This is a genomic window from Streptomyces sp. NPDC032126 (genome assembly GCF_055580085.1).
In genome coordinates, this window is record NZ_JBVIMA010000016.1 from 1 (window position 1) to 50,360 (window position 50,360).

The window sequence follows — 50,360 nt, forward strand, 5'->3', positions numbered from 1 at the left end:
ACGGGGGATCGTCCGAGGCGGACTCTGATCGTTGCGTGAGCGGTCCTGGGGGAGACCGCGAACGCCCAGCTCAGGCCGTGCGACCATCATGACGCAGGCTCACCCAACGCGCCAGACTCGTTGGGTGTGGGAGATTCCTGGGAGACAATCTCGCTCCCCTGCTTCCGCCGGGGCCGGGCAGGCTCCCACTCCCCGGGGTCGTCCACCACCGCCACCGACGTCTCCCACAGCTTCTGCAGGTCCGTCGCGATGTCCTTCTCCATCGCCAGCGTCATGTGCGAATAGGCGCCCTCAACGCCCGGGATCCTGTGCCGCATCCGCTCCTCAACCGCCACCCGCGGATGCTTCAGCTCGTCCAGCCACACCTTCATGCTGTGCCGCAGCCCGTGCGGGACCAGATTCTCGATCCCGGCGACCGCCTTCATGTCCGGCAGCCGGCTGGGCCGGCCGAACCGGTCCGGCTGCGCCGCGTGCCCGTCGACGAACCGCCGCCAGATGTCCGTGTAGAAGTAAGCCCCCGTGTCCATCTTCCGGCCCGTCTTGCTGGGGAACACCCACTCCGACTCGTGCGCTTCGAGCAGCTCACTCAGGAGGCCGGCGAGGAACGGCGGCAGGATGATGCTGCCCGTCGACCCGTACTTCGGAGCCACCTGAGTCTTGCGGCCATCCACGTACTGGGTCTGCTCCTGTACCAGCAGACGGCACCCCTGGCCCTGGTCGTCGAGAAGCAAGTGTTCTCGGCGCAGGCCCGCGGCCTCGGAGATGCGCAGCCCGCAGTAAGCGATCGTGAGGACCAGTGTGTACCCGACGAGGCCCCGCATCTCCCGTGCGTTGCGGGCCAGCAAATAGGCCTGGCGTGGCGTCGCGATGACCACCTCGTCGTCCTGCTGCCTGCCCTTGTACCGGCCGCGCCGCCGCGACTTGAGGGTGGCCACCGGGTTATCGGCCAGCACCTTCGAGGCGACGGCGTCGTCGAACATCACCCGCATCACGGACATGATGCTCTTCACGTACCGCGGCTTGTAACGCCGCCGCAGCTGCTGCTCCCAGACGTTCACCGCGATGGTGGAGACGTCGGCCATGGCCACGTCTTCCCACCGGGGCAGGATCACGCTTCGCAGGCGCTGCCGGTACGTCGCGTCGCTGCGGTTGGCGAGCTCCACCGACTCCATCCACACCGGGGCCCACTCCCCGGCGGTGATACGCCCGTCGCGGGGGTCGAGGAACGTCTTGCGCCGCACGTCCGTCTCAAGGCCGGCGGCATAGTTGCGAGCTGACGACTTCGTCGTGAACGGCTTCCCGTTGTCATCGCGGCTGACCGAGCCCCACGTGCCGTCAGGGCGCTGGTAGCGGCCCCGCCACCTGTTGGGGCCCCGCTTCTCCGCATAAGCCATGGATCACCTCACCGGATCCGCGTGTCAGCCGGTGACGGCACGCAGTGCCCTGCGGACGACCGTATCGTCTAGCCGCTGCCAGCCGGAGGCGCTCGTGTTGAGCAACAGCTGCATGGCCTTGGCGCCGTGCTTGGTGATCATCCTGCGGTCGACGTAGATGGTGAACCGGCCGTCGTCCCGGTCCTCCAACCACATGTCGACGTTGAACGGCATTCCTGTTACTCGTACTACCCGCACGCACATGAGTCCCCCAAGACCCCGCGGGCGCCCCTCCCTTGTGGTTGCCCCATGGAAACACATTTCGTTGCAGGCCGGGAGGGGATGAGAACAACGCGTGCGCCCCCTGTTACGCGCCGTTCGCCGCCGGCGTGTCGTCGTCATCGTCGGGGAGCCCCTGGAGCTTGCTCTCGGCGCGCCGCCAGGCCAGGAGCGCGTCCTGGATCTCCTGAGGCGTGGCGTCGGGACGCCCGTGGACGACGACGGTCATGCGGACGCCCCGGGTGCCGGGCAGCTGGATGACGGCGGAGTCGAGGAGCGGGTCGTCACTTTCCAGCTCGTCGACGATCCGCAGTGGCAGCTTGCTGCGCAGCCGGTCTGCGTCACCACGTGTCCCCTTCGCCGCCTCTCGGGGCGCGTGGGCAGGGGTGGGCTGGCCGCCGTCGAGGATGGTGCGGCCGGACCCCTCGGCCCAGCCAAGGTGCGGCTCGATCCTGGCCATGGTCTGAGGCATCCGGGTGCGCGGTTTACCGCTTTCGAGGTTCTGGACGCTCCCCTCACTGACGCCGGCGAGCTCGGCGAGGGCGAGCTGCGTGAGGCCGCGGGCTTCGCGCGCCGCCCGGACGGCGGCCGCGAGCTTGCCCCACTGCAGTTTGGTCCGGTCCTCAGTCATGGGCGCCATCATGCCGCACGGTTTGGCAACGCGCACCCACTGAATCCCCTAATTGACCAGGATTGATCGGTCTTTGGGGAGCTTTTTTGTTGCCTCGTTAGCGCCTCCTTGCGCTTGCGCCCCGTGAACGCGCCGTTCCGCGCCGCACATCTTTGGCCATGGTTGCAGCTTCAATGGCCCTTCGAGCACCTAACCAAGCAGGCTGGACACCCAATAAAACCCAGCGAACACCTTGCGGGCGCCGCGTCGATAGGTTTACGTTCTGTCCTGTGAGACCCAACGGAGCCGCAATGAAGGCCATCCGCGAGCGCTCTGGAATCAGCCTTCAGCAGCTCGCAAAAGACATCGGCCGAGATGTCGGCTTCCTCTCCCGCGTTGAGCGCGGACAGCAAGGAGCGGGAGCCGAAACCCTCCACCGCTACGCCGAACGTCTGAACGTGCCCATCGACGCCATAACCCACAAGGAGGAACCCAGTGAGCGTCACTGACCTTGCTCCCCCCACCAAGGCCGGCGGGGAGGACAGCGCCATCGCAGTCGACACCACGCTCATCACGCGGCTCACGTCCGCGGTCGAGCAGGTGGCCGCCATGCAGTCGGCCGCGGCCAGCCTCGAACTGCGCTGCTTCACCCCGGAGGAGGCGGCCGCGCTCCTCGGCAAGAGCGTGAACTGGGTCGCCGAGAGCATCCGCGCCCGCCGCATCCCCTTCACCTACGTCGGCCGCACGCCGCGCCTCACCGCCGAGCACATCCGCTGGGTGCAGGCGCACGGCGAAGTCCTGCCGAGCAAGTACGCCAAGCCCCTCGCCGCCTGACGCGGCAAACAAAGAGGCCACCGCGTAACCGCCAAGCCCGCGATGACCTCGAACGCTCCACCCCTCACGAACTCACGAAACGAAAGGGGCTTCACGTGCCTCAATCCTCTCAGACGCCGTCCCGACGGGACGACCTGATCACGATCCTGCGCCACGGCGGAGCACGCACCGACGAGACCGCGAACTACGTGGTCGACGCCTTCGCCAATGAAGTCCTCCGCGAGGACGCCGAGCAGCGGAAGGCGATGCCCCGAACCGAGCGTTCGTACTGGCAGGCCATCGCCGACGCCCTCAACGCGGCCGAGTCGGCTGGCATGGCGGTCGGCATCGACCTCGACGGCACGCTGACCGATCACAACGCCTGGTCGGTCATCTGGGACCGCGACGCCAAGCAGTGGGTCCTCGCTGGCTACGACTCCGAGGGCGGTGCGGCATGAGCGACTACCCAGAGATCGCGGCCCGGTTCGCCCGGGACACGGCCGGCCACCAGATGACCGTCCTGCACGACGACGGGCTGTACCGGCACCTGCGGTTCTCCCGAGCCGGTTGGGGAAGCATCGCCTGCTTCGACATCGTCACCTGGCCGGGAGTCCTCGCCATCCGCGGCGACATCAAGGACGCCTACGTCTTCACCCGGCTGACGGACATGTTCCAGTTCTTCCGTGGGTGGGACGTCGACCCTCACTACTGGTCGGAGAAGCTCGACGGCGATCGCGACCGTGTCATGACGTATTCGCAGGAACTGTTCGAGCAGCAGGTCAAGAAGCACGTCGTCGACGCCATCCGCAGCGGGGATGCCCCGCGCGGCATCGGAGCCGAGGTCACGCGCGACATCTTCGAGTGGGGGGACATCACCCACGAGGACGGTGCCCGTAAGGAGCTGGAGAACTTCAGCTACGAGGGCTGGTCGTTCGGCGAGACGTGGGAGTGGAACTTCCGCGACTGGGACTGGGCGTTCCTGTGGGCCTGCCACGCGATCGTGTGGGGCATCGCCCGCTACGACCGGGTCCGCAAGTACGGGCTGGAGAACCTCGCCGCTCCGAAGGCGGTGGCGTCATGACCCGCCCGATCGACCACCTGGACGTGGCCACGCCGGTGTTGGAGGCGGAGCTCGTGGCCGTCGCCTTCCAGCAGGCCGCCGCCCGCACGCATTCCCCATCGGATCGGATCGCGTTCCAGATGGATGCCTGGCTGGTCACGCACCCGATGGCGTGTGCGACGGCCGCCGACTACCCGGACTGGGCCGCCGAGTTCGCCGCGATCCAGGCCGCCCACAGCAGCCCGCCGAAGGAGGTCGCGTCGTGACCGCCGTCGCCGAGCCCCGCCCGCTGGCGGATCTGGAGCAGGACGCGATCGCCCGCGTCGAGGCCGAGTTCGCGCGCCGCGCCAAGGGCGTTAAGCCGATGACCCCCGCCGAGTACGTCGAGCGGGTGGCGCAGGTCCACGTCCGCTACGCGCACCGCCGCCGCTGGCTGGCCGCACACGAGCGGGCGGTGGCGTCGTGAGCCTCCTCGACCTGCCGCCCACCCCGGACACTGCGGCGCCGATCGTCGTGCCCGGCCTGCTGTCGGGCCTCGGCATCACCCCGCGCCGGGTGCCCGCCTGGATCACCGACCCGAACCTCATCGACGACATCCTCTCCGGCCACGCCGACATCCCCGCCGAGTTCATGGGGGAGGCGTGATGGCCACACCCCGCCGCATCCAACGCCGCCGCGTCAAGGGCTGGCGCGTCGAGGACCAAACCACCAACCCGCTCGGCGTCGTCTACGTCGGCCGCGGCTCCCGCTGGGGCAATCCCTGCACCCAGATCCGCATGCCCGCCCTCGACGGCTCCGAGTGGGAGCGCGAGGGCCGCCTCGGCAAGACGTCCGGCGAGCGGCACGCCTTCGTCCACCCGGACAAAACCGTGACGTGGCACCTCGTGAAGGACGCCACCCGGGAGCAGGCCGTCGCCATGTACCGCGACTGGCTGGCCCAGCGGCCGGACCTCGCCGAGCAGGCGCGGCAGGAGCTGGCGGGCCGGGACCTCATGTGCTGGTGCCCCCTCGACAAGCCCTGCCACGCCGACGTGCTGCTGGCGCTGGCCAACCCGGCGGACGCGCTGTGACCGCCCCCTCCCCGTACCTGTCGCCCATCGCCGGCCTGTGGACGGCCCTGGCCCGCCTGTGCATCCGCCGACTCACCGACCGCGCGACCGAGTTGGAAGCCGAGTTGGCCGCCGAAACCGCACTCAACCAGCACCTGAAGGACGAAGCGAAATGACCATCGTCGATCGGCTGCTCGTGCGCCGCGTGCCTCGTACCCGGCATCGCGCGCCCGATGAGATCGCCCGGCTGCGACTCCTGCTCTCCGGGGCCAGGGCCACGATCGCCGCCAAGGACGGTCAGTTGGACGACCAGCGGCGGGAGCACGCCGAGACCGTGCAGCGGATCGACGAACGTCACGCCGAGACCGTGGCCGGCCTGGAGCGGCAGATCGCCGAACTTCAGCAGCGCCTCAACATCGCCTGCCAGGCCAACGCCGCGGCAGACGAAACGCAGGAGATCGACCCCGAGGTCGTGAAGCGGCTGTTCACCCCGGTGCCGCTGCATCAGGCGCCGTTCGCGACCACCGACCCCGGCCGCGTGCCGCCCTCCTGGGCGCGCACCGACTAGCTCGCCGCTCTCGCCGGATGACGACTGGCCGGCGAGGCAGCGCCACAACCGAAGACCTGCCGCGTCGAGTCCCCCCAGCTCCGCGGCCTCCCAGGCGGCTCGCCCCGCACCACCTCCCCCCGGTCGGGGCGGGCCGCCATCCATCAGCACACCCGAAAGCAGGTCACATGAGCACCAGCAGCCCCACCATCCCGGCGGACGTCGCCGCGCACGTCCTCTTCCACTACGGCCGCGAAGGCGGCTACCAGGCCGGGTCGTTCACCACCAGCCTGCTCACCACCATGGGCATGGCCGACCCCGCCAACCTCGACAAGCTCGCCGCCGCCTTCCCCGAGTACGTCGCCGCCATCACCGCCATCCAGTACGACCCGGACGGCGTCGCACACCTCCAGGCCATCGCCCGCGGCGAGGTGGCCGCATGACCGTCATCGCGTTCGTCGACACCGAGACGACCCACCTGGACCCCCGCCACGGAGACGCGTGGGAGATCGCTGTCATCCGCCGACGTGAAGACGGCGCCGACTGCGAATACCTGTGGCAGGTCCGCCCCGACCTCACGACCGCAGACCCCAAGGCCCTTGAGATCGGGAAGTTCGAGGAACGCTTCGCCGTTCCCGACGGCTGGGACGCCATCGAGTTCTTCCCGGCCGGCGGCCCGCCGCTGCGGTCAACGCTCCCCGAGATGCTGTTCGACCTGCAGGACGTCCTCAAGGACGCCGTCGTCGTCGGCTCGAATCCCGGGTTCGACGTGGCGTTCCTGACCAAGCTGCTGCACGCCCACGGTCGCAAGACCGTGTGGCACTACCGGCCGGTCGACATTGCCACCTTCGCGGCCGGCTTCCGACTCGGTCAGGCCGCGTCCGGCGCCTACGGCGGAGACTTCGCCTTCCAGGCCGACTATCCACGGCTGCCGTTCAAGTCCTACGAGCTCTCCCGCGCCGTCGGCGTTGAGCCGCCCAGCAAGGAAGTCGCGCACACCGCACTCGGCGACGCCAGGTGGGCCCGTGACGTGTACGACGCGATCGCCAGCGTGACGCCGATGTGCCTGGACGGCGTCGCATGACCGCGGCGCCGGTCGAGGTCGTGCCCGGCCTGTACGACATCGACGCCGAGCTGTACCACTCCGACCCCATTCCCGGCGGCAGCCTGTCGTCGACCGGCGCCCGCAAGCTCGTCACCGAGTGCCCCGCCAAGTTCAAGCACTGGCTCGACAACCCGCAGCCCCACAACAAGGCCCTCGAACTCGGCACCGCCGCCCACAAACTCGTGCTCGACGACGGCCCCGAACTCGTCCTCGTCGAGGCGGAGAAGTGGAACACCGACGCCATCAAGGCTGAGGTCGAGGCGATCCGGGACGCCGGGAACATCCCGCTCAAGCGTCACGAGCTGGAGCAGGTCAAGGCCATGGCGGCCGCCCTGCGCGCAGACGAGGAGGCGGCCCGCCTCCTGGAGCCCGGCTCCGGCGCCGCCGAGCAGTCCGCCTTCTGGGACGACCACGGCGTGTGGCGGCGGGCCCGCTTCGACTGGCTGCGCCACGACGGTCAGATCGTCGACTACAAGACCGCCCGCTCCTGCCGCCGCGAAGACCTGGAGAAGGCGTTCTACGAGCACGGCTACGCCCAGCAGCAGGAGTGGTACCTCGACGCCGGCCTGGCCCTCGGCCTGGTCGACCCGGAGAAGCCGTTCCAGTTCGTGCTGCAGGAGAAGGAACCGCCCTACCTCGTCGTGGTCACCACCTGCGACCCGATGGCCCGCAACATCGGCCGCCACCTCAACGAGGTCGCCCTCAACACCTACGCCATCTGCCGCGAGTCCGGCGAGTGGCCCGGCTACCTGCCCAACCCGATGACCGCGCTGCCCTCGTGGGTCGAGCGCCAGTACGCCTAGGAGTAGCCCGCATGTCCCAGCTTCCGCCCCCCGTCCGCACCGCGCGGCCCGCCGCCGAACAGAACGGCTCCTCCGAGCAGTTCGCGTTCCGGCCGGCCAGCAAGGCTGGCCGCAAGGCCCGCCTGTCCATCCAGGGCATGTCCGGCTCCGGCAAGACCTGGACTGGCCTGTCCATCTGCCACGGCTTGTCCGAGGGCCGCAAGTTCGCGGTCATCGACACCGAACGGGGAGCCGCCAGCCTGTACGCCGGGATCGGCGGCATCCAGTTCGACACCCTCGCCATGGACCGCTACGACCCCCGAGACCTCGCCCGCGCCCTGGCCGTCGCCGCCCAGGCTGGCTACCCGACCGCGTTCGTCGACAGCCTCTCCCACTTCTGGAAGGGCACCGACGGCATCCTCGACCAGGTCGAGAAGGCCAAGAGCAAGTACGGCAACAACGCGTTCGCGGGCTGGAAAGACGGCACCCCCATCCAGAACGACATGGTCGCCGCGATTCTCGCCTACCCCGGTCACGTCGTCTGCTCGATGCGCTCCTACACCGAGTGGGTGCTGCAGGAGAACGAGCGCGGCAAGAAGGAACCGACGCGGGTCGGCATGCGGCCCGAGCAGCGCAAGGGCATCGAGTACGAGTTCGACATCGCCGTCGCGATGGACCTCGACAACCGGCTCGAAGTCCTCAAGTCCCGCTGCCCGTCCCTGAATCGCGCGGTCATCGAGCGGCCCAACGGCGCCCGCGACATCGCCGCCCCGGTCCTCGCCTGGCTCGCCGCCGAGCCCGACACCACCGAGTAACCGCCTTCGGGGCCCCGCCCGCCGCAAACAGGCGGGCCCCCACTACCTCAAGGACATCACATGCTGCTCACTCCCGCCCAGGCTAAGGCCCGCGCCGAACGAATCCTCGCCGCCCTCAAGCCCACCGTCTCCCAGTGGACGACCGCCGTCCTCGACCAGGCCGTCCTCCACCTCGCCGACAGCGGAGCCCCGTTCGGCATGAACGACATACGACTCCTCGTCCCCGAGGACGACTGCCGCAAGGCCGGCGTCTACTTCGCCGCCCTCACCGGCCACGACGCCCTCCACCCCAACGAGCCGCAACTGCTGCGGAAGGTCGACGAAGAGCCGTCGATCAACCCGAAAGCGCACGGCAAGAAGGTCAACGTCTACCTGCTCACCCGGGCCGGACGGAAGTTCATCCAGGACCGGCAGGCCGCCCGCACCGAGCAGCGGAAGGCGGCCGCCTGATGAAATCCGCCCTCCTGTTCCTCGCCTGCATGGCCCTCATGGTCGGCGCATCGGCCGGCTGGTACGCGTACCTGAACCGCGACGCACGGAGGCGGCCGTGACCGCCTTCGACCTGCTGGCCGCGCTCGCCCACGCCGTCCTCACCGGATGGGCCGCCTTCTACGGCGCCTGCCTCGCCGCCCTCGCCATCGGCCTCGGCTACCGGGCCGGAACCACCCTCGCCATCCGCCACCACGCCCGCCAACTCGCCCGCTGCGTGCACCTGTACGCCAACCACCCCGGCCTGCGCACCGCACTCGACACCAACTACCAGCCCCGGAAGGAGGACTGATGGCCAGCCGCCCCGTCCCCCCTCACGGCACCACGGCCCGCGCCTACGGCAGCCCCGGCCGCCGGCCCCGTTGCCACTGCCAGCCCTGCCGAACGGCACGCAACCAGCACCAGAAGAAGACTCGGATCGACCGTGAGCTGGGCCGCAGCCCCTTCACTAGCCCGGTCAAAGCGCAGGAACACCTACGCACACTCCACCAGACCATGAGCTGGGACACCCTCGCCGCAGCAACCCGTGTGCCGTTCAGCAACTTGATCGCGATCTACCAGGGCCAGCGCAAGAAGATCCGCCACGAAACCGAAGCAAAGATCCTCGCGGTGCGACCGTTCGGCAAGGGCGACGGCGGTCAGTACATCGACGTCACGGGCAGCATGCGACGGATCCAGGCTCTCAGCTGCATCGGCCACTCCTACACCACACTCTCAGCCGCCGCCGACACGGCACCCAACCGGATCCTGTCCATCGCTAACGGACGGCAGCCCACCGTCCGCCGCGACCTCGCCGACCGAATCGCGGCCGTCTACCGGCAACTCGCCACCACCCCGCCGCCACGCAACAAACACACCAACCGCACCCGAAACCTCGCGCGGGCCAAGGGATGGGACGGGCCGACCGCATGGGACGACGACACCATGGATGACCCGACCACGCTGCCCGATACGACCGGGCACTGCGGAACCGACCGCGGCTACTGGCTGCACAAGCTCAGCGGCATCCCCGTCTGCAAGCGCTGCGAGACCGCCCACCAGCACTGGCTGGCCGAGCGCTCCCACCTCACCGCGCAGGAGCGATGGGCCGCGGTCGGCCAGGCCAAAGCAGCCGCCTCCAACCGCGGCGCCACGATCGCCGCCGACGCTCGCGAGCTCCTCTCCTATGGCGTGTCCATCGATCAGGCCGCCGAACGCATCGGCGTCACCCGCAACCACCTCCAGCAGGAACTCATCCGCCACCCCCAGACCGAACAGGAGCTCGCAGCGTGAGCCTGACCTTCACCGACATCTTCTGCGGCGCCGGAGGCTCCAGCACCGGGCTCGTCGGCGCCGGCCTGGAACTGCGGCTCGCCGCGAACCACTGGCAGCGCGCCATCGAGACGCACGCCGCGAACCACCGCGACGCCGACCACCTGTGCGCCGACGTCAACAACTACGACATGCGCCGCCTGCCCTCCACCGACGTGCTGTGGGCGTCGCCGATCTGCACCGAGCTCAGCCCCGCGGGCGGACGACGGCGCAAGACTGGCGCGGGTGCCGGGCAGTTGGGGCTGGAGGAGTTCGGGCCGATCTCCTCGGGCGCGTTCGACCGCACCAGGGCCACGTTCTGGGACGTCATCCGCGCCACCGAAGTCCACCGCTACAAGGCCGTGCTGGTGGAGAACGTGATGGAGGCCGCGGACTGGGAGCTGTTCGACGTGTGGCTCGCCGGAATGCGGACCCTCGGCTACAACATCCAGTTCGTGTCCCTGTCCTCGGCGCACGCCGGCGATGGGGACACGAACCCGGCGGCGCCGCAGTGGCGGGACCGCATCTACATCGTCGCCACCCGTAAGGGCATCCCGCTGCCGAACGTCGAACCGCGCCCGCAGGCGTGGTGCCCGGTGTGCGAGGAGACCGTCACCGCGTTCCAGTCGTGGAAGAAGGACGGCCGCAAGCTCGGCAAGTACGGCCAGCAGTACGTGTACCGCTGCCCCAACGGACCGAAGTGCAGGCACGCGGTCGTCGAGCCATACGTCCGTCCCGCAGCCTCGATCATCGACTGGTCGAACCTCGGCGTCCGTATCGGCGACCGCGCGGAGAAGGGGCTGCGGCCGCTCGCCGCGAACACGGTCACCCGCATCCGCAAGGGCCTCGACCTCCTCGGCGACCGCCGCATCGTCCTCACCGTCAACCACGCCGGGCACGACGGCCGCGCGTTCCCCGCCGACGGGGCGCCGCTCCCGGCCCGCACCGCGAAGATCGGCGACGCAATCCTCGTCCCCTCGGGCGGCACCTGGAACACCACCGCCACGTCGACAGCCGAACCGATGCGCACCCGGATGGCCAACCCGAAGGGCTTCGAAGCCCTGGTCACTCCGCCGCAGGCAGACGACAGCTTCATCATCACCCTCCGCCGCAACGGAGGCGCCGCGCCGGTCTCCGAGCCGGTTGACACCGTCACCGCGAAGGGCCGCCACCACTGGCTCGTCATCCCGTACCGCAACGCGGCGACCAGGACGACCGCCGAACCGCTGCACACGCTCTCCACGGTCGACTCCGCGGCGATCGCCTCGCCGGCGCCAACGCTGGAGGACTGCCACTACCGGATGATCCAGCCGCGCGAACAGCTCCTCGCCCAACGCTTCCCCGACGACTACATCGTCCTCGGCAACAAGGGCGAGCAGACCATGCAGGCCGGAAACGCCGTCTCCTGCAACGTCGCCCAGTGGCTCGGCGGGCGCGTCCGGGACGCCCTTAACCGCACCTCGGCAGCCGCCGCGTGACCGCGGGCCGCCAGCCGCGCGACCGGCCCTGAACCAGCAGTAACCCCCGACCCCACTCGCTCCAGCCGAAGGACAAAGCCGTGACCTTGGACGCCATGCCGCGACGGGAGGTGCAGTGATGGGGATCAAGCGCGTCGTCGACGTCCTCCTCCGTGCACCTGCCGACCTGACGCCGGGTGAGCGCATGGTGCTCGTGGCCATCGGTGAGAACGTCCGGGACGGCGATCCGTCGCGTCTCACCTGGCCCGACTTCAACGTGCACACGCTTGCGGAGAGGGCCGGGCTCACCGGCAAGGGCAGCTTGAAGTCTGCGCTTCAGCGACTGGCTAAGCGGGGCCTTGAGGTCCGCGTTCCGATCACCTCTGGCAAGGACGGTCGGCCCGTCTACGCCCTGCCGGGAAAGCAGTGCCGCTACCGCTTCCCCGCCTCCCTCGTAGGGGAGGTCACAACCTCCCCTAACGAAGGGGAAGGGGAGGTCCTGACCTCGCCAGGGGAGGTCACAACCTCCCCTAAGGGGAGGTCAGGACCCCGCCAGGCGGGGTCAGAACCTCCCCCTACCCCTCCCCCTACATCCCCTCCCCCCTCCAGCGCGAGCCAGGACCCCGCACCACCGGCCGACCTCGGCAGCCGAAGGCAGCAGCAAGACGACGAAGCAGCCACCGCAGCAGTCGACTTCCTCGAAGGCCTTCCAACCCCCTGGACCGTCGGCCCACGCACCGCTACCGCCATGGCGCCCGAACTGCTCGCCATGACCCGGCGGCAGGGATGGGACTTCGACGACGAACTCGTAGCGAAGCTCACCGAGAAACCGGAAGGCGTCAGGAACCACTCGCAGATCCTGCGGATCCGCATCGGCGACCTCCCGCGCCGGATCAAGAAGCCCCCACCCCGCCCGACTGCCCCGCTGCCGCCCTGGTGCGGCGAATGCGCCGACGGAGCCCGCGCCGCAGAACGCGAAGCACGCCTGCGCCTCGTCTACGACGACCAGGGCAACGGCCACCCCTGCCCCAAATGCCACCCCGACATGACCAGCACCGCCGCCTGAAACGGAGAACACCAGCAGTGGACGACGAGACCTTCGAGCGCATCCCCCCGCAGGACCTCAACGCCGAACAGTGCGTCCTCGGAGGCATGCTCCTGTCGAGGCGGGCCATCACCGAAGTCGTCGAGATCCTCAGCGGCGAGGACTTCTACCGCCCGCAGCACGAGACCGTGTTCCGCGCAGTCATCGACCTCTACCACCGCAACGAGCCCGCCGACCAGATCACCATCACCAACTACCTGCGCGAGCTTGGCGTCCTTACCAAGGTCGGGGGACCCGTCTACATCAGCGAACTCGTGCGCTCCGTACCCACGGCCGCGAACGCCGCCTACTACGCGGAGATCGTCCGCGACTGTGCCACCTACCGCCGCCTCGCCTCGGCCGGCCAGCGCATCGCCGAGATCGGCTACAGCGGCGAAGGCGAGGCGCAGCAGGCGGTCGACGCCGCCCAGGCCGAACTCGCCGGCGTACTCAAGGCGCAGGAGGACGCCGACTCCGCGCTCCTCGGCGAGGACCTGCCCGAGGTCGTCGCCGAGCTGGAGAAGCTCCAGGCTGAGGGCCGCGCCATGGGTGTGTCGACCGGCTTCAAGGACCTGGACTCCCTGCTGCACGGGCTCCACCCCGGCCAGATGATCATCGTGGCGGGGCGGCCCGGCCTCGGAAAATCCACCCTCGGTGTCGACTTCCTGCGCGCCACCTGCCTCCGCGACAGGACCCCCGGCGCCTTCTTCAGCCTGGAGATGTCCCGCCGCGAAGTGCAGCACCGCATCATCTCCGCCGAAGCGAAGATCGGCCTGCACAAAATCCGTGGCGGCATCATGACCGACTACGACTGGGCGGCCTTCGCCAACCAGATGCAGGTGCTCACCGCCGCACCCCTCACCATCGACGCCACCCCCAACCGCACCGTCTCCCAGATCAAGGCCCGCTGCCACCAGATCAAGCAGGCCACCGGCCTCGGCCTCGTCGTCATCGACTACCTCCAGCTCCTCGACAGCGCCGGCAAGAAGCGGCCCGAGAACCGGCAGGTCGAGGTCTCCGAGATGAGCCGCGGCATCAAGCTCATGGCCAAGGAGCTTGACGTGCCCGTCGTCGTCCTCTGCCAGCTCAACCGCGGGCCCGAGCAGCGCTCCGACAAGAAGCCGATGCTGTCCGACCTGCGCGAGTCCGGTTCGCTGGAGCAGGACGCCGACGTCGTGATCCTCGTGCACCGAGAAGACGCCTACGAGGACGAGTCGCCGCGCGCCGGCGAGGCCGACCTGATTGTGGCGAAGCACCGGGCCGGCCCGCGGTCGACAGTCACCGTCGCCGCGCAGCTGCACTACAGCCGGTTCTGCGACATGGCAGACACCTGATGGACGGGATCCGTCCAGACGACGTCGCCGCAATACGCGCTGAAGAGGGCTCCCTCGTCGCCCTGTTCACCCAACTCGCCGGGAAGACGCCGCAGCCACCGGAGCCGAAGCCCGATGACGAGAAGCCGAAGTACCACATCGCCCGACCGGGCGCCTGGCCGTGCGGTACGGCCGCCACCGGCCCCACCCCCCCGCCCTGTACCCACCGCACCGCCTGACTGACCACCCATCCGCAACCACACCAACCCGAACACACCCACAGAGGACACCATGACCACCCGCCAACTCACCCCCGAACAACTCGCCGAACTGAAGCCGCTCGCCACCCTCATCGCCGACAAGGTCTCCACCATCCCCGTCCACCACGGCCTCGGCGGCACCGACGACCTGGTCGCCGAACTCGTCCTCGCCGTGTCCGCCTACATGGGCCGCACCCTCGGACCCGACGCGCCAGTCCTCGCCGAGATCCAAGCCGAGCGAGAGCGGCAGGACGCCAAGTGGGGCGAGCAGAACCACCCCGACGGCACCGGCCCGCGCACGGCCGCCATCGTCGGCATGCTCTGCCACGCCGATCAGGCTGCGCACTACGCCCAACTCGCGTGCCAGTCCGCAGCCGAGGAGGGCGGGACCACATGGCGGCTCGTGCTCGCCGAGGAGGTCCTCGAAGCGCTCGCCGAGTCCGACCCGGCCCGCCTGCGCGCCGAGCTGGTCCAGGTCGCGGCAGTAGCCGTCGCTTGGGTCGCCGCGATCGACCGCCGCACCCCGGCCTGACCTGCATCCCCATCCCGCCGCACCCCAACCACAACCCGGAAGGACCCCCCGATGACCGACCAGCCCCGCCGCCACGCTCACGCCCGCGGTGCCGCAGCTGAAAATGCCGCCGCCACCGCCGCAGCGATCCGCGCGGAATGCGACGCCATCGACAGCGTGACCACCGACCCGGACATCCGGGCAGCGACCGCCCGCATCCGCACCATCCTCACCGACGGCCCTCCTGCCGTCCCCTGCACCGCCACCGAACCCGACCCGAAGGGCGGCGCCCCCTACACGTGCTCCCTGACCACCAAGCACGCCATGCACTTCGACGAGCAACGTCGAGTGCACTGGCTCCCCGACGCTCCGTCTGCCTGACCAGCCGCCCCGAACGGAGAACCCGATGACCGACCCGAACCCCCGCCGCTGCGGCAACGACCCGCGCGCCCGCTGGACGCCTGGCGACCGCCAGGCCGTCGAGAACTCCAAGGCGTACCTTGCCGACCAGACCGCCCTCCGCGACCGCATCGCCGCAGCACTCATCGCACGCATCAAGCAGGCGCCCATGGAACCCGCGCAGCCGTGGGGCGGACCGGTCGGTTCACTGCTCGCCGCCACGGAGTTCGACCTCGCCGACGCGGTGCTGGCGGTGCTGCCCGAGCCCACAAGCCGGGCCGCCGTCCTCCGCGAAGCCGCCGACGCCGTGGCCGCCCTCGATCCGGTGGAGGCCGCGCTCGCCGGACAGAACGCCTGGGCAGACGCTGCCACCCTGCTGCGTCGGATGGCCGACGAGACGCAGCCCGACACCGAGGCGTGCGGCCGGACGCGGGACATCAGCGGCAACGAGTACCCGCCGTGCGCGCGCAAGCTCGGCCACGGGGAGGCGTACTGCCGCAGCAGCGACGGCAAGGCGTACTTCCTCGCAATCGACGCCGACCAGCCCGCCGCCGGGGCGCGGCAGGGCGGGGCGCAGCAGTCGTGACCGTGTTCGCCATCACCGTCAGCCTGGCCGGGGGCTACCTCCTTGGCCGGGCCCGGCCCGCACGCCGTGCTTCCAACTGGGCGAACTGGCAGAAGTACGACCGATCCACGCGCCGCCACAGCGCCCGCTGGTGGACCGTCTGGGCCGTCCTGTCCGCCGAGAACATCGGCTGGCTGATCGCCCACCCCGTGCAGGGCTGGCACGCCTGGCAGCACCGCAACGACCCGCCCCCGCCCCGCAGCCCTGCCGTGCAGATCGACCCGGACTGGGTGGCCAAGCGGCAGACGGGAGGCGCGTCGTGATCGCCGAGGCCATCGACACCGCGCTGAGCCTCGGTTGGGCTTTGGTGGTGTGGATCGTGCTCGTGTCCCTCGCCGCAACGTGCGCCCTGTATGCGGTGCTCGCCGTCACGGTGTGGGTGGCGGTCGGGGCGTGGCGGGCCTGTCGCGGCGCCTGGCGGGCGCTCAGAGCGCCGCAGACCCGTTTCCGCGACTCTCGCGACGCCGGAGGAGATGAACGGCCCGCAGACGGGCGCACAGCGCCTCACGCCCCCTCATGGGCACGCGACGACCACGACTACCAGGAAGCCGCATGACAGACACCCGCAAGACCGGCGCCATCGGCGTCGGCATGCCAGCCGTCCTCCACCTCAACGCCTTCGGCCGCGAGATCAACGAAGCATTCGGCCACCTGCCCTACCTCGTCGGTTCGGCCGCAGTCGGCAAGCAGTGGCGGGACGTCGACGTCCGCCTCATGCTCCCCGACGACGAGTTCGACGCGCTCTTCCCCAACCACGTCAAGCCCGGCCGCTGCGACGGCAAGTGGTCGCTCCTGTGCGCCGCCATCAGCGAACTCGGACGCATCCGCACCGGGCTGCCCATCGACTTCCAGATCCAGCGCAGCAGCGACGCCAACGAGCAGTACGACGGCGTCCGGCAAGCCCTCGGCCTGCACTACACCCAACCCGCCTGACCGCCCGCCGCCTGTGCCCGGTCCTCGGCCGGGCCAGGCACACCCACCACAACCGGAGCACACCATGACCCGCAAGAAGACCGGCCGCCGCACCAGCGGAGACCCCCGCAAAACCGGCGGCGACATCGCCGGCCCCGGCGGACCCCACGACCGCAACAGCGTCATCGTCGACATCACCAACGCCGTCCTCCTCGACCACAGCGACGTCTGCCTCATGGAGACCAGCAACGGCAGCCCCGTCCTCGCGATGCTCCTCGAAGGCCGCATCAACAAAACGCCGGACCGCGCCCGCAACCTCTACCTCCTCAACGAAGACGGCGCCGCCGCACTCGTCACCGAACTCCTCGCCCTCGCCCACCGCATCGGCCCCGAATTCGGCGAACGCTTCACCACCCGCCTCCACCACCTCCTCGACACCGACGCCTTCACCGGCCACCAGGGAGACCCGTCATGACCGAGAACCGCCACCCGAGCACCACGCACCTGCTGCGCTACTTCGAGTACAGCCACCTGCCCGAGCGCCTCCAGGAATTCAGCGCGCCGTTTGCCGAGCTGGCGCACGAGATCGTCGACCACCTGCCCGACGGCCCGGAGCTGACGGCCGGTCTGCGCAAGCTGCTGGAGGCGAAGGACTGCATCGTCCGCGCCGCCGTCGACCAGATCCGCGACGAGGCGGACGCAGCCGAGGAGCAGCCGTGATGGCCGCCCGCACGCTGGCCCGCACCTACACCGCCGGCGCACTCAACCCGCCTGACCAGACCCCAGGAGTAGCCGTGCACTTCCGTGTCACCGCCGCAGAAATCGCCCGCGCCCTCACCGCCCGAGGCCACACCAACTCCCTGACCGGACCCGCCTGGAGGGCCGGACACCGCACCACCCAAGCCAGCCCCACCACCGTCCGCGTCTGGCACGACGGCCCCGACGAAACCGACCACCTCGACCGCTACGCCGCCGCGCTCCGGACCGCGGGCTACACCGTCACCCTCGAACGCCCGACCGGGAAGCGGCCCTCACTGCGGGTCACCCAACAGCCCAAGGAGAAATGATCGTGACCCGGCCGCCGCTGCGCTGGCAGCCCGACGACCGGTGCGCGGAGATCCTCGCCGCCTACGCCCGCCGCCGCGAACCCTGGCGATCCGTCCTCCGCCGCGCCCTCATCCTGTTGGCCCGCGCCGACGGAATCCTCGACACCCGCGGCCGCATCCCCCGCCAACCCGGACCCGGGAGACGACCGTGAGCCGCGACCTCACCCGCCGACAGCGCGAAGTGCTCCTCCACGCAGCCAACGGCAACACCAACACCCAAATCGCCGGCTGGCTCGGCACCACACCCAAAGCCGTCAGCAATCTCCTCGCCCGCGCCTACCACCGCCTCGGCGCCAGCGACCGGGCTCAAGCCGTCGCCATCGCACTCGCCGTCGGAGAGCTAGGCGTCCACCAGATCTACATCCCCGACCAGCAGCGAGAGGCAGCCGCATGACCGGCCAGCAGCAGCCCGCCTACGGCTGCACCATCGACGGGCAGCCCGCCCTGCCCATCCTGGTCAGCGAATACAACCAGCTCATCGCGAGGCTCGCCGAGGCCGAAGCCAAGCTCGCCGCTGCTAGGAAGGCTGCGCGCGGGATCGGTGCGTGGGGCGTCCTCCAGGCCATCGAGAACGCTGGTCAGGACGCCCACAACGCCGGCCCGTCCGTTGCCGAATGTGCCGCCAACGACCGGCGCTGGTGGGACGCCGAGAAGGGCAGCCAGCCGTGACTGCCCCGGACCGCCAGCTCACCTTCGACGAGCTCTGCGACCTCGGCGCCGAATGGCTCCACGAACCGTGTGAGCCGCGCTGGCGCGACATACGCGGCCAAGGCCTCACCGCCTGGTCCCTCGCCCGCATCGAAGACGTCCAACTTGTCGGCGACTACCTGTAACCCACCGCCCCGCCGCACCGCCCAGCAAGGAGCACCCGTGTACGACGACGACGCCCCGTCGCCCCGCTGTGTGATCTGCCCCCGCCAGCTCCTCGACCACGAGGCCGGCCGGTTCATCTGCTCGATCTGCGAGCAGCGCATCGACCGCGACCTGCGCGCCATCGCCGGACCCGCCGGCCTGTACGCCCGGCTGTGCCTGCGCATCCAGCCCGGCCGCCGCGGCGGCGACGGAGCCGCCGTCTCCGGCACCCCCGGCCGCGGCGTCCCGCCCGACCTGGAGATCCTCAGCCTCACCGCCAACGGGGGCATCGTGTCCACGCTGGAAACCTGGGTCGAGGACTGGGCCACCTACGGGCTTGCCATTCACGGCAGCGGCGGCCGCCTCCAGCACCGCGTCGACCAGGCCGTCGAAACCCTCCGCCGCAACCTCACCCGCGCGGCATCCCGGCACCCGGCGCTCGACGAATGCGCCCACGAGATAGGCAAGATCCGCCGCCAGGCCGAGGCGATCATCACGGGGGAGCGGAAGCCCCGCACCATCACCGTCGAATGCCCCTGCGGCACCGCCACCAGCGTCACCATCGACACCGACGGCTTCGAATGCCGCAACTGCTGGGCGCAGTACGGGCACTCGGAGGCGCTCCAGTTGCCGCTCGCCGAACGGCGGGCGGCATGATCCGTACCGGTAAGTAGCCGTACAGGCGGGCGAATTGTGACTTCATCAGATTCGGATATTCATCAACCCTTCATGCCGTCAGAATGGTGAATATCCGGTTACCTCCTGGCCAAAGACGGCCCCAGAAGACGGGACTCTTGGTGACCGAACCACCGCTGCACGACCCGCGGCGCCGCTTCAACAGCGCCGAAAGGACCGCGCTCTACCTCGCCGCGGACGGCATCTGCCAGTCCTGCGGAACGGAACTCGAGCCCGGCTGGCATGGAGACCACGTCGAGCCGTACTCCGCTGGCGGGCCCACCGAAATCCTCAACGGGCAGGCACTCTGCCCCCAATGCAACCTGCAGAAAGGCGCCACACACATGAGGCTTCGCAAGTGGCAGGAAGACGGCCTTCGTAAGTTCCTCGGCACGAACAGCGACTTCCTGGCGGTTGCGACCCCCGGCGCTGGCAAGACCACTTTCGCGGTCCAGGCAGCCAAGGCGATGATCGACAGGGGTGAGATCTCCAACATCATCGTCATCGTGCCCACCGCCCACCTTCGCGGCCAGTGGGCCAAGTCGGCCAGCAGGGCAGGCATCAAGCTGGACTCCAACTTCGTCAACCGCAACCAGCAAATCGCCCGCGACTTCGATGGCGTCGTAGCCACCTACCAGTCCGTCGCTGCCAGCTCCCTCCTGTGGCGCAAGCTCGCCTGCGATCCCCGCAAGCCCACGCTCGTCATCCTCGACGAAGTCCACCACGCCGGCGACGCTGAGCACCTCACCTGGGGCACCGCACTATCGGAAGCTTTTAGCGACGCATACAGGCGACTCTCACTCTCCGGGACCCCGTTCCGCAGTGACCAGAAGGCCATCCCGTTCCTGAACTACGACGCCGCCCGGCGCGTGGTAGCGGACGTCAACTACGACTACGGCATGGCCCTCCAAGACCAAGAAGTCGTCCGGCCGGTCGCCTTCCCCGCCATGGACGGCGAGGCTAGATGGCGGTTCGCCTCCGAGCACCCGATGGCCCAGAAACTGTCGGAGACCGACCAGAGCACCATCGCCGCCGCACTCAAGGCGGCCCTCGATCCAGCTGGCGACTGGATCCCGTCCGTGCTTGTCCGAGCGCACGACGAACTCGAACTCATGCGCATGGACAAGCCCGACTGTGGCGGCCTCGTCGTCGCCACAGACCAGGCCGCCGCCCACGCCTACGCCGAGATCCTCCGCCGCCAGACCGGGGAGCACGTCGACATCGCCGTCTCCGACGACCCGGCCGCGTCGAAGGTCATCGAGAACTACAGCAAGAGTGACTCCCGGTGGCTCGTCGCGGTGCAGATGGTTTCCGAGGGTGTTGACATCCCGCGGATCGGCGTAATCGTCTACGCGACCCGCATCCGAACGGAGATGTTCTTCCGTCAGGTCGTCGGCCGTTGTGTCCGGAAGCAGGGTGACGAGGACGACATGTGCGCCCGTGTCTTCATTCCCTCCATCAGCCAGCTTCTCGGCTTCGCTGCCACGATCGAGCGCACCGTCGATGCTGTCCTCGCCGATGAGGAGAGCAAGGTCCGCCAGGCGACAGCCGAAGGCGAAGGTTCTGAGCGGGCGCTTCCCAGGGTCCCGGAGGTCATCGGCTCATCCACCGCCGCCCACGCGTTTACGATCAACAGTGGCGACGCTTTCGACGAGTCGGAACTCCTGCACGCCCGACGCCTCGGCCAGCAAGCTGGTCTCCCGCCCGGCACCGAGCCCTCGGCCATCGCTCGTCTCCTCAGGCTGAGCGGGACGAGCGCCAAGCCCGGCGCCGCTCCAGAGCCGCAAGTCGAGCAGACCCTGTCTGAGCGGAAGCTGGAGGTTCGCAACCTCATCAAGCGCAAGGTCGGTCAGCTCAGTCGCATGACGCGTAAGCCGCACAGCCACATTCATGCGGAGCTCAACCGGGCATTCGGCGAGCGGTCGATCGACCAGGCCACGATCGACACCCTCAGTCAGCGGCTTGTCGTCCTCGACCGGTGGATCGAGGGTGCATGACGACACGCTCACCGAAAGCGAACGCTGTGTTGGTACAGGCGTTGGGCAGCGGCATCCGCTCAACTGGAAACGGCTTGGCGGACCTTCCAGCCCTGCTACGTCGGGTCATGGAGGAAGAAGCTTGGCGGGCGTTCGTTACCCCGATGGGGAGGCTCGTCGAGTATGAGCGCTTCATCGACTTTGTGACGACCCCGCCGACAGCTGGGCTCGGCGCCACGGTGGATCTGATGCGGAAGATCGTGGCGGATGATCCGGTCGCTAGCGACTTGCTCGATAGGGCGCTCAGCGGGCGTCAGGGTAGGCGGACGGACCTCTTGGATAACATACAAGAAGTTGCGGACCAGGCCGCCCCGTCGGGCACCTCCAAGGAGGCTGGCCTCCGTCGTCTTCGTAAGGACCGCCCGGACCTGCATGCCGCAGTCCTCGCCGGCCGCCTCTCCACTCACGCAGCCATGGTCAAGGCAGGCTTCCGGAAGCGGAAGATAAGCATCCCGGTCACGAGCGCCGCAGACGCCGCCAAGGCGCTCCGTCGAAACCTGCAGCCGGAACAGGTGAGGGAGCTTGTCAAGCTCCTCACCGACGAGGACTGAAATGCGAAGGCCCCCGATCCGCATGGCGGATCGGGGGCCTTCGTGTGTCGTCACGCGGCGGGCTGGCCGCTCCCCGGGCAGGTCTCCGTCCCGGTGCCGTTCCGCTGATGCATCGTCGTTGGCGTTCCGGGCTCCGAGCCCACCCCCGCCCCGCACTCCGGACAGGTCCCGGCTAACTCGCCCGGGTCGAACCGTTGACCGTTCACAATGCCCCCTCACTCGATGAGATCGCGCAATCACACAATGCGCCCGAAGCGAGGAAGCGAACAGGGCTTAAACCAGGCGAACGAAAGCGCGCTCGCCATTGTGGAAGAACACGGTCAGCCCCGCGCTGCTCTCGTCCTCGCGAGACGACCACACCTCGATGCGTTCCGTATCGGCCGGCTCCGACGCGCCAATGAGCCCAGCCAGCCACGCATCCAGCGACCCGGTTGCTGGGGCCGCAACGAACGCGGGCGGACCCGCCTGCACTGGAGGCGTCGGAGCGTCGTGTTTGGCGCCATCGGCCAGCTGCCCGATCACCTGCCAGCGAGACTCCCGGCCAGCGACCGTAGCCGCCAGCGCATACGGGTGCGGGCCCTTCTCCAACACCTCCACCCGCTGCACGTCAGACGAGTTTTTCAGCAGGTCAACGAGGTGATCGCGGAAATCCGCGGGGCGCATGGGGCAGTCCTTTCGGCGGTGGCGGTGGCCAGTCTACGAGGGTAGGAGTGAGAGGGAAGACGTTGGGCAGAAGGTGTCGGCGAGGCCCGCGTGGATGCGGTACAGGAGACCCAAGCCGGTGCGATTGAGGGCCCCACCCGGCGCACGGGTGAGGCCCCAGGAGAACAGCTACAGCTCGGTCAACTGATACAGGTCGGGCAGCTCCGGCAGCGGCACCCCCAGTGCACGCCCCAGCATCGACCGCGCCACCATCTCCCACTCGGCCTCCGGCCGGCCCGATGGGCGAACGAAGAGCAGCGATCCGTCCCCGCGGATCGCTGCGCCGCCCGTGAATCCGGGCTCGCAGTCGAGCACCGAGACGGCCACGCCGAACTCGGCGAGCAGGTCGTCAAGAGGGGCGTCCATCAGGCGGTCGACCGACGGCTTTCGCTGGGGAATGGTGCAGCCCTGCGCTACAGTCATGGGCAGACTCCAATCTCTGCTGGGATTGAGTTGCTGTCGGCGGGTGGCGACCCGCTGGTTCTTCGGCCGGACGGTGGCAACCGTCCGGCCGTTTTCGTGCGCAGCCCTACGCACCCAACCCCTGTTCGGGGGTGTGTGGCGGCTGGCACACTTACCGTGCACCCACTCCTTCGAAGGAGTCAAGCGGGTCGCAGAATTCGCCCACTTCGCAGTGACTGAAAAGAGGTAGCTAACATCTTCGAAGAAGTCGATCGAGGAGGACCAGTGGCACCACGCAAGGGGGAGCCGGGACGGTTCCTGTACAGGGAGCTCGCTGCCGAGTTCCGCGCCCAGATCCAGTCGGGCGCACTGCCCCCTGGTGAACTGCTGCCCAGCGAAGCGACCCTCATGGAGGGGCGCGGCCTCGCGCGGTCGACCGTGAGGCAGGCATACGACCTGCTGAAGGCTGAAGGACTCGCTGCGAGCAGGCAGGGCAAGGGCGTCTACGTCCTCGATCCGAAGAAGATCATCCGCAACGCACAGAAGCGCCTCTCTCGCGACGTCTGGGAGTCCGGCCACTCCATCTGGAGCGTCGACCTAGAGAACCGCGAGCCAGAAGTGCAAGTCGACGTCGCACCGGACGAACTGGCCCCCGACCACGTTGCGGCCGTGCTTGGTGTCGATCGAGTGTGCCGCCGGCGTCGCGTCTTCTCGCTCGATGGCCGCCCCCTCCAGCTGGCTACCTCGTACCTTCCTGCCGATCTGGCAGCCGAAGCGGGTGTCGATCGTTTGAACACCGGCCCGGGCGGCTCCTACGCCCGGCTCGCGGAAGTGGGAAGACGTCCAGTCGAAGCCACCGAGCGGCTCCGCGCCAGAATTGCCATGCCGGATGAGGCTGAACAGCTCGGCCTCGGTGCAGGCGTCTCGGTGATCCTCATCGAGCGCACCGTCAAGGATGAGGCGGGCGTCGTCCTGGAGGTCAACGAGATGACCCTCGACGCCGCGAAGTACATCCTGGAGTACGACTTCAAGCTCTGACCTGACGTTTCATCGCCCCCGCAGGTGCCATCTGCGGGGGCTTTTGCGTGTGCCCGCGACGCTGCGAACTCAGTTGACTCAGCGAGCTTGACGACTCCTTCGAAGGAGTGCCATGGTTGTCCATGTCGGAACTCCTTCGAAGGAGTCGTCTATAGCCGTTGGAGTGCGCGTGAAGACCGAAGCCCAGCCCCCAAGCACCTCAGGAGCCAATCAGCTCTTGAACGCCAAGCAGGTTGCCGAGCGCCTGCAGGTGCACGTCGCCACCGTCTACCGCCTCGCCGAGAGCGGACGACTGGAGGCGATGCGCCTCGGCTCCGGCGAGAAGCGTCGCCGCGGATTCCGCTGCTGGGAGTCGGCCGTCGACGCATACCTCTGCGAGTCCGTCATCGCCCCCACCAATGAGGAGGTGGCCTGATGACCACCGCGACATACTCGCCCGCCGACGTTGCCGCCCACGTGGCCGCCCAAGGCCCGGTCCGCACCGGGAAGCCGTCCCGCCCGCAGCGCACCGTGCTGGAGCGGTTCCCGGCGGGTGCCCCGCGCGGCAGCTGGCCGGCGGAGGAGTTCGCGCAGCAGCAGCGCCGTGAGGGCGTGGCCGCCGAGGTCGTCATGGACCTCGCGTCGGACAGCTACCTCGTGGTGGTGGCCCGATGACTTTCCAGCTGAGCAGCGAGGAGTGGCGCCGTATCGAGCGGCAGCTGGCCAACCACAACGGGGCCACCCGTATGGCCGTGAGCTTGGTCGAGGCCGAGCGTCTCATGATTGCGCGGGCCACGGCCGAAGCGGTGATCCGCTCGGTGACCGAGGCGCCCGAGGGCGACCGGCTGATCCGCCTGTCCGCCACCGACGTGCAGACCGGGCTGCGGCTCGCGACCGGCTTCGTCAACTACCAGGCCAACGGCCGGCCGTCCCTCCGGCTGGTGACGCCGTGACCGACGCCGAGCTCGCCCGCCTGCTGGAGAAGCTCCGCCGCGTCAACGAGCGCAGCAAGCACCCGCTGCCGAAGTAGCACCCCTAGACCGCCGCGTCGCCGGTCTGACAATCCCCCCGTCCCGGCGGCGCGGCCACCAACTCCGATGACTTCGCCCAGGAGGGCTCATGTCTCAGCACAGCTATGCCGTGAACGCGCTCCTTGAGTTCCCGGCCAACGGCTCGACCGGCCGAGCCACCCGGAACGGCCACATCGACACCGCTCTGCCCGCCACCGCGGACGAGATCCGCAGCGCGATCGCCCAAGTGACCGCCGAGCAGTTCAACTGCCGCCCCGACCAGGTCGTGTTTGTCGAGTTCACCTACACCGAGCTTCCGTAGCCCCCGCCACCTCCCACCGCCTGACCCCCAATCCACTGCACCCCTTGAAGGGCACAACCATGTCTGTTCTGTCTCTCAGCTTGATCCCCACCGCTCCGTCGGATGCCGCGTACCGCACCGAGCTGATCCGCCGGTACCTCTCCGCGAACTTCACGGTGCGCGTGCACCTGATCTCCGAGGCCATCGACTACGACAAGGCCAACCCGGGCGCTCCGTCCCTGGTCGACGAGCTCTACGGCGCGCGCCTCGGGGACGCCGCCTGATGTGGGAGTGCGGCCTCTGCTGCCAGGACAACGAGGACACCGCCGAGGTGTGCCAGTTCTGCGGGCGGCGGCGTGACGCCCCCGACCCCTACCAGGAAACCGACCTGGTCGACCCGCCCACCACCCACCCGGCCCGAGAGGAGCCCGTCATGGGCCTGTTCAAGAAGACCGCCGAGAAGCTCGACAACACCGCAGCCGTCCTCCACCGCGTCGGCGGCAAGGCCGGGGACGCCGTCGCCAACGCCGTCATCGCCCCCGTCCGCCGCCAGATCGACACCGGCTGCACTCGATGCGCCAAGGGCAAGTGCAAGAGCCACTGACCCGCCCAACCCGCCAACCAACCCGAGAGGAGTCCATTGTGGGCCTGTTCAGCCGTAAGGCCGCCGACGCCGCCGACACTGTCGCCGCCGCCGTGATCACCACCGGCATGAAGATCGGCGGAGAGAAGGGCGGCAAGGCCGCCAACAAGGTCACCAGCAAGGTCCTCGGCCGCGAGTACAAGCCGTGCGCCGACCCCAACTGCCGCGGTTGCTGACCGGCTGTCTGTCCGCCAGGACGACGGTCCTGGCGGGCGGAGAACTGACGCAGCGCCACCCCCACCCAATCCGCTACGACCCCGAAGAGGTCGCCATGCTCCGCAAGCTCCGCTGGCCGCTGCTGGCCCTGTACCTGCTCGTCGTCGGCCTGTGGCCGTCCGCCGCCGCACCGGTCGCCCTGATGCTCGCCGGGCTGGCCGCGGTCCTGGCCATCGTCCCCGGACCTGCCTGGGCCCTCGCCGCCGGAATCGCCTGGTACCGCAATCAGAAGGCGCTCGCCTGATGCCGTGGCGCAACGAGACCGAGGGCGGCGCCGGCCGCACCGACGACAACCGCGGCCCCAAGCCCGTCCGGGCCTGGCAGTCCACGGGACCCGGCGGCAGCACCTTCAACGGGATCAGCCCCGACCCGCCGCCCCGCCAGGGCGAATCCACCCGCCTGTACCGACGCGCCCGCGTCACCGCTTCCTGACCCGAGAGGACACCGATCACTGTGAGCAGCTGGTTCGAGGAGCGTCGTGCCGACAAGGCCGCCGATGCCCAGCAGCGGCGCGAGGACCGCGAGTTCGAGGCCATGCTGCGCCGCAACGAACGCCGTCGGGACCGTGAAGAGCAGCGCGAGGTCAAAGCGCAGCAGCGCCGCGACCGCGCCGCCCGCCGCCAGGCCCGAGCCGCCCGTCGCGAGAAGACCCTCACCCCCGGCAACGTCTACCGCAAGGGCACTCTGGCTCTCGTCACCGCCTCGGCGCTGGCCTCCCTGCCCGCGCAGGTCGTGCACTTCGTGTCGATCAGCTTGATGCTGCTGCCCCTTCCGTTCGCCCTCGAAGGCGCCGCGTGGGTGATGGCCGCCGGCGTCGCCTACGCCGACGACCGCAGGCTCCCCGCGTGGGTGCGGTGGCTGCTGCGGGGGCTGTCGATGAGCGCCGCCGGGTACGCCGCATGGATCAACTACGGGTACGGCATGGAGACAGGTGCGGCCGTCGGCTACGGGCTCGCCGCGGTGACCCTGCTCGGGCCGCTGTTCTTCGAGGTCCGCCAGTGGGTCACCACGCTGACGTTCGACGCCGGCGAGCGGAAGCGGCGGGCTGAGGCGAAGGCGCGGGACAAGCACGAGCGGACGCGGCGCGCGCACCACAAGCAGGTCGTCGAGCTGGCGGAGCGGCTGGTGTCCGCGGCGCCGTTCGGGTCGCTGGCGTTCGAGGACGCTTTCGCCTCCGCGTGGGAGATCAAGTACGGCACCAGAAAGCTCGGCATGATGCCCGCGCTGCACGCCGAAGCCCTCGCCTCCCGCAAGGCTCTCGCTGATGCGATGGACGCCGCGAACGGCTCCCCGGTCAGCACCCGAGGCCGCCTCCTGGAGATCCTCCATCCTGTCACCATCGGCGCCACTGAGAGCGACGGAAAGTCGCAGGTCGTAACCGATCTCCCCCCCTCCTCCACGAAGCCTGCTGAGAAGCCGAAGAAGGCCGCCCGCAGGCAGCCCCCACCGCACCGCCGCAGCAAGGGCGACGCCGTCCCCTTCCACCCCCTCGCCAAGTCGCAGGCTGCAGAAACGGCCCGCCAGTTCGCCACCGTCAACGGCCACCACAGCTAATCCGACAGGAGACCACCGCCATGAACCGCACCGTCCGCCGTATCGCCGTCTCGACCACCGCCACCATCGCCCTCATGGGCGGCGCCGCCGCCACGGCGAGTGCCGTCACCGAGCAGCACGAGGCGACCGTCGTCGCCATCGCCAAGACCGACACCCAGCCCGGCATCGGCACCGGCCTCGCCCCCGCCGGCGGCACTGGCGCCCAGCTCCAGTCGCCGATCAGCGGGCAGCAGACCGGCGTCAACCAGCAGATCACCACCCAGTCCGCCAGCGGCGAAGTAGGCGTAGGCGTCGGTGTCGTCGCGATCCTCTTCCTCGGGACCGTCGTGTTCTTCCGGGTGAGGGGCCACCACATCAAGATCGGCGATGCAGTCGTCGTCGCGCTCCTCGGCGTCGCCCTCGCCGGAACCGTCATCGGCGGCATGGCCGACCAGATCACCGACTCAGGCGTCGCCTCCCTGAGCAGCGTCCTCGGCGGCCTGTAACCCACCCACCCGCAGCGCCCGGAAGGAGAGGCCCCGTGGCCACCGAAGCACAGCCCGTCGAGCACGAACTGCCGGAGGAGGCCACCGAGCCCACCCGCGGCGACCGCGCCAAGGCCGCGTTCAAGGAACAGCGCGGCCACGCAGTCGCCCGCGTGAAGGACTGGCTGGCCACCGGCGACATCGACCAGGTCGCCATCATCCAGGCCGCCACCGACACCAAGACCCGCAAGCACAACGAGAAGATCGCCACCCAGCAGCGGCGCGCCGCCGAAGCCCACGGCCACTTCGCCGCCGCCAAGGCGCAGGCCGAAGACGGCGCCGACGGTGCAGCCCTCGCCAGCCTCGGCGGCCGTGTCGCCGCCGAGGAATCCCGCCTCGCCGCTCTCCAGGCCACCCCCGTCCTGCCACCCAACGACCGCGAGGTCAACGCCGAGCGGGCCCGCAAGAAGGCCGGACGTGCCGCGATCCTCGCCGGGGGCTCCCTGGCCTCCCTGCCTGCCCTCGGAACCAGCCTGGAGATGGCCGCCCACGGGCAGCCCCTCCTCCTCGCCGCCCTCGGCACCGCCGCGGGCTACGGCTGGTACCTCGTGAGTCGCCCTTTCGCCGCCGGCCAGCCTGCACCTGCCCCGACCACGGAGATGCAGACGCTGGCCGCCCCGGTCGACCTGACCAAGACCGAACCGCAGCCCCGCATGCGGGAGTTCAACGCCCCGCCACCGCCCGCGCTCACGGTTGAGGAACTCGACCAGGCGCTGCGCAACATCGGCGAGGTCAGGCCCAACGAGCAGATTCAGATCCTGGCCGTGCCGCAGCGCGACGGCGACGGCAACACCACCGTCGTGTTCGACCTGCCGCCACGCACCACCGTCGCGGAACTGAAGAGGAAGCTGCCGAAGCTGGCCGGCGCGCTCGGCCGCGACGTGTCCATGGTCGATGTGGAGAAGGCTGGCACCGAGGTCCGCACCTCACTGTGGCTCACCGACCGCGACCCGTTCGAAGACACCCGTCCGTCGCCGCTGCTTCGGCAGCCCGCACAGCTCGACGCGTGGAAGGACGGCGTCCCCGTCGCCTGGAACAAGCGCGGCATCGCAGTCCGGCTCGCAATCAAGGACCAGTCGTTCGTCATTGCAGGCAGGAGCCGGTCCGGCAAGGGCGTCGGCGCCTCCAACCTGGTCGTCGGCACCACCTTCGACCCGCGGGTCAACCTGCGGATCGTGGCGGGGAAGAACAACGGCGAATGGGACCCCTACGCCAAGGCAGGCGCCGCCAGCACCTACTTCAAGCCCAACCCCGAGCGACTCCTGGCCCTGCTGAAAGCGCTGCTCGCGGACAAGGACCGGCGAGAGGCGGAACTCGGGCGCCTCGGCAAGAGCAAGCTCGTCACCCCGGTCATCGAGCAGATCGGCGGCCTGGAAGTCGTGGTCATCGACGAGCTCGCCACCTACACCCGTCCCGGCAAGCCGCTGCGAGACGAGATCCTTGAGGCTCTCATCGAACTGTCCGCCGTCGGCCTGAGCTCAGGCATCTTCCTGGTGCTGATCACCCAGTACCCGGAAGCGGACGTCATCCCGCAGGCGCTGGCCATGAACTGCGGCGCCCGCTGGGCGATGGCCGTCGAGAACGCCACCCAGTCCAACGCGATCCTCGGCGGAGGACAGGCCAGCGCGGGCCGCGACGCCTCCAAGTTCGACCCGCCGCGGCCCGGCTTCGGCTGGCTCGTCAACACGTCCGCCGGAGTGACCGACCTAGCGCGCTCCTACGACCTCGACGAGGACGAGCGCGGCGAGATCACCATGCTGCTGGAGAAGTCGGCGCGCATCCGTGAGGCTGCGGGCCGACTGGTCGGGCAGTGGGAGGACCCGATCGAGAAGCACCTCCTCAACGCCACCGGCCTGTCGTCTGCGGCCGGCGGACCGAAGCGGGACGGTGTCCCGGGCCGTAACGTCCTCAGCCACACGCCTGAGCAGCGTATGCAGATGGACGCCTGCCGAGGCGCGCTGAAAGCGATGGAGGCGCTCGGTCGGACGGTGGCACAGGTGCGCGAGATGGCCGAGATCATCGGCGGCGGAATGTCAGAGACCCGGCTCAGCAAGCTCCTGCGGGACGCCGGGGCCGGCGGCACCGTCAAGGTCGACATCGCGGGTGTGGGCCGCGTGAACGGCTACCAGAGGGCTGACATCGCTGACGCGCTCAGCCTCCTCGAAGGCAACTAAGAAGCAGTCAATATGTGAAGTTTGCCCCAGGCTGCCACCCGGACAGCGCCCTGTATGCCCCGGACTGTCCTATCCGTGGCTCGATTGCCACCCGGACACCGTCCGGACAGTGTCCACCCACTGTCCGGGCGTCAGAGGGGGGCAGTCTGGGGCAAACCGTCCCATGTCCACCTGAACAAATCACCACAAACCAGAGGAGACCGATCATGCCCGGACGCTGCTGGCAGCCCGCCGAATCGAAGAAGTTCGCCCGCCAACTCACCCTCGGCCAGACCTACTACGTCGTCTTCAACATCGCCCACGCCAAGACGACCAGCTGGGGCGCCGACCAGATGTACAGCGCGTACACCTTCACCAGCCACCTGCCCTTCACCGGCAACCCCTGCACAGCGGAGGGCTACAGCGCCGAAACCCTCTGCCGCCAGTTCGGGCCCGTCTACGACACCCCGCCCCCCGGCATGCCCAACATCGCCGACAAAGCCCCCAACGACTTCGCCCCGCCCCGCACCCACGGCGGCCGCATCGCCGACTGGATCTGACCCGCCCGCCACCGCCCACCTCGCCGAGGAGAACCCATGGAAACCCAGCACCAGACCGTCCGCGACTACATCGACGCCCGCAAGCGCGGCGACCGCGCCACCGCCGACCGCATCCGGGAGGAGGCGACCGGCCGCTTCAACACCCGCACCACGGACGGAACCGAACTCCGCGACCTCATGGAAGCGTCGATGACCGTTCCTTGGGGCGGCAGCAAGTAGCCATGCCGGGGCGCCCCTCCAGCCTGCCAGCGCACAGGGGCGCCCCATCCCACCCGACCGATACCAGACCGACCGAGGAGACCCACATCATGACCGACCAGGAATGGGAAGCACAGAACAGCGCCATCGGCCCCGACGAGGCGCACGCACAAGGCCTGTGCTGGTGCTGTGCCGGCAACGGCGTCCTCTACACCGCCTTCGGTGGCGTCCAGCGAACCGTCAACTGCCCCGAGAAGTGCGACAACGGCAAGGCCAAGCCGTGACCACAACCCTCACCCCGACCGCAGCCGCGCCCCACCTCGACCTCGAAGCCCGGCTCGCACTCACTGCGGCCTCCATGAGCCTGCGGCTCGACGAAGCCGCCGTCGCCTTCGAAGTCCGCACTGCCCACATCCCCTCCGCCGACCCCATTCCGCACGTCGACGCCGCCCCCATCCTCGCGCCCGCGGTGACGCCGTGCCCGTACACCACCCCCATCGCCGCCACCCTCTGGCGGGCCGGCCAGCACCTCACCGCCAACGGCTGGTGCGCCGGAGCCATGCACGGCACCGACGGAGCCGTCTGCCCCTACGGCGCCATCAACGCCACCGCAGCCACCGGAGGCCACAGCCGCGACGCCATGAGCGTCCTCCTCGAAGTCATTCGCCGTGACTTCCGCGACGCCGACAGCGTCCCCACCTGGAACGACCGCCACGGCACCGCCGCCCTCGCCCACCGCTACCTCGACCGCGCCACCCAACTTGCCGCAGACCGCGGCATCTAGGAGACCCATGGCCTTCGAACGCATCAGCAAAATCCTCGAAACGCCTGACGGGGCCTTCGTCTACGCCCAGGCGGACAGCGCCTCCAACCAGTTCCGCGTTGTCTGCTCCGGCTGCCCCGACCTTCAGAACACGCCCTACAACAGCTCGGCAGGCGCCATCCTCGCCGCCTCCTACCACGCCGAACACGACCCCAACCAGAAGCACGTCCCCACCCGATAGGAGCCCCACATGGGACTGTTCAGCAGCAAGAAGCCCGAAGTCATCGCCACCGGAGAAGAGATCGAGCACGCCGCCAGGGCCCTTGCGTCCGGCGACCCGACTCTCGCCGACCAGCTCTGCGAACGCGCCGGAGACCACAGCCAGCGCGTCGCCATGGCCATCCTCGCCGCCAGCGTCGACCACACCCCGCAGAACTGAGCAGCACCCGCGGCGTGTGGGTGAAAACCACCAACCGGCAGTGAGGAGACGTCAACCTCAGCTGGCCAGCCAGCATCCCGCTTGACCCCGCTGATCACCGTATGTCACAGTGCCCCCAGGGCAGGACACCTCTGCCCGCAAGCCCACCAGGCCCCCGAGCTGCTGCCGGGGGCCTTCTGCATGCCCGGGGAGGCCCGCCGTGGACGTCACCGAGCTCTACCCCGACGACCTCGTCTACGAGCACGAAGCCATCGCCGCAACCGGCGTCCCCGGCCCCGTCATCCGCCAGTGGGCCCGACGCGGCAAGATCCGGCGCTTCCAAGGCGACGGCCGCCTCACCGGCAACGGGCACGAGTACAAGACCATGTACGCCCTGCCCGAGATCAAAGAGCGGGCCCGCAACTACCGGCCCATGCCGCAGCGAGCCCCCAAGGCCGCCTGATCTCCCTGCCGTCCGCCTGACCCCCCGTCCGGACGGCGGGAATCCACCAACCCGCCGCCGAGGAGGCCCGATGCCCGACGAGTACGTGCTGCGGCTGGAGGCCTCCGGCGAGGTCACCCCTGCCCAGCCCGACGAAGCCGCTGAGCCCGAGACCGAGGAGGGCGAGCAGTGACCGCAGGACTCGCCCCCAGCCTCGTCTCCAGCTGGCTCAACACCCTCCGCACCGCAGGCGCAGCATACGGCCCGGTCGCCGGCACGTTCGTACAACTCCACACCGGCGACCCAGGTGCCGCCGGCACCTCCAACATCTCGGCCGGCTCGACGACCCGCAACAGCTGCACATTCGCCGCCTCCTCCTCAGGTACAGCCCTCGCGCTCAGCGCGACGCCGTCAGCGTGGACAAACGGCGGCACGTCGGAGACCCTCACCCACATCTCCGTGTGGACCGCTTCGAGCGCCGGGACGTTCCTCTTCTCCGTGGCACTCACGGCCAACAAGGCGTGGGCGTCAGCCGACACCTTCACCCTGAACACGCTCGGGGTAGCGCTCACTCCGCAATCCGCGTAGCGGCCTGGAGGCGTCGCCATGACGACCTTCACCGACAACTTCAACCGCGCCAACTCGACCGACCTGGGCGCCAACTGGGTCGAGGTATCCGGCGACTGGTCGATCATCTCCAACCAGCTGAGCTCCGGATCCGCAGGCGGCACGATCATCCTCCGCGCCGCCACCGCGATGGCCACCAACGACCACTATGCGCAGGTGACGATCGCAGCCACCGCAGCCGTCAGCCACGGCGTTTGGTGCCGCGGTAACAGCAACATCACCTCCGGCTACCTGTGGCGCAACGACGGCACCAGCTGGAACCTTTTCAGTGTCGTCGGCGGATCCTTCACCTCCATCGGCAGCTACGCGGCAGCCGCCGTCGCGGGCGACGTCGCCAAGGTCCAGGCGATCGGATCTACGATCAAGGGCTTCGTCAACGGAGTCGAACGCGTCTCCGTCACCGACACCAACGTCACCACCGGCACGAGCGTCGGCCTGCGGGCCGAGTCCACCAGCTCGCTGCGCTTCGACGACTTCGCCGCCGCCGACACGACCAGCGGAGCAACAGGCGACGCAGCGCTGACCGGCACCGCCACGCTGACCACCGCCGGACAGCGAAGCACCGGGGGAGCAGCAGCGCTCACCGGGAACGCAGCCCTCACAGCCGCGGGCCTACGGAGCGCTTCGGGCGACACGTCCCTCACGACCACGGCCGGGCTCACCACAGGAGGGACCCGGGCCGCGAGCGGCTCCTCCAGCCTCACCGCAACAGCGGGCCTCGCTGCGGACGGCACGCGCGCAGCGTCCGGACCGGCCGGGCTCACCGCAGCGGCCAGCCTTGCCGCATCCGGGCAGAGGGCAGCAGCCGACGACGGCCAACTCGCCGCCACATCAGACCTGACCGCGCAAGGACAGGCGGGTCACAGCAGCGGCAGCACTCTGGCCACCACGGCCGTGCTCACAGCCGACGGGTCGACAGCCGCAAGCAGAGACGCGGCCCTGGCCGTTACCGCGGTGCTCACCGCTGGCGGGACAACGACCTCGGCGCACGACGACATCGACATCACCGTCGGCACCCCCTACAGCCCCTGGGCGGCAGGGCAGCCCTACACGCTGGCCTGGAACGCGCAGAGTCCGCACGCAGACGGCTGGGAGGTGGATCCGCCGTGGTGATCCCCGCCACCTCCACCGAATACCTGCACGTGCCGGTCACCGCGCCCGCGGGTGTCGACATCATGGGCAGCCCACCCAAGATCGCCATCCTGCCCGTCCACAACCGGGCCAACCCCACCGTCGGGGAGTGGAAGACCGGAGCGTGGACCAGCGGACCAGAAGCCCAGCTCCTCGTCGGACCCGACGGCGGAGCGCTCACCCTGACCCCAGGCGACTACCGGGTCTACCTGTCCTTCGACCCTCCCGGCTCGGAGAACATCGTGCGCATGGCCGGCTACCTCAGCGTCACCTAGCCCTACGACGCCAGGGCTTCTCATCGCCGCCAGGCCGAAGTACCACGTCCGGATCGGGCCCTGTCCGGCGCCGCCGCGCGGTCGCCGCAACGGCGCCGAGCATCATCAGTCCGCCGATCACGAGCAAGGGCACCGTGAACCCGGTGACCACGCCGATCATCAGAACGGCCAGACCGACCACGAACACGCCGAGCGCTGCATCCATGTGCCACCCCCAAGGCGGGACACCGTACCGAAGCGGAGGCGGCCATGCCCAGACGCGGTGGCTACCGGGTATGCACCGTGCCCGGGTGCCCCGAGTACACCCAGGGCGGGGGGCGGTGCGAAGAACACCAACGCCAGGCCGAGCAGAGCCGCGGCACGGCGAGACAGCGAGGCTACGGCAGGCAGCACGAGATCCGGTTCCGGCCGGCCGTCCTCGCCCGTGACCCGATCTGCGTGCTGTGCACGCAGCGGCCCAGCGTGCACGCCGACCACCACCCGCTCAGCCGGCGCGAGCTCGTCGACCGAGGCCTCGACCCCAACGATCCCGCGCACGGACGTGGGCTGTGTGGTCCGTGCCACAGCAGCGAGACAGCCAGGGCTCAGCCTGGAGGGTGGAACCAGTGACGGGGCAACGCCATGCGCTGGCTTGCGTTGCGCAACGTGACATCGCTCGGCGGCCGAGTCGAGGTTGATCAGCAGTCGATTGATCAGGTCGAGCCTCTGACCTGCGGAAACGCGATTGCCGGAGATGATCGTCGACCGGCGGCGATCAACCCGCAAGCCTCTGACCTGGGGGGATACCCTCCGTGGCCACCCCCTATCGGACCGCCGGGGAGACGCGGCGGATGTGCGCCGGGTTCCGATCTTCGTAAGTGATCTTCGCTGTCACGCAAGGTGACGGCGGTTCTGGCCGCGCAAGGCGGCAGTTGAGGTGATCGAAATGCCGAAGGGTGGTGCACGGGCCCGGTCTGGTCCAGCGCCTGACCCGAACGCGTTCCGGCGCGATCGGGATGCTGGCGAGTGGGCGATCCTGCCTGCTGACGGCCGTGGGGGCGCAACGCCCGAGTGGCCGCTGAGTGAGCAGAGCGACCGTGAGGCGGAATTGTGGACGGACCTGTGGCGGAAGCCCCAGGCCATCATGTGGGAGCGGTTCGGGCAGGAGCTCGAAGTGGCCCTGTATGTGCGGCGGTTCACTGAGGCGGAACTGATGGACTCCCGGGTGAACCTGTCGACGCTGGTGCGTCAGATGGCCGACAGCCTAGGGCTGACGACGCCGGGGATGCGGGCGAATCGGTGGCGCATCACAACCGACGAGTCGACCGCTGCGAAGCCGACGGCCCGTGGTAGGGCAGCGTCTTCCTCGAGGTCTGCGCGGTCGCGCCTGAAGGTCGTCTCCGGTGACGGGGACTGAATTCGTCGTCGACTTCCCGACCTTGTGGGTCGCATGCGACTGGGTGGAAGAGCATTGCGTGGTCCCCGACGGGTTCCGTAAAGGCGACCGGTTCGAGATGTACGACTGGCAGCTGTGGTGCACGGCGAACTTCTACCGGGTGAGGGCGCAGGCGAAGGTGGGCCAGTTGGCGCCGGCGTTCCACTACCGGCGTGGGCAGTGCGTGGCACCGCAGAAGACTGGCAAGGGCCCGTGGACGGCGGCGATCTGTGCGCTCGAGGGCGTTGGTCCGGCGGTGTTCAATGGCTGGGCCGATGGCGGGGAAATCTACGATTGCCGGGACTGGGGTTGTGGCTGCGGCTGGTGCTACGAGTACGAGCCTGGGGAGCCGATGGGCCGGCCATGGCCGACGCCTCTGGTGCAGATCACCGCGTTCTCCGAGGAGCAGACGGACAACGTCTACCGTCCGCTGCAGTCGATGATCCGCTATGGCCCGCTGGGCGAGCTCATGCGCGTGGGTGAGCAGTTCATCCGGCTGCCGAACGATGGCCGTATCGACGTGGTGACCTCGAGCGCCCAGTCCCGCCTCGGTAACCCGGTGACGTTCGTACTGCAGGATGAAACGCAGCTGTGGACGGTCGCGAACAAGATGGACCGGGTCGCCACAACCCAGCGTCGAGGTGCGGCTGGCATGGGCGGCCGATCGCTTGAGACAACGAACGCGTGGAATCCGGCGGATGACTCGGTGGCCCAGCGCACAGCCGAGGCCAAGGTCAAGGACATCTTCCGATTCCACCGCGTGCCGCCAGCGTCGCTGAAGTACACGAACAAGGCAGACCGCCGGAAGATTCACCGCTTCGTGTATGCGGGCTCCACACACGTCGACCTCGACGCGATTGAGGCCGAGGCGGCGGAGTTGATGGAGAAGGATCCTGAGCAGGCGGAGCGGTTCTTCGGGAACCGCATCGTGTACGGCTCCGGCGCCTGGATGAACGGCGACGCCTGGGATGGTCTGGCCCAGCCGCGGGAGGTGCCGGACGGCACGACGGTCGTGGCCGGCTTCGACGGCTCCGACGTTGACGACCACACGGCGCTACGGCTGGAAACGCTGGACGGCTACCAGTTCACTCCGACGTTCGGGCCGGACAGTCTGCCGACAATCTGGAATCCGGCAGACTACGGCGGGCAGGTGCCTCGCCTCGAGGTGGATGCCGCCGTCGATGAGGTGTTCACCCGTTACAACATCGTCCGGTTCTACGCGGATCCCCCGTACTGGGAGACCGAGGTGGACGCGTGGGCGGAGAAGTACGGCGAGAAGCGCGTGGTCCGCTGGTACACGTACCGCACGGTGCAGATGCATGCGGCGGCGGAGCGTTTGCTGACGGATGTGAACAAGGCGGACTCGCCGTTCCGGCATGACGGGTGTCCGATCACCAAGGTCCACGTCCGGAATGCCCGGAAGGCAGCCCGAACGGGCGGCCGGTACGTCCTGAGCAAGGCGAGCCCGGCACAGAAGATCGACGCTGCGATCCCGAGCATCCTCGCCCATGAGGCAGCGGGCGACGCTGTGGCCGCGGGTCAGGCGCGTCCAAGGAAGAAGTCCAAGATGCTGGTGCTGAGGTGAGGTGGTGAGCCCGTGGACCGGTCGGAGCTTCAGTGGCTCAAGCACCTCATCTCCTGCCATGACAGGTGCCTGCCGGAGCTGAAGCGGCTGAACGCCTACTACGAGGGCAATCAGCCGCTGTCGTACATGGCGCCGGAGTTGCAGGCTGAGCTTCAGGAAACGGTCCGCCAGGTCGTCATCAACTGGCCGCGCCTCGTCGTCGACTCCGTCGAAGAGCGCCTGGATGTCGAGGGCTTCCGATTCCCGGCTATGGCCGAGGCGGATGATGAACTGTGGCGGATCTGGCAGGCCAACGATATGGACACCCAGTCCCAGCAGGGCCACCTGGATGCCCTGATCATGGGCCGGGCCTACGTCGTGGTCGGCTCCCGCGAGGACGACGCGGACACGCCGCTTATCACGGTCGAGTCGCCGCTGGACATGTTCGCCGAGTTCGACCCGCAGACCCGAGAGGTCCGGGCCGCGGTGAAGCGGTGGTCCGAGGACGGCGACGACGGCGCGAAGATCGAGCACGCCACCCTGCTCCTTCCGAACGCCACGTCATGGTGGGTGAAGGAGAAGGGGGAATGGGTTGAGGATCCCGCCATCGAGCGAGACGACCACGAGATCGGCGAGGTCATGGTCGAGGTGCTGGCGAATCGTCCGCGCCTGAAGTGCCCGAACGGCGTGTCGGAGCTGATGGACGTCATCCCCTTGTCGGATGCCGCCTGCAAGATCGCCACGGACATGATGGTGTCCGCCGAATACCACGCGACGCCTCGCCGGGTGGCGTTCGGGTTTGGCGAGGAGGACTTCGTCGACGCCAACGGCCGCCGCGTGTCGGCGTTCTCGCGGATCATCGGCCGGATGTGGGCGACGGAGAAGAACCGCAAGGAGGATGGCGCGGACGTCGTCCAGTTTCCTGAGGCGTCACTGTCCAACTTCCACGAGACGATCAAGCAGTTGGCGATGCTTGTGGCCAGCCTGTCCGGCCTGCCCCCTCACCTCATGGGCCAGGCCACCGACAACCCGGCCTCGGCCGACGGTATCCGCAGCGCGGAGACCCGCCTGGTGAAGCGCAGCGAGCGCAAGCAGCGCGGCAACGGTGGGACGTGGGAGCGGGTGCAGCGCAAGGTGATCCGTATCAAGACGGGCCTGTGGGATCCGGACGCCCGCTCACTGGAGACGATCTGGCGGGACGCTTCGACGCCGACGGTGGCCCAGGTGGCGGATGCGGCGGTAAAGAAGTACACGGCAAAGATCGTGCCGCTGCGGCAGACCCGCGAGGATCTGGGCTACACGCAGGCGCAGATCGAGCGCATGGAAGAGCAGGACGAGAAGGCCGCCCGGGACGCGATGCAGCGCATTATGTCCGGCGACTTGGCCGCGCTTGAGGCCGGCCCGAAGCCGCCCGTTGAGGACGTCGGCGAGGAGCCGGCTCCTGAGTCTGTGAGCGTCTCGTGACGACGGCTCCGGAGCGTCTGTCGGCGGCGGAGTTGGCGCAGGCGTACTACGCGGCGCAGACGTCGCTGGCGCGCCGTACAACGGACCGGGTCCAGGGTCTTTGGCGGGAGGTGGACCGGAGGGACCTGACTGGCTCGTGGGAGGAGCTGGTGGGGCCGCGGGTGGTGGCGGCGGTGGCGGCCGGTCAGGTGGCTGCCGCCGCCCAGGCCGATCCGTACATCGACGCTGTTGAGGTGGCGGACGGTGGCGTGCCGGACGGCTCGGCCCGCATCCGGGCGGCCACGTTCGCTGGGCATGCTTCGGATGGGCGGGCGCTGGATTCGCTCCTCTACCTGCCGGTGATCACGACGAAGCAGGGCATCGCCGCCGGCCTGGATGACGTCGAGGCGATGATGCGGGGCCTGAACCAGCTGTTGCGGATGGCGGCCACGCAGGTTGCGGACGCGGGCCGTACCGCGGTCGGCGCCGGGATCGCGGGCCGCCGGACCATTCGGGGCTATATCCGGGTGGCTACGGCGCCATGCTGTGCCCGGTGCGCGATCTTGTCCGGGAAGGAGTACGGGTGGAACGCTGGTTTCCAGCGCCACCCTCGATTATCGCTGCGACTGCATCCATGTCCCGGCGACCCTGATTGCCCGTAGCAGCCTGCGCCGTGGCGTCGTTGAGCACCGGGAGTTCGCACCCACGGTGGGAGCTCGCGGCCCGCGTGGGTTCGTCGACTCCGGCACGTACTTCAACTCGTTGTCCCGCCGTGAGCAGGACCGCATTTTCACTGTGGCGGGCGCGCGGGCGATCCGCGACGGAGCGTCGATCACGTCCGTGGTGAACGCCCGCCGCGGCATGTACACCGCGTCGACCTATGGCCGCCGCCTTCAGGCGACTCGTGAGGGGACGACGGCCCGGGGCGCGTTCTTCCGCTCGGAGCGGGGGCGCGCGATCGCTCGGGGCCAGGCTCCGCCGACGATCGGCCGGGCCTATCGGCTACGGACGCCACGACTGATGCCCGAGCAGATCTATGAGCTCGCCGGATCACGCGATGAGGCCATCGCGATGCTCCGGCGCTTCGGCTACATCGACTAGCCGATCCTTCACCGGCCGTGCGCAAGGCGCGGCCGCCTTATCCCGCAACGGGAGACCCATCACATGCACAGCACTCGTAGTAGCTGGCTGCCCGCCGCTCAGAGCGTGGGCTGGTTCCAGCTGAACCGGCACGACGACCCCGAACCGGCCGACCCGGAGCCTGCGGAGCCGGAAGTTGAGCCGGCAGAGCTGGAGGACGATCCGGAACCGGATGGTGCCGACAAGCTCGGTGATCCGGGGAAGAAGGCGCTCGACCGTATGAAGGCCGAGCGGGCCGAGGCCAAGCGGCTGGCCGCCGCCGAGAAGAAGCGTGCCGACGAACTTGCCCGCAAGGTGGCCGAGTTCGAGGACCGCGACAAGTCCGATCTGGAGAAGGCGACCGCGAAGGCGGAGCGTCTCGAAGCCGCAGCCAAGGCGGCCACGTCTCGGGCCGTGCGCGCCGAAATCCGCGCTGCCGCTGCCGAGTTCGCCGATCCCGAGGACGCTGTTGCGTTCCTCGACTTGGCCAAGTACAGCGACGCCGAAGGCGAGATCGACGCAGGCGCAATCTCAGCCGACCTCGCTGACCTGCTTGAGCGCAAGCCGCACCTGCGCAGGCCGGCGCCCGAGGCGGCAAAGAAGCCTGCGCCGAAGCCTGACCCGGGGCAGGGCGCCCGTCCCGCCGAACCGCCCGCCGACTTCCGTACTGCAGACCGGGAAACCCTTGAGGCCGAACTGGCCAAGGTCGCGCCCGGCTTCCGTCTCCGTTGATCCGCATCCGCGCCCGCCTGGGCGACGGCCATACCTCCATCGAGGTCGACGGTCACGAGGAGCATGCCGAAGCCGGCCGGGTCTGCGCCGCGGTGTCGGCCATCACCCAAACCGCGCTGCTTGGCCTGGAGCAGGTCGCCGCGCAGCATCCGGACCTCGTGTCCGTCGAGATCACACTGGAGAGATCATGACCGTACTGACGGCTGCCAAGCCGTGGTTCGACCTGGGCCGCCATGATGTGCGGTCGACCGTCCCGGCTGCGATCCGGGCGATGATGCAGAACGGCATCCTCGACAAGGTCTTCCAGGACGCCCTGCGGCCCGAGTTCATCTTCCCCGCCATCGCCGACAGCGAGCCGTGGCAGGGCGGCCTGGGTGACACCAAGACGTTCACCCGCAAGGGTCTGCTCGCGCCGGCCACCACGCCGATCACCGGTTCCGACACGTCGGCATCGACTTACAGCATCGAGCAGTGGTCCGTGACCATGGACCAGTACGGCAATGCGGTCGACACCAACATGCTGACCAGCTCTATGGCGCTGGCCAGCAAGTTCCTGGAGGACGTGCAGACCCTCGGCATCAACGCCGGGCAGTCCCTCAACCAGATCTGCCGCAACAAGCTGTATGCGTCCTACGCGGGCGGTCGGACCTGGTGCACCACGGCGGGCACCTCCGACACCTCGATCATCGTCAACTCGGTGGACGGGTTCACCAAAGTCCTCGTGAACGGTGTCCCGACCGACGTCTCTGCGTCGAACCCGCTCACCGTCACTATCGCCGGTGTCACGAACACTGTGACCGGTGTCAACACTGGCACGAAGACGCTCACGCTTGGCACGGCGCGTGCGGACGTGGTCGGTGACGCGGTCGTCGCCGCGAACGCCCCGGTCAGCATCCGCCCGACGGGCTCGACTCCCTACGACCTGACCACGTCGAACACCGTGACCTTCGCGATGTTCCGTGCGGCGGTCGCCCGCCTGCGCAAGATGAACGTGCCGACCGTGGGTGGCTACTACGTCGCCCACATCGACCCGGACACCGAGACGCAGCTGTTCAACGACTCGGACTTCAAGCAGGCCCTCCAGGGCCGAGTCGACAGCCCCGTCTACCGTGACCTGTCGATCGGCCGGTTCGGCGGCATCGACTGGGTGCGCAACAACGAAACCCCCACCATTCTCGGTGGCTCTGCCGGGAACGTGACCGTGCACCGTCCGATCGTGCTCGGCGCGGGCGCCCTGGTGGCGAACCCCTTCGACGGCATGGGCAGCCTGCTCGCTGGCACCGGCGTCGAGGACGTTCCTGACGTCTCGATGATCCAGGTCGCGACCGGTGTCGAGGTCGCCCGGATCGTCCGCCCGCCGCAGGACCGCCTGCAGCAGGTCCTGTCTACCTCGTGGTCGTGGGTCGGCGACTTCGGTGTTCCGTCTGACTCGCTCGCGAATTCGGACGCTGCCCTGTTCAAGCGGGGCGTCGTCCTGGAGCACGCCTGACCAATCCCCGCTGGGGCGGGCTCACACTCGTCCCAGCGGCGTGAAGGAGGTTTTGCATGCGTGCTCGCGTGCTGGAGAACATCGCCCCGTATTTCAACTACGGCATCCACCCGCTGAAGAAGGACGACGAGGTGACCGGCGAGCTGGCCGCCTATCTCGTGTCCACGTACTCGCCGGTCGAGCCCCTCGACGACGACGCCCGCGCCCTCCTGGAGGCTCCCGTTGAAGAGCCCGAAGAGGCTTCGGATCCGCCTGCCGAGCTGGACATCGACGGCACGGCCGCGGATGTGCTGGCCTGGGTCGGTGAGGACCCGGAACGGGCGGCCGAGGCGCTGGTGGCCGAGCAGGCGAAGGATAAGCCGCGCTCGACTCTCGTGAAGCAGCTGGAGAAGCTCGCCGACTCCGACGGCGAGTGAGGGGAGGCCGCCATGGCTCTGCCGCTGCTCGCCACGGCGGCCGACCTGCGAAACGCAGGCGCCACAGGCTCGGACGCCGCTCTCGATCTGGCGCTGCGCCGGGCGTCTGCCCGGGTGCGTCGCTACACCCGGCAGGACATCACGCTCGTCGAGAACGAGACGATCACCCTGCCGGGCGGCGAGCGAGTACTGCGGCTGCCGCAGTATCCACTCGTTGTGGACGCCTCCCACCCGCTCACTGTCGTTGAGGTCGCCGACTTCAGCGGCATCGAGTGGGACGCCGTTGAGGGCAGGGACTATTCACGGCTCGGGAACGAACTGACCCGCGGCTACCCGTGGCAGGCTCCGACCCGGCTGATGGGCTGGCCGTGGAACCGGGCACAGGGCGTGTGGGCGCCGAAGGTCCGCGTCACCTACAGCCACGGCTACAGCGAAGTGCCCGACGACATCGTCGACATCGTGCTGGACCTGGCGACGATGAACCTGGCCAACCCGGAGAACCTCCGCAGCGTCGCCATCGACGACTACTCCAGGACGTTCGCGTCGGAGACGATCGGCGGCGCCCGGCTGTCTCGCGAGCAGAAGGCTGACCTTCGGCCGTACAGGCGGGCTGCGTTCACGGTGGTCACGTCGTGACCGCCCTCGATGTGGCCCTGGCCGCGGGTCGGCGCGAGGCGGAAGCCCTGATGCGGGACACGGTCACCCTGTACCGGCCCGGCGATGACCTTTTCAACCAGACCACCGGGCAGGTAGTTCCGGCGCCGCCGGCCGTCAGTTTCTACAGCGGTAAGGCGCGAGTGAAGCCAGAGCAGCTAGCCGACTCCGAGGTGCAGGCGGGCGAGCGGGAAGTGGCGTTGCGCCAGTACAAGGTGACGCTGCCGTTCTCCACCACCCTGCCCGCCACGGGGGAGCGGCCCCGCCCGGGCGACGTCGTTGACGTCACCACGTCTCCGGATCCGCGGCTGGTCGGGCTTCGGCTGTGGGTGACGGGCGTGCAGTACAGCGGCACGGCCACGGCGTGGCGGATCATTGCGGAGGACCGGTCGTGAGTATCAACGCCAATACGCGGCAGCTCGACGCGCTCGCGAGCGTGTTCCGGGTCAACGCCGTCCGCGCGCAGGTGCAGGCGCAGGCCGTCGTCCGGCGCGGCGCGCTCAATGTGAAGAACGGCTGGCGGGCCAACGCCGTCGCATCGTCCGGACGGCACGCCCGCCTGTACCCGTCGAGCATCTCCTTCGACATGCTGTCGCACCCCCGGGGCGCCTCGGCGGAGATCGGCCCGGACAAGGGGCGCCCGCAGGGTGCCCTCGGAAACCTCCTTGAGTTCGGCAGCATCCACAACCCGCCACACATGGATGGCGCACGGGCGCTGGCCGCCGAGGAGGCCGCGTTCACGGCGCACGTGGCGGCGATCGGCGCGCAGATGGGCCGCGGATGACCACCCCGGCCCCCGGAGTCCTGCCGCACCGTAACGCCGTCAAGGACGCTCTGGAGGCGGGCGGCTTGCTGGTGGGGCTTGGGCAGGCCCCGCCGACCGCACCCCCGAGCGGTACGTCCTACGAGTACGCGGTCCTCTACTTCGCGCCCGGCCAGTCCATGCCCGAGTCCCTCGCCGACCAGCGCACGGACTTCAACACGGTTTTCCAGGTGACCGCTGTCGGGAAGTCCGAGGAGCGCTGCCTGTGGGTCGCCGACCGGATCCGTGCCGCCCTGCACGGCCCGCTGTCCGTGGAGGGCCGACGGTCGTGGCAGCCGGAGGAGCTGGGCGGGCCTCCCGTACAGCGTGACGACGATGTGTCTCCGCCGCTGTATTTCGTGCCGGTGCAGTACCGGCTGATGTCCACCTCCGCCTGATTGGAGTTTTCTCATGGCGCTTCTCGCTCAGCAGGTCATCGCACGGTCTGGCCTGACGCCGACGTACTCGGCAGCTGCCGGCTCGACCACGGTGACGTGCGGCGACCGCTCGTTCCTGCACGTGAAGAACACGAACGGTAGCTCGATGACCGTCACGATCGCGGCGACTGCCACGGTCGACGGCCAGGCCGTCGCCGATCTGGTCGTCACGGTCCCGGCGACGACCGGCGACAAAATGATCGGCCCTCTTCTGAGCAGGCTCTTCGCGTCGGCCGCCGACGGGACGAGTGCCGCCGTCACCTACTCGTCGACCACCGGTGTCACCGTCGCGAACCTCGTCATCTGACGCACTGCCTGCCCTGTCCCGCCCCGTCCTCGGGGCTTTTTTCATGCCCCGAAGGAGGAGCACGTCATGTCCGACGTGATCAATGACGGCAAGACCCGGGTTGCCTGGGTGACCACCATCGCCAACATCGCCGCGCCGACCGCTGCCGAGCTCAACGCCGGCCTGGACTTCACGACCAGGGTCACCCCGGACGGCCTGAGCATCCCCGCCGAGACTGCGGACGTCGACAACAGCTCGCTCGCGTCGACTTTCACCACCAACCGAGCTGGGCGCCGCTCGTTCTCGCCCGAGGTGACGTTCAAGCGGGGCGACACTCCCACCGACGACTTGCCGTGGACGACGCTCACCTACCAGACCATGGGCTACCTCGTAGTGCGACGCGTCCTCCCGTACACGACTGCGTGGGCGGCCGGGCAGAAGGTGGAGGTGTATCCGGTGGAGTGCGGCGAGCGGAACAGCATCCCGCCGGCGCCGAACGAAGTCGCGAAGTTCACGTCGCAGATGAAGCTGCGTGAGGAGCCGAACACCAACGCGACGGTGGCCTGATGCCCGACATCAAGGACATCCTGGCGAAGGCGCGCCCTCGGGAGCACACGGTGCGGATCTGCCTGGCGGGCGATGTGGCCGCTGAGGTGGAGCGGCTGGAGGCAGAACTGTCGGCGGTGTCGGGCTGGCAGTCCCAGTCGATCGCCGACCAGCACCCGGGCATCGCCATCGCCGAGCGCATCGCCGAGGCCCGGAAGCGCATGCAGGAGGCGGAGGTCGACTTCACGTTCCGTGCCCTGGGCGCGAAGGCGTGGTCAGATCTGGTGGCCCAGCACCCGAGCGAGAAGGAGGGTGAGGCGTGGGATGACGAGTCCCTCGCCCCTGCGCTCGTTGCCGCGTCCGCATTCGACCCGGTCATGACCCCCGAGGATGTGGTCGAGCTGTTCGAGCAGATCAACCTCGGGCAGCGCCAGGAGCTCATCAACGCCGCGTGGTCGGTCAACGGGGAGGCCACCACTGTCCCTTTCGCGTTGCACGCCTCCGCGATCCTCGCCTCCCGCACCGACGAGAAGTAGAGGCCGCCCGCGCCTGGGGTGTCCCGCGCAGCATCTTCTTGGGCCGTCCCTGGCCGCAGCCGGGCGAGCCGCTGTGGACCGATGAGGACCGTGAGTGGGCGCTCGCCCTGGTGCATGTGGAAGCGGATGTGTGCCCCGACTGCCGTCAGCCGTGGGGCGAGGCCACCGACCCGAAGAACGAAGGCGCCTGGACCGCGCACCTGGTGCGCTGTCACGCCTGCCACACCGCGGCCCGCACGGTCGGCCAGTTCGAGAGCAGCGGCGGCGATATGCGTGGCCTCCACGTGAACCTGAGCAGGGGGTGAGCCGTGGCCGTCCGCACCGTCTCCGTCATCCTCACTGCGGACATCGCCGCCTTCCGGGCCCGGATGGGCGAGGCGTCCCGTGCGTCAGCGCGCACCTCCCGGGACATCCGCACGTCAATGCGGAGCGCGGGCCGCACCCTGAACCAGGTCTCGCAGAACCAGAAGAAGACCCTGCAGGGCATCCGGATGGCCTCGCTCGGCCTGGTCGCCGCGTTCGGGTTTGCGGTCGCCGCCTCGGCGAAGTTCGAGAAGGCCATGAGCAACGTCAAGGCCGTCTCGCAGGCGTCGGCGGGCGAGATGGGCAAGTTGCGGGCGGCCGCGCTGGAGGCGGGCCGCACCACGGCGTTCAGTGCGGTGGAGGCTGCCGAGGCGGAGCATGAGCTCGCCAAGGCTGGCGTGTCGACCGCAGACATCGCCGGTGGCGCCTTGAAGGGTGCCCTGAATCTGGCGGCAGCGGCGGAGATCGGTGTCGCCGAGGGCGCGGAGATTGCCGCGAACGCGATGACGGTGTTCGGGCTGAAGGGCAAGGACGTCGGGCACATCGCGGACGTGCTCGCCGCAGCGGCCAACAAGTCCACGACGGACGTGCACCAGATGGGCATGTCGCTGCGGATGGCCGGGCAGGTCGCGTCTCAGACCGGCCTCAGCCTGGAGGACACTGTCGGTGCGTTGACGCTGTTCGCCGCGGAGGGCCTGAAGGGATCCGACGCCGGAACGTCCTTCAAGGTGATGCTGCAGCGGCTCACCCCGCAGTCCAAAGAGGCCCAGGCCACGATGGACAAGCTGGGCTTCTCCGCCTACGACGCGAACGGGCAGTTCGTCGGGCTGCAGGAGATGGCCCGGCGCATGCAGGCCGCGTTCAAGAACCTGACCCCGGAGGCCCGCAACGCGGCCATGGGCGTCATCTTCGGCTCGGACGCCGTGCGTGCCGCGAACATCCTCTACAAGTACGGCGCGCAGGGCGTGCGCGCCTACACGGACGCCGTCAACGACCAGGGGTACGCGCAGGCGGTCGCCATGACCCGCCTGGACAACCTGATGGGCGACCTGCAGGTGCTGAAGTCGGCGCTGGAGACGGCGCTCATCGAGACGGGCACGGCCGCCAACTCGACGCTGCGGGACATGATCCAGTGGGTCACCCGCCTGATCAACGTGTACAACGGTCTGCCCCCGGGCATACAGCAGGCCGCCGGCATGATGACCGGCCTCGTCGGCGTCCTCGGGCTCGCCGGCTCGTCGATGCTCCTGCTGTTGCCGCGCATCATGACCGTGCGGCGCGAACTCCAGGCGATGGGTGTCACCGCCGCGACGGCCCGGGCGCAGATGATGACGCTCGGCAAAATGAGCCTGGTGCTGGGCACGCTCACCGCGATCGCGTGGGGAATCGACGCACTCGCCGACAAGCTGGACGGAGCCGGCCCCAACGTCACCAAACTGACCAACGCCCTGGTCGACCTGGCGCAGAAGGGCAAGGCGTCAGGCGAGCTGACGAAGACCTTCGGTAAGGATCTGGACGGCTTCGGTGAGGCGGTCGCCCGAATCGCGCATCCCGGCGTGCTGGACCGGCTCACCGACTTCTTCTCCACGTTCGACCCGATGGCCGAGGGTGGCCCCGGCCTTGAGGACGCCCGCAAGAAGGTCAAGGCGCTGGATGAGGCGCTGGCGTCACTGGTGCAGTCCGGGGCCGCAGACACGGCCGCCGAGGGCTTCAAGCAGATGGCGGCGGAAGCGGAGAAGCAGGGCACCTCGTCAGAGAAGCTGCTGACGCTGCTGCCGCAGTACGCCGAGGCGCTGGCCGGGGCCGACACGCAGTCCAAGCTGACGGCCGAGTCCCAGGGCGCTCTCGGGGACGCCTCCGCGATGACCGCCGACCAGCTGGAGGATCAGCGGACCGCGGCGGAGAAGCTCACTGACGCCCTCAATGCCCTCAACGGCACTGCAATCACTGCCGCCGAGGGGCAGATCAACTTCGAGCAGTCCCTCGACGATCTGTCGCAGGCGGTGAAGGACAACGGGCACAGCCTCGATGTCACCACCGACAAGGGCCGTGAGGTCATGGGCGCGTTCCTCGACTCGGCGAAGGCCGCACAGGAGTACGCGCAGGCCGTCGCCGACCAGAAGGGGTCCGTCGAGGCAGGCAACATGGTGCTGGAGGACAGCATCGGCGCGCTGAAGCGGACGATGAAGCAGGCCGGCTTCACCGACAAGCAGATCAAGGATCTGATCGGCACCTACGCGCAACTGCCGCCGAAGACCGAGACGCAGATCATTGCGGAGACCGAGAACGCCCTGATGGACCTGGAGACGGTCCAGGCGAAGGTCAGCAGCACCAAGGGCAAGACCATCACGGTCGACGCCCTCACCAAGGAGGGGCAGAAGAACCTCGAAGACCTCGGCTTCAAGATCTCGCGCACCAAGGGCAAGAAGGTCACGATCACGGTGCCGACCGGCACCCAGAAAGCCGCGGTCGATGCATTGCGCCGGGCCATCGAGGCCCTGAAGAGCAAGACCGTCACCATCACCACGCACCGCATCCAGATCGCCGAGTACAACACCATCGGCCGTCCCGCTCAGGGCGAAGGCGGTGTGTCGAAGTACGCCTCCGGCGGCATCGTCGGCCACGCCGCCGATGGTCTCTACATCCCCGGCTACGCGCCCCGACGTGACACCGAGCTGATCCTCGCGTCCAAGGGCGAGGGCGTGCTTGTGCCGGAGACCGTCAGCATGCTCGCCCGGGCCGCGAATACGGGCCCGCGTCAGGCCATCGACGCCCTCAACCGGTGGGGTCGCCACGGCGGGCCGGGCCAGCTCATGCCGGCCCGGGCCTATGCGAGCGCCCCCGCTCCCACGGCTAGCCCTGCACCGAGTGGCGGCGTCTTCACCGGCGAGTTGTACCTCGACAGCGGCGTCTTCCTTGGTGCCGTCAAAGGAGTCATCCAGCCGGCACTGCGGGAGTCGGAGCAGCGGCAGGCGCGGCAGGCCAGGGTGGGGAAGGCGGCGATGCGGTGACCATCTCGTACAGCGCCGCCGGAGCTCTCAGCCAGCACACGGATACGATCACGCCCGCCTATCCGGCCACGCCGACGGCCGGGCACCTACTGGTGCTGGCAGTGGTGTCAGGGCACACGGACGACCCCACGCCGTCCACCCCGTCGGGATGGACGCGGGTGGATTCGACGTCGGGCGGCGGCGGCACGTTCGGAGCATCGACCGGGCCACGCCGACTGACGTGGTTCGTTCGGGTCGCCGTCGGCGGTGATGCCACGCCGACAACGGCCATCCCCTCAGGCTCGGCGGGCTCGCTCATCGCCGGCCGCATCCACGTCCTGGCGCGCAGCGCGGGCACCGGCTGGCGGTGGGCAGCCACCACCGGCGCGGACACCACCTCTGGGACCGGATTCTCGGCCGCCGGGGCGGGCGCACTGACGTGGGCAGCTGGGGACTTCCTCCTGCTCGGCTACGGCGTCACCGCCTCCACCGCGTCGATGACCGTGGAGGCAGCCACAGCGACGGGCATCACCTTCGGTACGGTCACCGAACGCGCCGACGACGCCGTCACATCCGGCAACGCCGCGCGGGCCGTTGTCGCTACCTGCTCGGTGTCCACCGGATCCGGCACGCAAGTGCCGACCGTGTCGGCGACGCTCGCGGCGGCCGCCACCGGCGTCGGCGGGGTGCTGCGACTGCG

General features: G+C 69.1%; 84 protein-coding genes (1 of these 84 running past the window's edge). 78 read left to right on the top strand and 6 right to left on the bottom strand.

Annotation, left to right across the window (positions count from 1 at the left end):
• Positions 1 to 86: 86 nt before the first annotated feature.
• From ACZ5NW_RS36255 to ACZ5NW_RS36265, 3 genes are all read right to left on the bottom strand, one after another.
• Complete coding sequence (locus ACZ5NW_RS36255) at positions 87 to 1,394, bottom strand: tyrosine-type recombinase/integrase (protein ID WP_468748297.1); 1,308 nt, start codon at positions 1,392 to 1,394, stop codon at positions 87 to 89.
• A gap of 24 nt (positions 1,395 to 1,418) precedes the next feature.
• Positions 1,419 to 1,607, bottom strand: a complete 189-nt coding sequence (locus tag ACZ5NW_RS36260) for a hypothetical protein (protein WP_468748298.1) — start codon at positions 1,605 to 1,607, stop codon at positions 1,419 to 1,421.
• 133 nt (positions 1,608 to 1,740) lie between these two features.
• The gene (locus ACZ5NW_RS36265; protein WP_468748299.1) at positions 1,741 to 2,283 is read right to left on the bottom strand and encodes a helix-turn-helix domain-containing protein; all 543 of its coding nucleotides are present in this window, start codon (positions 2,281 to 2,283) and stop codon (positions 1,741 to 1,743) included.
• A 290-nt stretch (positions 2,284 to 2,573) separates the two neighbouring features.
• On the opposite strand from ACZ5NW_RS36265, the gene ACZ5NW_RS36270 reads away from it, so the two are divergent.
• The 37 genes from ACZ5NW_RS36270 to ACZ5NW_RS36450 all read left to right on the top strand — a co-directional run bounded on the left by ACZ5NW_RS36270 (position 2,574) and on the right by ACZ5NW_RS36450 (position 21,993).
• Positions 2,574 to 2,771 (top strand): helix-turn-helix domain-containing protein, encoded by a 198-nt coding sequence (locus tag ACZ5NW_RS36270; RefSeq protein WP_468748300.1) that lies wholly within the window; start codon positions 2,574 to 2,576, stop codon positions 2,769 to 2,771.
• Positions 2,758 to 3,096, top strand: a complete 339-nt coding sequence (locus tag ACZ5NW_RS36275; protein WP_468748301.1) for a helix-turn-helix domain-containing protein — start codon at positions 2,758 to 2,760, stop codon at positions 3,094 to 3,096. The genes ACZ5NW_RS36270 and ACZ5NW_RS36275 overlap by 14 nt, the downstream gene beginning before the upstream one ends.
• Before the next feature lie 95 nt (positions 3,097 to 3,191).
• Positions 3,192 to 3,533 (top strand): hypothetical protein, encoded by a 342-nt coding sequence (locus ACZ5NW_RS36280; RefSeq protein WP_468748302.1) that lies wholly within the window; start codon positions 3,192 to 3,194, stop codon positions 3,531 to 3,533.
• A complete protein-coding gene (locus ACZ5NW_RS36285) occupies positions 3,530 to 4,156 on the top strand; it encodes a hypothetical protein (protein ID WP_468748303.1) in 627 nt (208 codons plus the stop codon). Before ACZ5NW_RS36280 ends, ACZ5NW_RS36285 begins: the two co-directional genes overlap by 4 nt.
• Positions 4,153 to 4,401, top strand: a complete 249-nt coding sequence (locus ACZ5NW_RS36290) for a hypothetical protein (RefSeq protein WP_468748304.1) — start codon at positions 4,153 to 4,155, stop codon at positions 4,399 to 4,401. Before ACZ5NW_RS36285 ends, ACZ5NW_RS36290 begins: the two co-directional genes overlap by 4 nt.
• Positions 4,398 to 4,601, top strand: a complete 204-nt coding sequence (locus ACZ5NW_RS36295; RefSeq protein ID WP_468748305.1) for a hypothetical protein — start codon at positions 4,398 to 4,400, stop codon at positions 4,599 to 4,601. Before ACZ5NW_RS36290 ends, ACZ5NW_RS36295 begins: the two co-directional genes overlap by 4 nt.
• Positions 4,598 to 4,780 (top strand): hypothetical protein, encoded by a 183-nt coding sequence (locus ACZ5NW_RS36300; RefSeq protein ID WP_468748306.1) that lies wholly within the window; start codon positions 4,598 to 4,600, stop codon positions 4,778 to 4,780. The genes ACZ5NW_RS36295 and ACZ5NW_RS36300 overlap by 4 nt, the downstream gene beginning before the upstream one ends.
• Positions 4,780 to 5,205, top strand: a complete 426-nt coding sequence (locus ACZ5NW_RS36305; protein WP_468748307.1) for a DUF4326 domain-containing protein — start codon at positions 4,780 to 4,782, stop codon at positions 5,203 to 5,205. The genes ACZ5NW_RS36300 and ACZ5NW_RS36305 overlap by 1 nt, the downstream gene beginning before the upstream one ends.
• A complete protein-coding gene (locus ACZ5NW_RS36310) occupies positions 5,202 to 5,360 on the top strand; it encodes a hypothetical protein (protein ID WP_468748308.1) in 159 nt (52 codons plus the stop codon). The genes ACZ5NW_RS36305 and ACZ5NW_RS36310 overlap by 4 nt, the downstream gene beginning before the upstream one ends.
• The gene (locus tag ACZ5NW_RS36315; RefSeq protein WP_468748309.1) at positions 5,357 to 5,752 is read left to right on the top strand and encodes a hypothetical protein; all 396 of its coding nucleotides are present in this window, start codon (positions 5,357 to 5,359) and stop codon (positions 5,750 to 5,752) included. The genes ACZ5NW_RS36310 and ACZ5NW_RS36315 overlap by 4 nt, the downstream gene beginning before the upstream one ends.
• 167 nt (positions 5,753 to 5,919) lie before the next feature.
• On the top strand, positions 5,920 to 6,174 hold the full coding sequence (locus ACZ5NW_RS36320) for a hypothetical protein (RefSeq protein WP_468748310.1): 255 nt from the start codon (positions 5,920 to 5,922) through the stop codon (positions 6,172 to 6,174).
• A complete protein-coding gene (locus ACZ5NW_RS36325) occupies positions 6,171 to 6,815 on the top strand; it encodes a 3'-5' exonuclease (RefSeq protein WP_468748311.1) in 645 nt (214 codons plus the stop codon). Before ACZ5NW_RS36320 ends, ACZ5NW_RS36325 begins: the two co-directional genes overlap by 4 nt.
• A complete protein-coding gene (locus tag ACZ5NW_RS36330; RefSeq protein WP_468748312.1) occupies positions 6,812 to 7,639 on the top strand; it encodes a PD-(D/E)XK nuclease family protein in 828 nt (275 codons plus the stop codon). Before ACZ5NW_RS36325 ends, ACZ5NW_RS36330 begins: the two co-directional genes overlap by 4 nt.
• Before the next feature lie 11 nt (positions 7,640 to 7,650).
• The gene (locus tag ACZ5NW_RS36335; protein WP_468748313.1) at positions 7,651 to 8,433 is read left to right on the top strand and encodes an AAA family ATPase; all 783 of its coding nucleotides are present in this window, start codon (positions 7,651 to 7,653) and stop codon (positions 8,431 to 8,433) included.
• A 60-nt stretch (positions 8,434 to 8,493) separates the two neighbouring features.
• Positions 8,494 to 8,883 carry a hypothetical protein gene (locus ACZ5NW_RS36340; protein WP_468748314.1) on the top strand — a complete coding sequence of 130 codons (390 nt, stop codon included), beginning with the start codon at positions 8,494 to 8,496 and terminating at the stop codon, positions 8,881 to 8,883.
• 97 nt (positions 8,884 to 8,980) lie between these two features.
• Positions 8,981 to 9,214 carry a hypothetical protein gene (locus tag ACZ5NW_RS36345; RefSeq protein WP_468748315.1) on the top strand — a complete coding sequence of 78 codons (234 nt, stop codon included), beginning with the start codon at positions 8,981 to 8,983 and terminating at the stop codon, positions 9,212 to 9,214.
• Between the two features lie 203 nt (positions 9,215 to 9,417).
• Positions 9,418 to 10,194 (top strand): hypothetical protein, encoded by a 777-nt coding sequence (locus tag ACZ5NW_RS36350; protein WP_468748316.1) that lies wholly within the window; start codon positions 9,418 to 9,420, stop codon positions 10,192 to 10,194.
• Positions 10,191 to 11,690, top strand: a complete 1,500-nt coding sequence (locus tag ACZ5NW_RS36355) for a DNA cytosine methyltransferase (protein ID WP_468748317.1) — start codon at positions 10,191 to 10,193, stop codon at positions 11,688 to 11,690. Before ACZ5NW_RS36350 ends, ACZ5NW_RS36355 begins: the two co-directional genes overlap by 4 nt.
• Positions 11,691 to 12,417: 727 nt before the next feature.
• Positions 12,418 to 12,735 (top strand): hypothetical protein, encoded by a 318-nt coding sequence (locus ACZ5NW_RS36360; protein WP_468748318.1) that lies wholly within the window; start codon positions 12,418 to 12,420, stop codon positions 12,733 to 12,735.
• Positions 12,702 to 14,087 carry a replicative DNA helicase gene (dnaB, locus tag ACZ5NW_RS36365; RefSeq protein WP_468748319.1) on the top strand — a complete coding sequence of 462 codons (1,386 nt, stop codon included), beginning with the start codon at positions 12,702 to 12,704 and terminating at the stop codon, positions 14,085 to 14,087. Before ACZ5NW_RS36360 ends, dnaB begins: the two co-directional genes overlap by 34 nt.
• Entirely contained in the window at positions 14,087 to 14,305 is a 219-nt protein-coding gene (locus tag ACZ5NW_RS36370; protein ID WP_468748320.1) for a hypothetical protein, read from the top strand. The genes dnaB and ACZ5NW_RS36370 overlap by 1 nt, the downstream gene beginning before the upstream one ends.
• Before the next feature lie 52 nt (positions 14,306 to 14,357).
• On the top strand, positions 14,358 to 14,858 hold the full coding sequence (locus ACZ5NW_RS36375; protein WP_468748321.1) for an NUDIX hydrolase: 501 nt from the start codon (positions 14,358 to 14,360) through the stop codon (positions 14,856 to 14,858).
• A gap of 51 nt (positions 14,859 to 14,909) precedes the next feature.
• On the top strand, positions 14,910 to 15,218 hold the full coding sequence (locus ACZ5NW_RS36380; protein ID WP_468748322.1) for a hypothetical protein: 309 nt from the start codon (positions 14,910 to 14,912) through the stop codon (positions 15,216 to 15,218).
• A gap of 25 nt (positions 15,219 to 15,243) precedes the next feature.
• Positions 15,244 to 15,822 carry a hypothetical protein gene (locus tag ACZ5NW_RS36385; protein WP_468748323.1) on the top strand — a complete coding sequence of 193 codons (579 nt, stop codon included), beginning with the start codon at positions 15,244 to 15,246 and terminating at the stop codon, positions 15,820 to 15,822.
• On the top strand, positions 15,819 to 16,124 hold the full coding sequence (locus tag ACZ5NW_RS36390; protein WP_468748324.1) for a hypothetical protein: 306 nt from the start codon (positions 15,819 to 15,821) through the stop codon (positions 16,122 to 16,124). The genes ACZ5NW_RS36385 and ACZ5NW_RS36390 overlap by 4 nt, the downstream gene beginning before the upstream one ends.
• Positions 16,121 to 16,417 (top strand): hypothetical protein, encoded by a 297-nt coding sequence (locus tag ACZ5NW_RS36395; RefSeq protein WP_468748325.1) that lies wholly within the window; start codon positions 16,121 to 16,123, stop codon positions 16,415 to 16,417. Before ACZ5NW_RS36390 ends, ACZ5NW_RS36395 begins: the two co-directional genes overlap by 4 nt.
• Complete coding sequence (locus ACZ5NW_RS36400) at positions 16,414 to 16,794, top strand: hypothetical protein (RefSeq protein ID WP_468748326.1); 381 nt, start codon at positions 16,414 to 16,416, stop codon at positions 16,792 to 16,794. Before ACZ5NW_RS36395 ends, ACZ5NW_RS36400 begins: the two co-directional genes overlap by 4 nt.
• Before the next feature lie 64 nt (positions 16,795 to 16,858).
• On the top strand, positions 16,859 to 17,248 hold the full coding sequence (locus ACZ5NW_RS36405; RefSeq protein WP_468748327.1) for a hypothetical protein: 390 nt from the start codon (positions 16,859 to 16,861) through the stop codon (positions 17,246 to 17,248).
• Positions 17,245 to 17,493, top strand: coding sequence for a hypothetical protein (locus ACZ5NW_RS36410; protein ID WP_468748328.1), 249 nt, complete (start codon positions 17,245 to 17,247; stop codon positions 17,491 to 17,493). The genes ACZ5NW_RS36405 and ACZ5NW_RS36410 overlap by 4 nt, the downstream gene beginning before the upstream one ends.
• Complete coding sequence (locus ACZ5NW_RS36415) at positions 17,493 to 17,840, top strand: hypothetical protein (RefSeq protein ID WP_468748329.1); 348 nt, start codon at positions 17,493 to 17,495, stop codon at positions 17,838 to 17,840. The genes ACZ5NW_RS36410 and ACZ5NW_RS36415 overlap by 1 nt, the downstream gene beginning before the upstream one ends.
• 2 nt (positions 17,841 to 17,842) lie before the next feature.
• Positions 17,843 to 18,031, top strand: coding sequence for a hypothetical protein (locus ACZ5NW_RS36420; protein ID WP_468748330.1), 189 nt, complete (start codon positions 17,843 to 17,845; stop codon positions 18,029 to 18,031).
• Positions 18,028 to 18,273: a helix-turn-helix domain-containing protein gene (locus ACZ5NW_RS36425; RefSeq protein ID WP_468748331.1), complete on the top strand. Its 246-nt coding sequence runs from the start codon at positions 18,028 to 18,030 to the stop codon at positions 18,271 to 18,273. The genes ACZ5NW_RS36420 and ACZ5NW_RS36425 overlap by 4 nt, the downstream gene beginning before the upstream one ends.
• Positions 18,270 to 18,548, top strand: coding sequence for a hypothetical protein (locus ACZ5NW_RS36430; RefSeq protein WP_468748332.1), 279 nt, complete (start codon positions 18,270 to 18,272; stop codon positions 18,546 to 18,548). The genes ACZ5NW_RS36425 and ACZ5NW_RS36430 overlap by 4 nt, the downstream gene beginning before the upstream one ends.
• Complete coding sequence (locus ACZ5NW_RS36435; RefSeq protein ID WP_468748333.1) at positions 18,545 to 18,712, top strand: hypothetical protein; 168 nt, start codon at positions 18,545 to 18,547, stop codon at positions 18,710 to 18,712. Before ACZ5NW_RS36430 ends, ACZ5NW_RS36435 begins: the two co-directional genes overlap by 4 nt.
• Positions 18,713 to 18,749: 37 nt before the next feature.
• Positions 18,750 to 19,388, top strand: coding sequence for a hypothetical protein (locus tag ACZ5NW_RS36440; protein ID WP_468748334.1), 639 nt, complete (start codon positions 18,750 to 18,752; stop codon positions 19,386 to 19,388).
• A 140-nt stretch (positions 19,389 to 19,528) separates the two neighbouring features.
• Positions 19,529 to 21,403: a DEAD/DEAH box helicase family protein gene (locus ACZ5NW_RS36445; protein ID WP_468748335.1), complete on the top strand. Its 1,875-nt coding sequence runs from the start codon at positions 19,529 to 19,531 to the stop codon at positions 21,401 to 21,403.
• Between the two features lie 107 nt (positions 21,404 to 21,510).
• On the top strand, positions 21,511 to 21,993 hold the full coding sequence (locus tag ACZ5NW_RS36450) for a hypothetical protein (protein WP_468748336.1): 483 nt from the start codon (positions 21,511 to 21,513) through the stop codon (positions 21,991 to 21,993).
• A gap of 273 nt (positions 21,994 to 22,266) precedes the next feature.
• On the opposite strand, the gene ACZ5NW_RS36455 is transcribed toward ACZ5NW_RS36450, so the two are convergent.
• Both ACZ5NW_RS36455 and ACZ5NW_RS36460 read right to left on the bottom strand, forming a co-directional pair.
• Positions 22,267 to 22,656 carry a hypothetical protein gene (locus tag ACZ5NW_RS36455; protein ID WP_468748337.1) on the bottom strand — a complete coding sequence of 130 codons (390 nt, stop codon included), beginning with the start codon at positions 22,654 to 22,656 and terminating at the stop codon, positions 22,267 to 22,269.
• Between the two features lie 168 nt (positions 22,657 to 22,824).
• Complete coding sequence (locus ACZ5NW_RS36460; protein ID WP_468748338.1) at positions 22,825 to 23,118, bottom strand: hypothetical protein; 294 nt, start codon at positions 23,116 to 23,118, stop codon at positions 22,825 to 22,827.
• A 264-nt stretch (positions 23,119 to 23,382) separates the two neighbouring features.
• Between ACZ5NW_RS36460 and ACZ5NW_RS36465 the strand changes: the two genes are divergently transcribed.
• From ACZ5NW_RS36465 to ACZ5NW_RS36575, 23 genes are all read left to right on the top strand, one after another.
• The gene (locus tag ACZ5NW_RS36465) at positions 23,383 to 24,135 is read left to right on the top strand and encodes a GntR family transcriptional regulator (RefSeq protein WP_468748339.1); all 753 of its coding nucleotides are present in this window, start codon (positions 23,383 to 23,385) and stop codon (positions 24,133 to 24,135) included.
• Between the two features lie 217 nt (positions 24,136 to 24,352).
• A complete protein-coding gene (locus tag ACZ5NW_RS36470; RefSeq protein WP_468748340.1) occupies positions 24,353 to 24,550 on the top strand; it encodes a helix-turn-helix domain-containing protein in 198 nt (65 codons plus the stop codon).
• Positions 24,551 to 24,591: 41 nt separating this feature from the next.
• Positions 24,592 to 24,789 (top strand): hypothetical protein, encoded by a 198-nt coding sequence (locus ACZ5NW_RS36475; RefSeq protein ID WP_468748398.1) that lies wholly within the window; start codon positions 24,592 to 24,594, stop codon positions 24,787 to 24,789.
• A complete protein-coding gene (locus ACZ5NW_RS36480) occupies positions 24,786 to 25,067 on the top strand; it encodes a hypothetical protein (RefSeq protein ID WP_468748341.1) in 282 nt (93 codons plus the stop codon). The genes ACZ5NW_RS36475 and ACZ5NW_RS36480 overlap by 4 nt, the downstream gene beginning before the upstream one ends.
• A gap of 166 nt (positions 25,068 to 25,233) precedes the next feature.
• Positions 25,234 to 25,446 carry a hypothetical protein gene (locus ACZ5NW_RS36485; RefSeq protein WP_468748342.1) on the top strand — a complete coding sequence of 71 codons (213 nt, stop codon included), beginning with the start codon at positions 25,234 to 25,236 and terminating at the stop codon, positions 25,444 to 25,446.
• 59 nt (positions 25,447 to 25,505) lie between these two features.
• A complete protein-coding gene (locus ACZ5NW_RS36490) occupies positions 25,506 to 25,709 on the top strand; it encodes a hypothetical protein (protein ID WP_468748343.1) in 204 nt (67 codons plus the stop codon).
• Positions 25,709 to 26,029, top strand: a complete 321-nt coding sequence (locus ACZ5NW_RS36495; RefSeq protein ID WP_468748344.1) for a hypothetical protein — start codon at positions 25,709 to 25,711, stop codon at positions 26,027 to 26,029. The genes ACZ5NW_RS36490 and ACZ5NW_RS36495 overlap by 1 nt, the downstream gene beginning before the upstream one ends.
• A gap of 38 nt (positions 26,030 to 26,067) precedes the next feature.
• Positions 26,068 to 26,244, top strand: a complete 177-nt coding sequence (locus ACZ5NW_RS36500; protein WP_468748345.1) for a hypothetical protein — start codon at positions 26,068 to 26,070, stop codon at positions 26,242 to 26,244.
• Positions 26,214 to 26,528 (top strand): hypothetical protein, encoded by a 315-nt coding sequence (locus ACZ5NW_RS36505; RefSeq protein WP_468748346.1) that lies wholly within the window; start codon positions 26,214 to 26,216, stop codon positions 26,526 to 26,528. Before ACZ5NW_RS36500 ends, ACZ5NW_RS36505 begins: the two co-directional genes overlap by 31 nt.
• Positions 26,528 to 26,716: a hypothetical protein gene (locus ACZ5NW_RS36510; protein WP_468748347.1), complete on the top strand. Its 189-nt coding sequence runs from the start codon at positions 26,528 to 26,530 to the stop codon at positions 26,714 to 26,716. The genes ACZ5NW_RS36505 and ACZ5NW_RS36510 overlap by 1 nt, the downstream gene beginning before the upstream one ends.
• A 21-nt stretch (positions 26,717 to 26,737) precedes the next feature.
• Complete coding sequence (locus tag ACZ5NW_RS36515; protein ID WP_468748348.1) at positions 26,738 to 27,838, top strand: hypothetical protein; 1,101 nt, start codon at positions 26,738 to 26,740, stop codon at positions 27,836 to 27,838.
• Between the two features lie 20 nt (positions 27,839 to 27,858).
• A complete protein-coding gene (locus ACZ5NW_RS36520; protein WP_468748349.1) occupies positions 27,859 to 28,323 on the top strand; it encodes a hypothetical protein in 465 nt (154 codons plus the stop codon).
• A 35-nt stretch (positions 28,324 to 28,358) separates the two neighbouring features.
• On the top strand, positions 28,359 to 30,536 hold the full coding sequence (locus tag ACZ5NW_RS36525) for a hypothetical protein (protein WP_468748350.1): 2,178 nt from the start codon (positions 28,359 to 28,361) through the stop codon (positions 30,534 to 30,536).
• Positions 30,537 to 30,742: 206 nt separating this feature from the next.
• A complete protein-coding gene (locus ACZ5NW_RS36530) occupies positions 30,743 to 31,075 on the top strand; it encodes a hypothetical protein (RefSeq protein ID WP_468748351.1) in 333 nt (110 codons plus the stop codon).
• 36 nt (positions 31,076 to 31,111) lie between these two features.
• A complete protein-coding gene (locus ACZ5NW_RS36535; protein ID WP_468748352.1) occupies positions 31,112 to 31,294 on the top strand; it encodes a hypothetical protein in 183 nt (60 codons plus the stop codon).
• An 89-nt stretch (positions 31,295 to 31,383) separates the two neighbouring features.
• Positions 31,384 to 31,557 (top strand): hypothetical protein, encoded by a 174-nt coding sequence (locus ACZ5NW_RS36540; protein ID WP_468748353.1) that lies wholly within the window; start codon positions 31,384 to 31,386, stop codon positions 31,555 to 31,557.
• A complete protein-coding gene (locus ACZ5NW_RS36545) occupies positions 31,554 to 32,057 on the top strand; it encodes a DUF6197 family protein (protein WP_468748354.1) in 504 nt (167 codons plus the stop codon). Before ACZ5NW_RS36540 ends, ACZ5NW_RS36545 begins: the two co-directional genes overlap by 4 nt.
• A gap of 7 nt (positions 32,058 to 32,064) precedes the next feature.
• A complete protein-coding gene (locus ACZ5NW_RS36550; protein ID WP_468748355.1) occupies positions 32,065 to 32,277 on the top strand; it encodes a hypothetical protein in 213 nt (70 codons plus the stop codon).
• A 9-nt stretch (positions 32,278 to 32,286) separates the two neighbouring features.
• Entirely contained in the window at positions 32,287 to 32,475 is a 189-nt protein-coding gene (locus ACZ5NW_RS36555; protein ID WP_468748356.1) for a hypothetical protein, read from the top strand.
• A gap of 199 nt (positions 32,476 to 32,674) precedes the next feature.
• A complete protein-coding gene (locus tag ACZ5NW_RS36560) occupies positions 32,675 to 32,917 on the top strand; it encodes a hypothetical protein (protein WP_468748357.1) in 243 nt (80 codons plus the stop codon).
• A gap of 168 nt (positions 32,918 to 33,085) precedes the next feature.
• Positions 33,086 to 33,484 carry a phage tail fiber protein gene (locus ACZ5NW_RS36565; RefSeq protein ID WP_468748358.1) on the top strand — a complete coding sequence of 133 codons (399 nt, stop codon included), beginning with the start codon at positions 33,086 to 33,088 and terminating at the stop codon, positions 33,482 to 33,484.
• Positions 33,485 to 33,502: 18 nt separating this feature from the next.
• Positions 33,503 to 34,636 carry a hypothetical protein gene (locus ACZ5NW_RS36570; RefSeq protein ID WP_468748359.1) on the top strand — a complete coding sequence of 378 codons (1,134 nt, stop codon included), beginning with the start codon at positions 33,503 to 33,505 and terminating at the stop codon, positions 34,634 to 34,636.
• The gene (locus ACZ5NW_RS36575) at positions 34,630 to 34,929 is read left to right on the top strand and encodes a hypothetical protein (RefSeq protein WP_468748360.1); all 300 of its coding nucleotides are present in this window, start codon (positions 34,630 to 34,632) and stop codon (positions 34,927 to 34,929) included. Before ACZ5NW_RS36570 ends, ACZ5NW_RS36575 begins: the two co-directional genes overlap by 7 nt.
• On the opposite strand, the gene ACZ5NW_RS36580 is transcribed toward ACZ5NW_RS36575, so the two are convergent.
• Positions 34,922 to 35,134 carry a hypothetical protein gene (locus ACZ5NW_RS36580; protein ID WP_468748361.1) on the bottom strand — a complete coding sequence of 71 codons (213 nt, stop codon included), beginning with the start codon at positions 35,132 to 35,134 and terminating at the stop codon, positions 34,922 to 34,924. The two genes, ACZ5NW_RS36575 and ACZ5NW_RS36580, sit on opposite strands and share 8 nt — an antisense overlap.
• A 1,177-nt stretch (positions 35,135 to 36,311) precedes the next feature.
• On the opposite strand from ACZ5NW_RS36580, the gene ACZ5NW_RS36585 reads away from it, so the two are divergent.
• The 18 genes from ACZ5NW_RS36585 to ACZ5NW_RS36670 all read left to right on the top strand — a co-directional run.
• On the top strand, positions 36,312 to 37,928 hold the full coding sequence (locus ACZ5NW_RS36585) for a hypothetical protein (RefSeq protein WP_468748362.1): 1,617 nt from the start codon (positions 36,312 to 36,314) through the stop codon (positions 37,926 to 37,928).
• 12 nt (positions 37,929 to 37,940) lie between these two features.
• A complete protein-coding gene (locus ACZ5NW_RS36590) occupies positions 37,941 to 39,371 on the top strand; it encodes a phage portal protein (RefSeq protein WP_468748363.1) in 1,431 nt (476 codons plus the stop codon).
• A complete protein-coding gene (locus tag ACZ5NW_RS36595) occupies positions 39,368 to 40,012 on the top strand; it encodes a hypothetical protein (RefSeq protein WP_468748364.1) in 645 nt (214 codons plus the stop codon). The genes ACZ5NW_RS36590 and ACZ5NW_RS36595 overlap by 4 nt, the downstream gene beginning before the upstream one ends.
• A 100-nt stretch (positions 40,013 to 40,112) precedes the next feature.
• Positions 40,113 to 40,451 carry a hypothetical protein gene (locus tag ACZ5NW_RS36600; RefSeq protein ID WP_468748365.1) on the top strand — a complete coding sequence of 113 codons (339 nt, stop codon included), beginning with the start codon at positions 40,113 to 40,115 and terminating at the stop codon, positions 40,449 to 40,451.
• Positions 40,452 to 40,514: 63 nt separating this feature from the next.
• Positions 40,515 to 41,201 carry a hypothetical protein gene (locus ACZ5NW_RS36605; RefSeq protein WP_468748366.1) on the top strand — a complete coding sequence of 229 codons (687 nt, stop codon included), beginning with the start codon at positions 40,515 to 40,517 and terminating at the stop codon, positions 41,199 to 41,201.
• Positions 41,198 to 41,392, top strand: coding sequence for a ribosomal-processing cysteine protease Prp (locus tag ACZ5NW_RS36610; protein WP_468748367.1), 195 nt, complete (start codon positions 41,198 to 41,200; stop codon positions 41,390 to 41,392). Before ACZ5NW_RS36605 ends, ACZ5NW_RS36610 begins: the two co-directional genes overlap by 4 nt.
• A complete protein-coding gene (locus ACZ5NW_RS36615) occupies positions 41,389 to 42,690 on the top strand; it encodes a major capsid protein (protein WP_468748368.1) in 1,302 nt (433 codons plus the stop codon). The genes ACZ5NW_RS36610 and ACZ5NW_RS36615 overlap by 4 nt, the downstream gene beginning before the upstream one ends.
• A 56-nt stretch (positions 42,691 to 42,746) precedes the next feature.
• On the top strand, positions 42,747 to 43,106 hold the full coding sequence (locus ACZ5NW_RS36620; protein ID WP_468748369.1) for a hypothetical protein: 360 nt from the start codon (positions 42,747 to 42,749) through the stop codon (positions 43,104 to 43,106).
• Between the two features lie 12 nt (positions 43,107 to 43,118).
• A complete protein-coding gene (locus tag ACZ5NW_RS36625) occupies positions 43,119 to 43,742 on the top strand; it encodes a hypothetical protein (protein ID WP_468748370.1) in 624 nt (207 codons plus the stop codon).
• Positions 43,739 to 44,155: a DUF6093 family protein gene (locus ACZ5NW_RS36630; RefSeq protein ID WP_468748371.1), complete on the top strand. Its 417-nt coding sequence runs from the start codon at positions 43,739 to 43,741 to the stop codon at positions 44,153 to 44,155. Before ACZ5NW_RS36625 ends, ACZ5NW_RS36630 begins: the two co-directional genes overlap by 4 nt.
• Positions 44,152 to 44,544: a hypothetical protein gene (locus tag ACZ5NW_RS36635; protein ID WP_468748372.1), complete on the top strand. Its 393-nt coding sequence runs from the start codon at positions 44,152 to 44,154 to the stop codon at positions 44,542 to 44,544. Before ACZ5NW_RS36630 ends, ACZ5NW_RS36635 begins: the two co-directional genes overlap by 4 nt.
• A complete protein-coding gene (locus ACZ5NW_RS36640) occupies positions 44,541 to 44,960 on the top strand; it encodes a hypothetical protein (RefSeq protein ID WP_468748373.1) in 420 nt (139 codons plus the stop codon). The genes ACZ5NW_RS36635 and ACZ5NW_RS36640 overlap by 4 nt, the downstream gene beginning before the upstream one ends.
• Before the next feature lie 145 nt (positions 44,961 to 45,105).
• Positions 45,106 to 45,306, top strand: a complete 201-nt coding sequence (locus ACZ5NW_RS36645; protein WP_468748374.1) for a hypothetical protein — start codon at positions 45,106 to 45,108, stop codon at positions 45,304 to 45,306.
• A 66-nt stretch (positions 45,307 to 45,372) separates the two neighbouring features.
• The gene (locus tag ACZ5NW_RS36650) at positions 45,373 to 45,852 is read left to right on the top strand and encodes a phage tail tube protein (RefSeq protein ID WP_468748375.1); all 480 of its coding nucleotides are present in this window, start codon (positions 45,373 to 45,375) and stop codon (positions 45,850 to 45,852) included.
• Positions 45,852 to 46,367 (top strand): hypothetical protein, encoded by a 516-nt coding sequence (locus ACZ5NW_RS36655; protein ID WP_468748376.1) that lies wholly within the window; start codon positions 45,852 to 45,854, stop codon positions 46,365 to 46,367. The genes ACZ5NW_RS36650 and ACZ5NW_RS36655 overlap by 1 nt, the downstream gene beginning before the upstream one ends.
• Positions 46,368 to 46,405: 38 nt before the next feature.
• Positions 46,406 to 46,672 carry a hypothetical protein gene (locus ACZ5NW_RS36660; protein ID WP_468748377.1) on the top strand — a complete coding sequence of 89 codons (267 nt, stop codon included), beginning with the start codon at positions 46,406 to 46,408 and terminating at the stop codon, positions 46,670 to 46,672.
• A 3-nt stretch (positions 46,673 to 46,675) separates the two neighbouring features.
• Entirely contained in the window at positions 46,676 to 49,681 is a 3,006-nt protein-coding gene (locus tag ACZ5NW_RS36665) for a phage tail tape measure protein (RefSeq protein ID WP_468748378.1), read from the top strand.
• A protein-coding gene (locus tag ACZ5NW_RS36670; protein WP_468748379.1) for a hypothetical protein crosses the window boundary here: on the top strand, positions 49,678 to 50,360 show its 5' end (the start). The gene runs 787 nt beyond the window's last position; the window shows 683 of its 1,470 coding nt (coding positions 1-683); the start codon lies at positions 49,678 to 49,680; its stop codon lies off the right edge, out of view. The genes ACZ5NW_RS36665 and ACZ5NW_RS36670 overlap by 4 nt, the downstream gene beginning before the upstream one ends.

Excerpts from the sequence above, each read along its gene's own strand:
- ACZ5NW_RS36290 (WP_468748304.1), top strand. The coding sequence starts at position 4,153 with ATGACCCGCCCGATCGACCACCTGGACGTGGCCACGCCGGTGTTGGAG.
- ACZ5NW_RS36540 (WP_468748353.1), top strand. The coding sequence starts at position 31,384 with ATGACCGACCAGGAATGGGAAGCACAGAACAGCGCCATCGGCCCCGAC.
- ACZ5NW_RS36450 (WP_468748336.1), top strand. The coding sequence starts at position 21,511 with ATGGAGGAAGAAGCTTGGCGGGCGTTCGTTACCCCGATGGGGAGGCTC.
- ACZ5NW_RS36410 (WP_468748328.1), top strand. The coding sequence starts at position 17,245 with ATGACCGAGAACCGCCACCCGAGCACCACGCACCTGCTGCGCTACTTC.
- ACZ5NW_RS36620 (WP_468748369.1), top strand. The coding sequence starts at position 42,747 with ATGCGTGCTCGCGTGCTGGAGAACATCGCCCCGTATTTCAACTACGGC.
- ACZ5NW_RS36520 (WP_468748349.1), top strand. The coding sequence starts at position 27,859 with ATGAACCGCACCGTCCGCCGTATCGCCGTCTCGACCACCGCCACCATC.
- ACZ5NW_RS36335 (WP_468748313.1), top strand. The coding sequence starts at position 7,651 with ATGTCCCAGCTTCCGCCCCCCGTCCGCACCGCGCGGCCCGCCGCCGAA.
- ACZ5NW_RS36430 (WP_468748332.1), top strand. The coding sequence starts at position 18,270 with ATGACCGGCCAGCAGCAGCCCGCCTACGGCTGCACCATCGACGGGCAG.
- ACZ5NW_RS36645 (WP_468748374.1), top strand. The coding sequence starts at position 45,106 with ATGACCGTCACGATCGCGGCGACTGCCACGGTCGACGGCCAGGCCGTC.
- ACZ5NW_RS36625 (WP_468748370.1), top strand. The coding sequence starts at position 43,119 with ATGGCTCTGCCGCTGCTCGCCACGGCGGCCGACCTGCGAAACGCAGGC.
- ACZ5NW_RS36375 (WP_468748321.1), top strand. The coding sequence starts at position 14,358 with ATGACCACCCGCCAACTCACCCCCGAACAACTCGCCGAACTGAAGCCG.
- ACZ5NW_RS36330 (WP_468748312.1), top strand. The coding sequence starts at position 6,812 with ATGACCGCGGCGCCGGTCGAGGTCGTGCCCGGCCTGTACGACATCGAC.
- ACZ5NW_RS36385 (WP_468748323.1), top strand. The coding sequence starts at position 15,244 with ATGACCGACCCGAACCCCCGCCGCTGCGGCAACGACCCGCGCGCCCGC.
- ACZ5NW_RS36325 (WP_468748311.1), top strand. The coding sequence starts at position 6,171 with ATGACCGTCATCGCGTTCGTCGACACCGAGACGACCCACCTGGACCCC.
- ACZ5NW_RS36400 (WP_468748326.1), top strand. The coding sequence starts at position 16,414 with ATGACAGACACCCGCAAGACCGGCGCCATCGGCGTCGGCATGCCAGCC.
- ACZ5NW_RS36405 (WP_468748327.1), top strand. The coding sequence starts at position 16,859 with ATGACCCGCAAGAAGACCGGCCGCCGCACCAGCGGAGACCCCCGCAAA.
- ACZ5NW_RS36350 (WP_468748316.1), top strand. The coding sequence starts at position 9,418 with ATGAGCTGGGACACCCTCGCCGCAGCAACCCGTGTGCCGTTCAGCAAC.
- ACZ5NW_RS36550 (WP_468748355.1), top strand. The coding sequence starts at position 32,065 with ATGGCCTTCGAACGCATCAGCAAAATCCTCGAAACGCCTGACGGGGCC.
- ACZ5NW_RS36570 (WP_468748359.1), top strand. The coding sequence starts at position 33,503 with ATGACGACCTTCACCGACAACTTCAACCGCGCCAACTCGACCGACCTG.
- ACZ5NW_RS36460 (WP_468748338.1), bottom strand. The coding sequence starts at position 23,118 with ATGACTGTAGCGCAGGGCTGCACCATTCCCCAGCGAAAGCCGTCGGTC.
- ACZ5NW_RS36655 (WP_468748376.1), top strand. The coding sequence starts at position 45,852 with ATGCCCGACATCAAGGACATCCTGGCGAAGGCGCGCCCTCGGGAGCAC.
- ACZ5NW_RS36495 (WP_468748344.1), top strand. The coding sequence starts at position 25,709 with ATGTGGGAGTGCGGCCTCTGCTGCCAGGACAACGAGGACACCGCCGAG.
- ACZ5NW_RS36640 (WP_468748373.1), top strand. The coding sequence starts at position 44,541 with ATGACCACCCCGGCCCCCGGAGTCCTGCCGCACCGTAACGCCGTCAAG.
- ACZ5NW_RS36285 (WP_468748303.1), top strand. The coding sequence starts at position 3,530 with ATGAGCGACTACCCAGAGATCGCGGCCCGGTTCGCCCGGGACACGGCC.
- ACZ5NW_RS36380 (WP_468748322.1), top strand. The coding sequence starts at position 14,910 with ATGACCGACCAGCCCCGCCGCCACGCTCACGCCCGCGGTGCCGCAGCT.
- ACZ5NW_RS36415 (WP_468748329.1), top strand. The coding sequence starts at position 17,493 with ATGGCCGCCCGCACGCTGGCCCGCACCTACACCGCCGGCGCACTCAAC.
- ACZ5NW_RS36265 (WP_468748299.1), bottom strand. The coding sequence starts at position 2,283 with ATGACTGAGGACCGGACCAAACTGCAGTGGGGCAAGCTCGCGGCCGCC.
- ACZ5NW_RS36455 (WP_468748337.1), bottom strand. The coding sequence starts at position 22,656 with ATGCGCCCCGCGGATTTCCGCGATCACCTCGTTGACCTGCTGAAAAAC.
- ACZ5NW_RS36490 (WP_468748343.1), top strand. The coding sequence starts at position 25,506 with ATGTCTGTTCTGTCTCTCAGCTTGATCCCCACCGCTCCGTCGGATGCC.
- ACZ5NW_RS36480 (WP_468748341.1), top strand. The coding sequence starts at position 24,786 with ATGACTTTCCAGCTGAGCAGCGAGGAGTGGCGCCGTATCGAGCGGCAG.
- ACZ5NW_RS36530 (WP_468748351.1), top strand. The coding sequence starts at position 30,743 with ATGCCCGGACGCTGCTGGCAGCCCGCCGAATCGAAGAAGTTCGCCCGC.
- ACZ5NW_RS36340 (WP_468748314.1), top strand. The coding sequence starts at position 8,494 with ATGCTGCTCACTCCCGCCCAGGCTAAGGCCCGCGCCGAACGAATCCTC.
- ACZ5NW_RS36510 (WP_468748347.1), top strand. The coding sequence starts at position 26,528 with ATGCCGTGGCGCAACGAGACCGAGGGCGGCGCCGGCCGCACCGACGAC.
- dnaB (WP_468748319.1), top strand. The coding sequence starts at position 12,702 with ATGCCACCCCGACATGACCAGCACCGCCGCCTGAAACGGAGAACACCA.
- ACZ5NW_RS36605 (WP_468748366.1), top strand. The coding sequence starts at position 40,515 with ATGCACAGCACTCGTAGTAGCTGGCTGCCCGCCGCTCAGAGCGTGGGC.
- ACZ5NW_RS36485 (WP_468748342.1), top strand. The coding sequence starts at position 25,234 with ATGTCTCAGCACAGCTATGCCGTGAACGCGCTCCTTGAGTTCCCGGCC.
- ACZ5NW_RS36650 (WP_468748375.1), top strand. The coding sequence starts at position 45,373 with ATGTCCGACGTGATCAATGACGGCAAGACCCGGGTTGCCTGGGTGACC.
- ACZ5NW_RS36535 (WP_468748352.1), top strand. The coding sequence starts at position 31,112 with ATGGAAACCCAGCACCAGACCGTCCGCGACTACATCGACGCCCGCAAG.
- ACZ5NW_RS36255 (WP_468748297.1), bottom strand. The coding sequence starts at position 1,394 with ATGGCTTATGCGGAGAAGCGGGGCCCCAACAGGTGGCGGGGCCGCTAC.
- ACZ5NW_RS36555 (WP_468748356.1), top strand. The coding sequence starts at position 32,287 with ATGGGACTGTTCAGCAGCAAGAAGCCCGAAGTCATCGCCACCGGAGAA.
- ACZ5NW_RS36320 (WP_468748310.1), top strand. The coding sequence starts at position 5,920 with ATGAGCACCAGCAGCCCCACCATCCCGGCGGACGTCGCCGCGCACGTC.
- ACZ5NW_RS36360 (WP_468748318.1), top strand. The coding sequence starts at position 12,418 with ATGGCGCCCGAACTGCTCGCCATGACCCGGCGGCAGGGATGGGACTTC.
- ACZ5NW_RS36270 (WP_468748300.1), top strand. The coding sequence starts at position 2,574 with ATGAAGGCCATCCGCGAGCGCTCTGGAATCAGCCTTCAGCAGCTCGCA.
- ACZ5NW_RS36305 (WP_468748307.1), top strand. The coding sequence starts at position 4,780 with ATGGCCACACCCCGCCGCATCCAACGCCGCCGCGTCAAGGGCTGGCGC.
- ACZ5NW_RS36615 (WP_468748368.1), top strand. The coding sequence starts at position 41,389 with ATGACCGTACTGACGGCTGCCAAGCCGTGGTTCGACCTGGGCCGCCAT.
- ACZ5NW_RS36580 (WP_468748361.1), bottom strand. The coding sequence starts at position 35,134 with ATGGATGCAGCGCTCGGCGTGTTCGTGGTCGGTCTGGCCGTTCTGATG.
- ACZ5NW_RS36260 (WP_468748298.1), bottom strand. The coding sequence starts at position 1,607 with ATGCCGTTCAACGTCGACATGTGGTTGGAGGACCGGGACGACGGCCGG.
- ACZ5NW_RS36315 (WP_468748309.1), top strand. The coding sequence starts at position 5,357 with ATGACCATCGTCGATCGGCTGCTCGTGCGCCGCGTGCCTCGTACCCGG.
- ACZ5NW_RS36370 (WP_468748320.1), top strand. The coding sequence starts at position 14,087 with ATGGACGGGATCCGTCCAGACGACGTCGCCGCAATACGCGCTGAAGAG.